Source organism: Nocardia sputi (assembly GCF_023501985.1).
Window position 1 is genome coordinate 112491 of the sequence record NZ_JAMFLC010000013.1, and the last position, 57671, is coordinate 170161.

51 protein-coding genes (2 of these 51 cut by a window edge) are annotated in these 57671 nt (G+C 67.1%); 27 read left to right on the top strand and 24 right to left on the bottom strand.

Annotated features, from left to right (window positions below):
- Positions 1 to 336: the final stretch of a hypothetical protein gene (locus M8859_RS17650; protein ID WP_195139952.1), read on the top strand. It extends 612 nt beyond the left edge of the window; 336 of the gene's 948 nt are visible here — the last part of the coding sequence; its start codon lies off the left edge, out of view; it ends in the stop codon at positions 334 to 336.
- Positions 333 to 536 (top strand): hypothetical protein, encoded by a 204-nt coding sequence (locus M8859_RS17655; RefSeq protein WP_195139953.1) that lies wholly within the window; start codon positions 333 to 335, stop codon positions 534 to 536. Before M8859_RS17650 ends, M8859_RS17655 begins: the two co-directional genes overlap by 4 nt.
- 236 nt (positions 537 to 772) lie before the next feature.
- Here the strand turns inward: M8859_RS17655 and M8859_RS17660 are convergent, their stop codons facing one another.
- The 3 genes from M8859_RS17660 to M8859_RS17670 form a co-directional block, all read right to left on the bottom strand.
- Positions 773 to 1612: an alpha/beta fold hydrolase gene (locus tag M8859_RS17660; protein ID WP_249644596.1), complete on the bottom strand. Its 840-nt coding sequence runs from the start codon at positions 1610 to 1612 to the stop codon at positions 773 to 775.
- A 400-nt stretch (positions 1613 to 2012) separates the two neighbouring features.
- On the bottom strand, positions 2013 to 2291 hold the full coding sequence (locus M8859_RS17665) for a hypothetical protein (RefSeq protein ID WP_159924943.1): 279 nt from the start codon (positions 2289 to 2291) through the stop codon (positions 2013 to 2015).
- A gap of 93 nt (positions 2292 to 2384) precedes the next feature.
- Positions 2385 to 3653: a hypothetical protein gene (locus M8859_RS17670; RefSeq protein ID WP_249644597.1), complete on the bottom strand. Its 1269-nt coding sequence runs from the start codon at positions 3651 to 3653 to the stop codon at positions 2385 to 2387.
- 1115 nt (positions 3654 to 4768) lie between these two features.
- On the opposite strand from M8859_RS17670, the gene M8859_RS17675 reads away from it, so the two are divergent.
- Entirely contained in the window at positions 4769 to 5512 is a 744-nt protein-coding gene (locus M8859_RS17675) for a phosphopantetheine-binding protein (protein ID WP_249644560.1), read from the top strand.
- 310 nt (positions 5513 to 5822) lie between these two features.
- Complete coding sequence (locus tag M8859_RS17680) at positions 5823 to 6041, top strand: MbtH family protein (RefSeq protein WP_159924941.1); 219 nt, start codon at positions 5823 to 5825, stop codon at positions 6039 to 6041.
- Positions 6042 to 6114: 73 nt separating this feature from the next.
- Here M8859_RS17680 and M8859_RS17685 read toward each other — a convergent pair whose 3' ends face one another.
- On the bottom strand, positions 6115 to 7650 hold the full coding sequence (locus tag M8859_RS17685) for a helix-turn-helix domain-containing protein (RefSeq protein ID WP_504928420.1): 1536 nt from the start codon (positions 7648 to 7650) through the stop codon (positions 6115 to 6117).
- A gap of 261 nt (positions 7651 to 7911) precedes the next feature.
- Between M8859_RS17685 and M8859_RS17690 the strand changes: the two genes are divergently transcribed.
- Complete coding sequence (locus M8859_RS17690; RefSeq protein WP_223520499.1) at positions 7912 to 8178, top strand: hypothetical protein; 267 nt, start codon at positions 7912 to 7914, stop codon at positions 8176 to 8178.
- A 232-nt stretch (positions 8179 to 8410) separates the two neighbouring features.
- On the opposite strand, the gene M8859_RS17695 is transcribed toward M8859_RS17690, so the two are convergent.
- Positions 8411 to 9412 carry a sigma-70 family RNA polymerase sigma factor gene (locus M8859_RS17695; RefSeq protein WP_249644598.1) on the bottom strand — a complete coding sequence of 334 codons (1002 nt, stop codon included), beginning with the start codon at positions 9410 to 9412 and terminating at the stop codon, positions 8411 to 8413.
- 148 nt (positions 9413 to 9560) lie between these two features.
- On the opposite strand from M8859_RS17695, the gene M8859_RS17700 reads away from it, so the two are divergent.
- A complete protein-coding gene (locus tag M8859_RS17700) occupies positions 9561 to 10148 on the top strand; it encodes a dihydrofolate reductase family protein (RefSeq protein ID WP_159924928.1) in 588 nt (195 codons plus the stop codon).
- Positions 10149 to 10285: 137 nt separating this feature from the next.
- On the opposite strand, the gene M8859_RS17705 is transcribed toward M8859_RS17700, so the two are convergent.
- Positions 10286 to 10744 carry a winged helix-turn-helix transcriptional regulator gene (locus tag M8859_RS17705; protein ID WP_159924926.1) on the bottom strand — a complete coding sequence of 153 codons (459 nt, stop codon included), beginning with the start codon at positions 10742 to 10744 and terminating at the stop codon, positions 10286 to 10288.
- A gap of 141 nt (positions 10745 to 10885) precedes the next feature.
- Between M8859_RS17705 and M8859_RS17710 the strand changes: the two genes are divergently transcribed.
- The 6 genes from M8859_RS17710 (at position 10886) to M8859_RS17735 (ending at position 18889) form a co-directional block, all read left to right on the top strand.
- On the top strand, positions 10886 to 11677 hold the full coding sequence (locus tag M8859_RS17710) for an SDR family NAD(P)-dependent oxidoreductase (RefSeq protein WP_249644561.1): 792 nt from the start codon (positions 10886 to 10888) through the stop codon (positions 11675 to 11677).
- A gap of 89 nt (positions 11678 to 11766) precedes the next feature.
- Positions 11767 to 13536 (top strand): arginine--tRNA ligase, encoded by a 1770-nt coding sequence (argS, locus tag M8859_RS17715; RefSeq protein ID WP_249644562.1) that lies wholly within the window; start codon positions 11767 to 11769, stop codon positions 13534 to 13536.
- A 684-nt stretch (positions 13537 to 14220) separates the two neighbouring features.
- Positions 14221 to 15165 carry a hypothetical protein gene (locus M8859_RS17720; protein ID WP_249644563.1) on the top strand — a complete coding sequence of 315 codons (945 nt, stop codon included), beginning with the start codon at positions 14221 to 14223 and terminating at the stop codon, positions 15163 to 15165.
- A gap of 41 nt (positions 15166 to 15206) precedes the next feature.
- Positions 15207 to 15902 (top strand): hypothetical protein, encoded by a 696-nt coding sequence (locus tag M8859_RS17725; protein ID WP_195070357.1) that lies wholly within the window; start codon positions 15207 to 15209, stop codon positions 15900 to 15902.
- 13 nt (positions 15903 to 15915) lie between these two features.
- The gene (locus M8859_RS17730) at positions 15916 to 18228 is read left to right on the top strand and encodes a type IV secretory system conjugative DNA transfer family protein (RefSeq protein WP_195070358.1); all 2313 of its coding nucleotides are present in this window, start codon (positions 15916 to 15918) and stop codon (positions 18226 to 18228) included.
- A complete protein-coding gene (locus M8859_RS17735) occupies positions 18212 to 18889 on the top strand; it encodes a DUF5663 domain-containing protein (RefSeq protein ID WP_195070359.1) in 678 nt (225 codons plus the stop codon). Before M8859_RS17730 ends, M8859_RS17735 begins: the two co-directional genes overlap by 17 nt.
- Before the next feature lie 45 nt (positions 18890 to 18934).
- On the opposite strand, the gene M8859_RS37655 is transcribed toward M8859_RS17735, so the two are convergent.
- Positions 18935 to 19666 carry a GbsR/MarR family transcriptional regulator gene (locus tag M8859_RS37655; protein WP_372492916.1) on the bottom strand — a complete coding sequence of 244 codons (732 nt, stop codon included), beginning with the start codon at positions 19664 to 19666 and terminating at the stop codon, positions 18935 to 18937.
- A gap of 227 nt (positions 19667 to 19893) precedes the next feature.
- On the opposite strand from M8859_RS37655, the gene M8859_RS17750 reads away from it, so the two are divergent.
- Both M8859_RS17750 and M8859_RS17755 read left to right on the top strand, forming a co-directional pair.
- Positions 19894 to 21084, top strand: a complete 1191-nt coding sequence (locus M8859_RS17750; protein ID WP_443678227.1) for a cytochrome P450 — start codon at positions 19894 to 19896, stop codon at positions 21082 to 21084.
- 9 nt (positions 21085 to 21093) lie between these two features.
- Positions 21094 to 21288, top strand: a complete 195-nt coding sequence (locus M8859_RS17755; RefSeq protein ID WP_195070362.1) for a ferredoxin — start codon at positions 21094 to 21096, stop codon at positions 21286 to 21288.
- A 114-nt stretch (positions 21289 to 21402) separates the two neighbouring features.
- On the opposite strand, the gene M8859_RS17760 is transcribed toward M8859_RS17755, so the two are convergent.
- The 5 genes from M8859_RS17760 to M8859_RS17780 form a co-directional block, all read right to left on the bottom strand.
- Complete coding sequence (locus M8859_RS17760; protein ID WP_195070363.1) at positions 21403 to 22287, bottom strand: aldo/keto reductase; 885 nt, start codon at positions 22285 to 22287, stop codon at positions 21403 to 21405.
- A 251-nt stretch (positions 22288 to 22538) separates the two neighbouring features.
- A complete protein-coding gene (locus M8859_RS17765) occupies positions 22539 to 23780 on the bottom strand; it encodes a TetR/AcrR family transcriptional regulator (RefSeq protein WP_195070364.1) in 1242 nt (413 codons plus the stop codon).
- A gap of 149 nt (positions 23781 to 23929) precedes the next feature.
- Positions 23930 to 25171 (bottom strand): TetR/AcrR family transcriptional regulator, encoded by a 1242-nt coding sequence (locus M8859_RS17770; protein ID WP_159924910.1) that lies wholly within the window; start codon positions 25169 to 25171, stop codon positions 23930 to 23932.
- A gap of 582 nt (positions 25172 to 25753) precedes the next feature.
- Complete coding sequence (locus tag M8859_RS17775) at positions 25754 to 26416, bottom strand: TetR/AcrR family transcriptional regulator (RefSeq protein ID WP_195070366.1); 663 nt, start codon at positions 26414 to 26416, stop codon at positions 25754 to 25756.
- Positions 26413 to 27918 (bottom strand): FAD-dependent monooxygenase, encoded by a 1506-nt coding sequence (locus M8859_RS17780; RefSeq protein ID WP_249644564.1) that lies wholly within the window; start codon positions 27916 to 27918, stop codon positions 26413 to 26415. The genes M8859_RS17775 and M8859_RS17780 overlap by 4 nt, the downstream gene beginning before the upstream one ends.
- Before the next feature lie 294 nt (positions 27919 to 28212).
- Here M8859_RS17780 and M8859_RS17785 point away from each other — a divergent pair, with 294 nt between their 5' ends.
- The 3 genes from M8859_RS17785 to M8859_RS17795 are packed head-to-tail and all read left to right on the top strand — an operon-like array spanning position 28213 to position 29080.
- Entirely contained in the window at positions 28213 to 28395 is a 183-nt protein-coding gene (locus tag M8859_RS17785) for a hypothetical protein (protein ID WP_195070368.1), read from the top strand.
- Between the two features lie 32 nt (positions 28396 to 28427).
- On the top strand, positions 28428 to 28649 hold the full coding sequence (locus tag M8859_RS37285; RefSeq protein WP_308221207.1) for a type II toxin-antitoxin system VapB family antitoxin: 222 nt from the start codon (positions 28428 to 28430) through the stop codon (positions 28647 to 28649).
- Positions 28646 to 29080 (top strand): PIN domain-containing protein, encoded by a 435-nt coding sequence (locus M8859_RS17795; RefSeq protein WP_249644565.1) that lies wholly within the window; start codon positions 28646 to 28648, stop codon positions 29078 to 29080. The genes M8859_RS37285 and M8859_RS17795 overlap by 4 nt, the downstream gene beginning before the upstream one ends.
- A 22-nt stretch (positions 29081 to 29102) precedes the next feature.
- Here M8859_RS17795 and M8859_RS17800 read toward each other — a convergent pair whose 3' ends face one another.
- The 6 genes from M8859_RS17800 to M8859_RS17825 are packed head-to-tail and all read right to left on the bottom strand — an operon-like array spanning position 29103 to position 37235.
- A complete protein-coding gene (locus M8859_RS17800; protein WP_249644566.1) occupies positions 29103 to 31043 on the bottom strand; it encodes an acetoacetate--CoA ligase in 1941 nt (646 codons plus the stop codon).
- Between the two features lie 31 nt (positions 31044 to 31074).
- Positions 31075 to 31884, bottom strand: a complete 810-nt coding sequence (locus M8859_RS17805; RefSeq protein ID WP_195070370.1) for an HpcH/HpaI aldolase/citrate lyase family protein — start codon at positions 31882 to 31884, stop codon at positions 31075 to 31077.
- Positions 31881 to 32393 carry a MaoC family dehydratase gene (locus tag M8859_RS17810; RefSeq protein WP_159924896.1) on the bottom strand — a complete coding sequence of 171 codons (513 nt, stop codon included), beginning with the start codon at positions 32391 to 32393 and terminating at the stop codon, positions 31881 to 31883. The genes M8859_RS17805 and M8859_RS17810 overlap by 4 nt, the downstream gene beginning before the upstream one ends.
- Entirely contained in the window at positions 32390 to 33550 is a 1161-nt protein-coding gene (locus M8859_RS17815; protein ID WP_159924894.1) for an acyl-CoA dehydrogenase family protein, read from the bottom strand. The genes M8859_RS17810 and M8859_RS17815 overlap by 4 nt, the downstream gene beginning before the upstream one ends.
- Positions 33547 to 35604 carry an acetyl/propionyl/methylcrotonyl-CoA carboxylase subunit alpha gene (locus M8859_RS17820; protein WP_195070371.1) on the bottom strand — a complete coding sequence of 686 codons (2058 nt, stop codon included), beginning with the start codon at positions 35602 to 35604 and terminating at the stop codon, positions 33547 to 33549. Before M8859_RS17820 ends, M8859_RS17815 begins: the two co-directional genes overlap by 4 nt.
- A gap of 5 nt (positions 35605 to 35609) precedes the next feature.
- Entirely contained in the window at positions 35610 to 37235 is a 1626-nt protein-coding gene (locus M8859_RS17825) for a carboxyl transferase domain-containing protein (RefSeq protein WP_195070372.1), read from the bottom strand.
- A gap of 93 nt (positions 37236 to 37328) precedes the next feature.
- On the opposite strand from M8859_RS17825, the gene M8859_RS17830 reads away from it, so the two are divergent.
- Positions 37329 to 37922, top strand: a complete 594-nt coding sequence (locus M8859_RS17830) for an SACE_7040 family transcriptional regulator (RefSeq protein ID WP_195070373.1) — start codon at positions 37329 to 37331, stop codon at positions 37920 to 37922.
- An 8-nt stretch (positions 37923 to 37930) separates the two neighbouring features.
- On the opposite strand, the gene M8859_RS17835 is transcribed toward M8859_RS17830, so the two are convergent.
- The 3 genes from M8859_RS17835 to M8859_RS17845 all read right to left on the bottom strand — a co-directional run bounded on the left by M8859_RS17835 (position 37931) and on the right by M8859_RS17845 (position 41825).
- Positions 37931 to 38677, bottom strand: coding sequence for a 3-hydroxybutyrate dehydrogenase (locus tag M8859_RS17835; protein ID WP_159924886.1), 747 nt, complete (start codon positions 38675 to 38677; stop codon positions 37931 to 37933).
- On the bottom strand, positions 38674 to 40059 hold the full coding sequence (locus M8859_RS17840; RefSeq protein WP_159924884.1) for an MFS transporter: 1386 nt from the start codon (positions 40057 to 40059) through the stop codon (positions 38674 to 38676). The genes M8859_RS17835 and M8859_RS17840 overlap by 4 nt, the downstream gene beginning before the upstream one ends.
- 272 nt (positions 40060 to 40331) lie before the next feature.
- A complete protein-coding gene (locus tag M8859_RS17845; RefSeq protein ID WP_159924882.1) occupies positions 40332 to 41825 on the bottom strand; it encodes a purine-cytosine permease family protein in 1494 nt (497 codons plus the stop codon).
- A 418-nt stretch (positions 41826 to 42243) separates the two neighbouring features.
- Between M8859_RS17845 and M8859_RS17850 the strand changes: the two genes are divergently transcribed.
- Positions 42244 to 43170 (top strand): LysR family transcriptional regulator, encoded by a 927-nt coding sequence (locus M8859_RS17850; protein WP_195070375.1) that lies wholly within the window; start codon positions 42244 to 42246, stop codon positions 43168 to 43170.
- A gap of 122 nt (positions 43171 to 43292) precedes the next feature.
- Positions 43293 to 43592: a DUF6506 family protein gene (locus M8859_RS17855; protein WP_159924878.1), complete on the top strand. Its 300-nt coding sequence runs from the start codon at positions 43293 to 43295 to the stop codon at positions 43590 to 43592.
- Positions 43593 to 43633: 41 nt separating this feature from the next.
- Here the strand turns inward: M8859_RS17855 and M8859_RS17860 are convergent, their stop codons facing one another.
- Together M8859_RS17860 and M8859_RS17865 are read right to left on the bottom strand one after the other, a co-directional pair.
- On the bottom strand, positions 43634 to 44950 hold the full coding sequence (locus tag M8859_RS17860) for a helix-turn-helix domain-containing protein (protein ID WP_159924876.1): 1317 nt from the start codon (positions 44948 to 44950) through the stop codon (positions 43634 to 43636).
- 252 nt (positions 44951 to 45202) lie between these two features.
- Complete coding sequence (locus M8859_RS17865; protein ID WP_159924874.1) at positions 45203 to 46768, bottom strand: helix-turn-helix domain-containing protein; 1566 nt, start codon at positions 46766 to 46768, stop codon at positions 45203 to 45205.
- Between M8859_RS17865 and M8859_RS17870 the strand changes: the two genes are divergently transcribed.
- The 4 genes from M8859_RS17870 (at position 46767) to M8859_RS17885 (ending at position 49210) form a co-directional block, all read left to right on the top strand.
- Entirely contained in the window at positions 46767 to 47174 is a 408-nt protein-coding gene (locus tag M8859_RS17870) for a hypothetical protein (RefSeq protein ID WP_195072445.1), read from the top strand. The two genes, M8859_RS17865 and M8859_RS17870, sit on opposite strands and share 2 nt — an antisense overlap.
- A 226-nt stretch (positions 47175 to 47400) precedes the next feature.
- Complete coding sequence (locus tag M8859_RS17875; protein WP_159924868.1) at positions 47401 to 47673, top strand: hypothetical protein; 273 nt, start codon at positions 47401 to 47403, stop codon at positions 47671 to 47673.
- A 194-nt stretch (positions 47674 to 47867) separates the two neighbouring features.
- Positions 47868 to 48230, top strand: coding sequence for a hypothetical protein (locus M8859_RS17880; protein ID WP_195072444.1), 363 nt, complete (start codon positions 47868 to 47870; stop codon positions 48228 to 48230).
- Positions 48231 to 48271: 41 nt separating this feature from the next.
- Complete coding sequence (locus M8859_RS17885) at positions 48272 to 49210, top strand: protein kinase family protein (RefSeq protein ID WP_195072443.1); 939 nt, start codon at positions 48272 to 48274, stop codon at positions 49208 to 49210.
- A 9-nt stretch (positions 49211 to 49219) separates the two neighbouring features.
- Here the strand turns inward: M8859_RS17885 and M8859_RS17890 are convergent, their stop codons facing one another.
- On the bottom strand, positions 49220 to 49696 hold the full coding sequence (locus M8859_RS17890; RefSeq protein WP_195072442.1) for a hypothetical protein: 477 nt from the start codon (positions 49694 to 49696) through the stop codon (positions 49220 to 49222).
- Positions 49697 to 49890: 194 nt separating this feature from the next.
- Here M8859_RS17890 and M8859_RS17895 point away from each other — a divergent pair, with 194 nt between their 5' ends.
- From M8859_RS17895 to M8859_RS17905, 3 genes are all read left to right on the top strand, one after another.
- Positions 49891 to 50316 carry a PPOX class F420-dependent oxidoreductase gene (locus tag M8859_RS17895; RefSeq protein ID WP_159924860.1) on the top strand — a complete coding sequence of 142 codons (426 nt, stop codon included), beginning with the start codon at positions 49891 to 49893 and terminating at the stop codon, positions 50314 to 50316.
- A 92-nt stretch (positions 50317 to 50408) separates the two neighbouring features.
- Positions 50409 to 51176, top strand: coding sequence for a precorrin-4 C(11)-methyltransferase (gene cobM, locus M8859_RS17900; protein ID WP_195070903.1), 768 nt, complete (start codon positions 50409 to 50411; stop codon positions 51174 to 51176).
- Between the two features lie 425 nt (positions 51177 to 51601).
- Positions 51602 to 57671 carry the 5' portion of a non-ribosomal peptide synthase/polyketide synthase gene (locus M8859_RS17905; protein ID WP_249644600.1) on the top strand. The gene runs 37949 nt beyond the window's last position, so 6070 of the gene's 44019 nt are visible here — the first part of the coding sequence; the start codon lies at positions 51602 to 51604; its stop codon lies off the right edge, out of view.

The window sequence follows — 57671 nt, forward strand, 5'->3', positions numbered from 1 at the left end:
TTCCGGCGGTCAGGAGTACATCGGATCGAGTTGCAAGCGTCCCGGGAGGACGGTGGATATCATTGGGCGAAAGCGGGCTACGACTGGAATCCCGACCGCATCATGTTGCAGAGATCAGTCAATCTGATTTCCAATCGCATCGACAAGGTCATCGATGACGGATTGGTTCCATCCGGCAACGATGTTGCTCGGCTCATGGAGATGAAGTCGCGGTTCGACGGGCCGGTTTCCGGGTATCCGTCCCCTCTGGAGCTGGCCCTGCTCGAGGGGGACGACCCGAAGCTCGGTGAGACACTGATGCGAGGATCGATATGGTTCGGGATGAAGAAACTGTGAACATCTCCCCTGAGGAACGCGAGTTCATTCGGCAGCGCAGCAAGGCCACCTCCGCCCACTTCATGCGGTTCGTCACCGAACGCGGCCTGGACATGGACGTCGAGACCTGGCCCGACGCCGACCGGCAAGAGTTCGATCGGCAATCACGCATGTTGGTCGAGGAATGGAAGACCCGCGCCCGGGAAATCTTCGGTATCTGATTCGGAGTGGACGGATGAGAACTGAATCCGGGATGCGGCCCGCCTGCTACCCGAAGGCTGATCGACTCTCACCGCGCGGAGCCCGGCCGCGCCCGGCTGCGGGAGGCGGTGGCGACGGCGGGCGGGACACCTCGCCGCATGAAGTGGGTTCAGGTGGGGTGACAAGGGCAGTTCAGATCGGGGGCGGGTGCGGCCGTACGGTAGATCGTTCGACCCGAGCGCGTCCAGTGGAGCGGTCAGAGGGCGAGCATGGCGGCAGCGACCTGCTCGGCCGCGGCGTGCCGAAGGGCAGTACCCATGTCGTCGAGGACGAGCAGTCGTGCCGAGGGGATCTCGGCGGCGAGGACCTCGCCGTTGCCGACCGGGAAGAACGGGTCGGCGCGACCGTGCACCACGAGCGTGGGCACGTCGAGTTCACCGAGCCGCTCCCGCCATCGCGGGGCGCAGTCGATCCGGGAGAACACCATCCCGAGCTGGTTGGCCTGGTGCACCGCGGGATCACTCGACGGCGTCCGGTCCCAGATTCGGGCCGCCGTCGCCCGTGCTTCCCGCGGATCGTTGCCCTTCGACTCGGCCGCCGCGGCGGCGAACGCCGCGACGGCATCCCGGTCGGTCCAGTCCGGCATCGGGTGGGAGAACAGCGCGTCTATGACCGCGGGGTCGTGGTCGGGCAGGTCCTCGTCGACCGGGCCCGGCGCCACCGGCCGGGTGCCGACGAGAGTCAGTGCGGAGAACACCTCCGGGTGATCCAGCGCGGCGACCTGAGCGACCATCCCCCCGACACCGACCCCACCGAGGTGGGCGGTCCCGGCGCCGAGCGCCCCGACCACCGCGGCCGCGTCGGCGACGAGATCCCGCAGGTCGTACGCCGGATTCTCCGGGTCGAGGGTCGTCGACGCGCCGGAGTCACGCAGGTCGTAGCGGACCACGCGCCGCCCGCCCGAGGCGAGCCGCTCGCACAGCGCGTCGGGCCAGGACAACATCGTCGTGCCGCCGACCAGCAGGACCAGCGGATCCTCCGCGCGGCCGAAGCTCTCGATGCCGAGATCCACACCGTTCGCCCGTACCGTGGTCATTCCGAATCGCAATGGTCTCGTCATGCCTGGACTCCTGTCTGTCGGTATATCCAGAGGTACCGACGACGGATCCACCCGGAAATCATCGGTGCGGCCGAAAGGAGTGAGTGCCGACCACGGGCGACACCGCTCCAATCGTGCCCGGACCAGTTATCCAGGGTTGAGGTCAGATCCGTTGTTTTCGAGGAGTTCCGAGCATGGCGGTGATCGGCACCCCCCGTTGAAGCAACGGACCCGGCGCCCAGAGCCGCCGCATACTCGGCCGCAATGCCCGCCGACCTGGGGCAGCGGCGATGACCTCGGCCAAGCCTCGACCCACATGGAGGCACGCCGTAACCGCTCCAGCCCCGGCCTGCACCGGAGTCGAAGAAGTTGGGGGAGCACACTGCTGCCCCGACTGTTACGAGATACGTTCCCAGGTGGCGTTCTTCATGACATAGTGCCTGCCAATGCCATGGATGACAGGGCCTTCACCGGCGTGGATGTGATCGTCACTGCCCTCCTCGACGAGGGTGCCGGTGACCTCGAAGGCGGCATACTGGTCGCTGTCGTCCCATTGGGAAAGGCCGTCGATATACACATGCGAGGCCTCACCGCACCGTAGAACGGCGCCAGCGGCCGCGTTCTCGGCGATCCCGAACAGTATGGCAGTTTGGTCGACGTAATCGGCGAGGTCCATTCTCACATCCTAACCACTGTATGGCCTACTGGCAGTGCGGGTATTCCGGCGATTCTTCTGGTCACGGAGTAGCCTTGGCGAATCCGATGCAAATTACCGAGCTGTCGAAATCGGGGGTCTGGAGAAGAACTTATCCGGTGTGCTCTGATACACCTTCATTGGATCCAGCACCGGATCCCCGAATTCGGGAAATTCTCGCCAATCCCCATGATTGGCATGCCACCAGCTGCCGGTCTCCTCGTCGTACAATCCGTAGTCGTAATTAGTATGCCCAGGTTTCGGCTGGTCGTGATCCCCTGACATGTCGACCTGGCCCGTGGTCGGGTCCGGGGCGAACCGGGTGGCATTGGGAGTGGTCGTCGGCCTGACCAGGGGCGAACCGTCCTTCTTGACAACCTGGTTTCCACTGCTGTCGTGCACTATCTCTTGACCGGACCAGAAGTGTTTCGAGTAAATCACCAGCTCCCATTCCGCAGGATTGCCGGGCGGCAGGTGATCCCCCACGCCTCGCAGCTGGGCCAAGTCGGGGTCGGCTTTCACCCGGCGCAGGAACTCCTCGGCGGCCGCTGGTTTGGTAGCCAAGATATCTTCGAATTTCCGCTTATAATTCCGCACCTTCTCGAAGGTGCGCATATCGCCCTCGACCCGCGCATCACGCCGAGCGTCCCGCAACTCTTTGATGTGCTCCTTGGCCAGTTTCGACCATGTCTCTCTGGCTTCCGCTCTCGCCCTCGCTAGATTTTCTTGAGCGTGTCGGATATAGTCGGAGACCTTGATCTTACTGCCATCGAAATTTGTGAACTTTCGCCTTCTCCCGTATTTCGACGCAAAATTCTCCGCGTCGGTGATCCTTTGCCGCCAATCTTTTACCGTCGCGTTGGCCACTTCTCCAGGTGCCAGAACCTTCTCGGCATTCTGCATCATCCGGTGCGTATCCGGATCGGCGAAGGCGAGGTTCGTCGGTGGTGATGCTTTGAGGTCCAGCTGGCTGAGGCGTAGCTTTGTGACGCCGATGCACCCGGAGCGCAGTACTTTCCGTTCCTCGGGAGTCATCCGTCGGCCGTGGTGGCGCTCCCACATTCTGATGTAGTTGTCCACCGGATAGCGGCGCTGAGTTTCCGGCAGACCATGACGGTTGACCCTGTTGCGAGGGTCGAGCGGGGGAGCCAGTCTTGCAGATCTCCCATCCGACGACGCGGTGTCATCCATGGTGCGTTTCAGCACTTTGGCATTCGACTCGTCGAGCTCACGGTGCCCATGGCTGACAGCTCGAAGACCATCCGCGCCGGTCGGGCCTCTGTAGGTGCCCTCGAGATGCTCCGCCGCGCGTGGCACAGGGCGGTTACGCAAGCGATCGGCCATCTCCACGAGAAACCGCTGCAGCCTATCTCCTGGCAACAGTCCTCATACCTCTGCTGACTCCCGCCTCGCGGCGCCATGGTCGTCTTCACTTCGAGGGAACACGGAGCACCTCTCCGAACACTGAGACTACTTCCGCGCGACACGCCAGTCGGTAGCGAAGCGACTCCCAGCCATGGCGAGCACGGCATCGCGCCGGGGCGAACCGACCACTGAACACGACGCCGATGTCGACCCGGCAGCAGATCGGCCAACGGGAGATCCCAGCGCTGGTGAAAAGCGATGGCCGGGCCGGAACGGTGGGGATATCGTCGCTTTATGTGTACCTACGCTTTCGTGCACTACAAACTGCACTATGTGTGCGTAGCGTGCCGGGTGTCGTTCAAGCGGCACCCGCCGACTGCCGCTGTAGCGCACCGTTGCCCGCGATGCGGTACACCGATGTCGTGTGCGGGGCATGACTTCGCGGCGCCCCCTCGCCGTGACAGCCGGGCTTGGTCGGTAGTCGCCGCCGTGGTCGGCGCCGGACTGCGTTATGAGGGTTTCGAACCGTGCGGCTGTGGCCGGGCACCGAAGTACCGGCCGCGGACCCGCGCCGAACTTCGCGCCCGCCGTGAGTTCGCCGCGCGCAACGCTGTTCCGCTCGATGATGCGCTCGCTCGCCTTGACGTGTGAACATACTGCTCGAGCTCACCGCGGCCGATCGAACGCGGCGCACCACAGCCGGAGACGACCCCGTGGGCAGGGGCAAGGACCGAACAAGCCTCGAACGCAGACTCGCTCGAGGCCGACCGCGCGCATCCGCCGTCTAGGGTCGGGTTGGACATACGTCCAGGATTTTCGGGGGAGAGTTCCTTTTTATTCGCGGAGCGCCTAATGTTCGCACTGCACGGATCGGGACCGTGCGACGTAGCTGATTCAGCCGTGGCGACCGCTCCACGGCGACGACGTTGGAGGATTGGCCGGTTTTCGCGCGAGTGCGCCTCGCATCTCTTGCCCTGATCATCGACTCGCATCGGTGGTCGACGCCGTGCACCCGGGCTGGGCAGCCGGGTGCACGGCTTGTTCGTGCTGTCCAAGGTTCGGATAGCCGTTGTTTCGCCGGGTAGGAGGCTCTGGTGCGCGATACGAAGCCGGTCCACCTCCCCTTTCCCGAACTCGCCGACACCGGTACCCTCTCGGTGCCGCTCGGCACGCCGGTGTTCGACACCGGGCTCTACGTCCTCGATGCACGGCTTCGGCCGGTACCGGTCGGGGCGCCGGGTGAGCTGTATCTGTCGGGGGTACAGCTCGCCTGGGGTTATGTCGCGCGGCCGGAGCTGACCGCCGTGGAGCAAGCGGTCACGCGGGCATGCGCCGAAGTGCTCCGTAACAAGCTGGTCGGTCGGAACGACGACATTTTCACACTCGGCGGAAACAGTTCGGTGACCACGCAGGTCGCCGCTCGGTTCTCCGCCGACCTGAACTGCCCGCTCGAAGTTCGCGAGGTGTTCGCCGCCTGCACGGTGGCCGAACCCGGCGAACTCGTCGAGCGGGCCGGTGGAATCGGCGGCGCGTCCTTGGTCGCGCAGCTGCGGGCACGGCCACGGCCGCCGCTGGTTCCGCTTTCACGCCATCCGCTGTGCCAGGTGTCGCGCGCCTTTCACAACGCCGGGGCAATCGCATTCGAACTGCCCGAACTGTCGGTCGCCACCAGTACCCTGGATACCGGAGTGACCAAGCTCCAGCTCACGGTCACCGAGAGCTCCGCCGGTGCCGGACTCGGGGAAGGTTCGGTACCGGCGGGGGTTCCAGCGCAATCCATTCGCGGCGCGGATCTCTTCGATGAGCCGCCATCGCGCGCTATGCGCGCGGGCAGATAGGCGGCGCCGGTGTCCGACGCGTACCACGCGACTCCGGTGCGCCCGCGGCATCTTCACCACCGGTTCGATCGGTCGGCCCAATGACTCTGCGATGCAGTATGATTCGGCAGTCGATCGGATCAGGCGGATCTCGGACGAATACAATATCGACGCGCACGACGGCATTCTGTTCACGACCCCGGCCACTTTCGAGGCCTCGGCGTGGGAGTTTTCGCGCCCCTGACCCGTATCGCGCGGATCGTTGTCGCCCAGCACGACGGACTTCACCCGGGAGTCCCGTCCCTGGTTCGGCGGAAGAAGGAAATCGGAAATGAGCAACCCGTTCGATGACGGCGACGCCATGTTCTACGTCCTGATCAACCAGGAAGGCGAACACTCCTTATGGCCGATCTTCGCCGCCGTCCCCGGCGGCTGGTCCATCGCCTACGGCGCCGCCAACCGCAATGCGTGCCTGCGGTACGTGCAGACCCACTGGGTGGATATGCGCGCCGACTCGCTCCCCGGCTCCGTGTCCGGCGAAGCGAACTGACCACCTGAGTACGCTGGGGCGCGCCGGCCCTCGTCCCCCTGCCGACCGGCGCGCCCCGCCCACGTCCGCGGGCTCAGACCTCGGTGTGCGCGGAGGCGATCACCGCGTGCGCTTGCTGTCGCCATTCGCTGACGGCTCTGGTGCGCAGGCCGCCGAGCGCCGAGTCGAACTGTTTGGCGCGTTTGGTAACCGTGAGTCCGATGTAGGTGCGCGTGTTGGTGATCGCGCTGGTCGCCACCGCGCAGGCTTCATCGATCTCGCCGGAGGCCAGCAGCGCCGTGGCGTGCTCGAAGCGGACCAGGGCGGGTTCCATGGTCTCCGACGGGTCGTACAGCGCCATGGCGTGGGCGGCCGCCGCGGCGGTCTCCTCGGCGCGACCGAGGCGGGAATATCCGATCGCCTGATAAAAGGCGAGTTTCTCCGGGCGGAAAGAAAAGATACCGACCGAAAGGTCTTCCGGCCCGACGTCGTCCAATGCCGAAGCCGATCGTGCGATACACCGTGCGAATTCGTCGGCATGACCGAGGCTGGCGTGTGCGCGCGCCGCCATTCCCCACAACCATGCGGCCGCCGGGCCATAAGACGGATTTTCTTGCAAGCGACCGTCGAGTAACTGCAAAACTTCCTTTGGTTTATCGCTATAGGTCGGCAAATACGCGAGACCGGCCAAGGCTATGTCTTCCGAATAGCGGTCGCCGATGTCCTGTGCGGCATGGATCGCGGTGGCGTACCACATGCGCGCCTGGCCGAAATGCCCCTCGTTGAAGAGGATCTCACCGACCACGTTCGCCAGTCGGCCAGCGGTGCGCACCAGCCGGACCTGCTGATGGGTGGGCTGTCGTTCGCCGAGACACCCACGGACCAAACGGAATTGCTCGAGCCCGGTTTGCAACAACTCGTGCGGCGGCACCTGGACCACCCGCGTGCCGAGGACCTCGGCAGACTGTTCCAGGAACGCCAGTCGCCGTTCGCTGATCGACCCCGCGTCCAGGGTTGCCAGCATCCGCTCCGGTTCACTCGCCACCAGGTCCGCAGCCTGGCCTGCCAGGCCCGCGCCGATGCAGGCCAGCAGTTCTCGCCTTCTCACGTCGTCTTCCTCGACTTCCTTGTCGAGCCCGATTTCCCTACCGAGCTTGGTGTGCCTCTCGGGCGCCGAATCGGCGCGCGCACCATCGGAGGCCGGCTCCCGGCCCGCTGTGATCGCCCGTTCGAATCGAGCGACGACGACGGAATCGACTTCCGACAGGACCCTGTCCAGGAGACGCTGGCTAGCGGCGTGCATCCGGGTTGTCCGGCCGTTCTCCCACAGGACCACGGTGCGCGGTGTGACGCCCACTAGACGCGCGAATTCGTAACGGCTCCGCTTCATCGCCGTGCGAAGCGCATGTACAGCTTCACCCGTCCAGTCGACCTCCACCATAGGTCTCTGTTCCTCCCTCCAGGCCGCTACAAACGGAAAGTACTCGCAATTACCGCATTCGGGTCTGTTATCTACCGAATCGCAACGCGCACTGTTGAATCGCACCCGGCATCGGGGGTCCGCCCAAACCCTGTCGAGGGCGCCCGTTGTCCGGAACCCGGCGCACGGTCCCGACACGGCCCGATCCATCCGTGTCGAGCGCGGTCCGGCGGCGTCCTCTCGGTGCCGGGTGCACTGCGCTGATGGAGGTTGAGGATGGAAGTGCTGCACTCGGATGTCCGTGAGCTGTTGCTGATTCAAAGCCGCGACTGCTCTCAGGAGCCACTCGGTCTTACTTACGATCGCGCGCGCTTTCTCTGCGCCGTGCACGCCGGGCACGGCGCGAGTTGCCGGCAGTATCTAGCCGCATCGGCATTCTGCTCCCGGCAGGCCGACGGCCCGTGAACGGCCATGAACCCGCTGCTGAGCATGCTCAGCGTGTGCGCGCTGCTGGTAGGAGCGATCGTCGGTGTCGGTTCCTGTCTGCCGCATTGCCGCGCCGAGGACGCGCACCGGCCGCCCGATGAGCCGTTCACCGTCGAACAGGCGCATCGGGTGATGCAGGGCCACCGCCCCTGCCGCGCGGATGCCTGCCCGCGCAAGCAGGCGGCCTTCCGCACCCTGGTCGCGTCCGGCCGAGTCGTGCCCGACAGCCGGGCCGACGGATACTCGCGTTGACCGAACGTCGGCGCTCGAACTCGTTGCCGATCGGCGTGATCCGCGCGGCGGCGGTGTTCACCCGCTGATCGGGGCTATGGCGAGGGGACCCGATCAGCGCCGGGGTCCTCGTGTCTCCGTACGACGGGGATACGAGGACCCACCGGTGTTCGCGCAGCGCGACAGGCTCCGCTCCTTCGGCAGATGGAATCTCCGGAGCCGTCGAGTAATTCATCCGCTGCCGGGATGTCGACTATGCGCTCGGAAGCGATCGCGGGAGCCCGAACGACGGGAGCACGCTGTTGTCGAAGCGCGTCATGGCGCTGATCCGGTCTCCGCTCAGGGTGAGGACGTAAAGGCCGGTTCCGTAGCGGATGCCGGTCGGCGCGCGCAGATAGGCTCCGAGCGCCGGTTGACCATTGGCTCGCGTCGGAACGAGGTCGAATCTCCGGCCCGCCCGGAAGATACCGGCGAAGAAACGCGCCACGACGTCTCGGCCTTGGTATTCGAAGGGAATCGGTGGCATGGACACGAAGACGTCGTCGGTCAGAAGGCGCACCAGCGCGTCGAGATCGGCCGATTCCCACGCGCGGACGAATCTCGCCACGATCACCTCCTCTGCGGGTGCATAGGAGGAGGGCGGGGAGACGCTCGTGGGCCGTCGGTACCGCAAGCCCGCGCGCGCCCGTTTGAGAGCGCTCTTGACCGAGTCGACCGTCGAGTCCAGCATGCCCGCCACCTCTTCGGCGTGGAATCCGAGCACATCGCGCAAGATGAGCACGGCGACTTGGCGCGGCGGCAGGGTCTGCAGCGCGGTCACGAAGGCAAGGGAGATGGCTTCGGTCTGCTCGTAGCGGGCTTCCGGGCCGAGCGGCGCGTCGATGACACCCTCGGCCAGTGCGTCCGGAAATGGCTCCAACCAGGCGATTTCGCCGAGACGGGTCGGCTCGGGCGGTTCGACGCCGGGCACGTCCCACTCCTTGGCACGGCGTCGCCCGGCAGACCGGCGCGCATTGAGACACCGGTTGGTGGCGATGCGGTAGAGCCAGGTGCGCAGCGAGGCGCGGCCCTGAAACCCGCCGAAGCTCTGCCAGGCCGACAGCAGCGTTTCTTGCAAGGCGTCCTCGGCGTCCTGGAACGATCCGAGCATCCGGTAGCAATGCACCTGGAGCTCCTGGCGGTGGGGCGCGATCAGCTCCCGGAACGCCTCGCCGTCTCCGGCTCGCGCCCGGGACATCAGGTCACCGGCTACCACCCTCGCATCACCTACTCCCGCGCGTCGGGGCACTTCCATCGTGTACAGACACCATCCACGGCGCAAAGGGGTCGGTCGGCGAGCGCCACTTCTCCGCCGTCGCGGTGTCTGTATCGGGTGGTAGCTGTCGCCGACTCAGGAGACCCGAATGGGAAAGATCATCATCAGCCAGAACGTCTCGCTCGACGGAGTCGTCCAGGATCCGACCGGTGCGGAGGGCTTCGACCGTGGCGGTTGGTTCCTCCAGATCGGAGACGAGGACCGGGAAGCGTGGGCCGAGCTCCAGCTCGCCGAGGCGTGGGGCGCAGAGGCGCTGCTGCTCGGCCGGCGCAGCGACGAGTGGTTCGCCGCGCGCTGGTTGTCCAGGAGTGGCGCGTGGGCGGACAGATTGAACAGCCTGCCCAAGTACGTCGTGTCCTCGACCCTCGGGAAGGCCGAGTGGAGCAACTCGACAGTCCTCGCGGGTGAGATGGTCGACGAGGTCTCGAGACTGAAGCGGGAGCTGGACGGTGACATCGTCGTCTACGCCAGCGCCCGGTTGGTCCACGCGCTGATCGAGCACGGCCTCGTCGATGAACTGCGGCTGACGGTGTATCCGGTCGTGCTCGGGGCCGGACGGCGACTGTTCGGCGAGACCGGCGACAAGAAATCTCTGCGCCTCATCGATGTGCGCACGGTCGGCTCGAGCCTCGTCTTTCTCGTCTATCAGCACGTCCGACATGCTCAGCGTGCGTGAGCCCGGTATAGATGAGCACTGATGGGCTGTCGAGGTCGCCCCGCCCGCCTGCTGGGTTGAAGCCGGGGTGCTCCTCGGCGGCTGTGGCCCCGGCCCCCCGGTCGACCGCCGCCGCAAACGGGGCTCGATCGGGTAGGTCAGGTCACCGGGTGGCCCGCCGTGGGCTGCGCTTCGACCGCGTCGATGCCCACGGGTCGACCGCAGTCCTGGCAAACGGTTTGCTGGTGGACCGCGCCGCCGCACGCGGTGTGCCGGAGGACGACCGGCGGCTCGCCTGGCGCGGCCCATCGGTCACCCCAGTGCGTGAGGGCCACGATCACCGGTTGCAGTTCGCGGCCCTTCTCGGTCAGCACGTACTCGTGGTACGACGATCCGGCCGGATCGGGACGCCGATCCATCAGCCCCATTTCGACGAACCAATCGAGACGGGCGGCGAGGATGTTGCGCGCGATCCCGAGGCTGCGCTGAAAGTCCCCGAAGCGGGTGACACCCCGGAAGAGCGCATGACGAATGATCACCAGGCTCCAGCGCTCACCGACGATCTCGAGCGCCCGCGCCGCGGAGCAGTCCTGCGTTTCGTACGTCCGGCCGAGCATCGTCTCAGCATATCCCAGCGGTTGCATCACGAAACTTCCGACTGCTATGTTCATCTGGTTTCATCACGAAACCAGATTCTGTCGGCGGTGCTCGCACCTGCCCACCCGGATCGATGGCCGGTCCCGACCAAGGAGTCAGTAGTGCTGCTCGAGAAGAAGAACGCGATCGTCTACGGAGCCGGAGGAGCCGTCGGAAGCGTGGTCGCGCGCGCTTTCGCAGGCGAAGGGGCGCGGGTGTTCCTCGCCGGACGCACCCGCTCCACGCTGGAGACGGTCGCTGACGAGATCAGGGCGTCGGGTGGTGTCGCCGACGTCGCCACGGTGGACGTGCTGGACGAGGACGCCGTGGAAAAGCACGCGGACGCGGTGGTCGCCGAGGCGGGCTCCCTCGATATCTCGTTCAACGCGATCGGCCTGCCCCAGACCGGTATTCAGGGCACTCGGATCGCCGACCTGCCCCTCGACGGCTTCGACCTGCCGATGTCCACCTATCCCAAGGCCAACTTCCTGACCGCCAGAGCCGCCGCGCGACGCATGACCGGCCAGGGGTCGGGCGTCATCTTGACGATCACCGCGTCTCCGTCGCGAACGGCCGTCCCGCTGATGGGAGGAATGGCGCCGGCATGGGCGGCGATCGAAGCGTTGTCGCGGGGGCTGGCCGCCGAGCTCGGACCGCACGGCGTCCGGGTCGTGTGCTTGAACGCGGCGGGAATGCCGGAATCGCCGCAGCTCTTCGAGGTGTATGGCCTGCACGCCGATGCCTATGGCATCAGCCGCGACGCATTCAGCTCCCGCATGGCGGAGCGGACGCTGCGCAAACAGCTGCCCACGATCGCCGAGATCGCGGACGTGGCCGCCTTCGTCGCCTCCGACCGCGCCGCCGCGATCACCGGGGCGGTCGCCAACCTCACCGGCGGCATGGTCGTCGACTGACCCGGCCCGGAACGTACCGCAAACTCACGTGATCGATGCCGGGTTGGTTGGGATACTGACGCATCCCTACAACCAGGAGGATCTTTTCCGTGACCCACTCCGGGGTTCTGCCATTGCTCGATCAGGTCGCCGCCGCCGTCTCCGACGCGATCGACCGAACCCGGCCGGAAACGGCGGGGGCAGACCCTGTGGTCCGACGATCCACTCACGCCGACTTCCAGTCCAATGCCGCGCTCGCACTCGCGAAGCGGTTGAAGCTCCGGCCGTCGGATTACGCGGCCGAACTGGCGACGGCATTGGCTTCCGCGCCCGACCGGTCGATCCGGTCGGTGGAGTTGTCCGGCCCGGGATTCCTGAACGTCACGGTGTCCGACCGAGCCGTGTGGCAGCAGGTCGCCGCCCGGCTGGGTGACGATCGGCTCGGCGTGGCGGCCACCGAGGACGGCCGCCGCACCGTGGTCGACTACTCCGCCCCCAACATCGCCAAGGAGATGCACGTCGGGCATCTGCGCACCACGATCATCGGTGACAGCCTGGCCCGCGTGCTGGACTTCCTCGGCGCGCACGTGATCCGCCAGAACCATCTGGGGGACTGGGGAACTCAATTCGGGATGCTCATCCAATATCTCGATGAGCACCCCGACGCGCGGTGGCGCCACGACGACCTCGACGGCGGCGAGGATTCGGCGGTCTCGGCCCTCGACGGTCTCTACCGGGCCGCGCGGGCGGCTTTCGACGCCGACCCGGAGTTCGCCGACCGGTCCCGCGCGCGGGTGGTCGCGTTGCAGGCCGGCGACCCGGCGACGCTGGCCCGCTGGAGCGAGATCGTCGCCGAGTCGGAGAAGGCATTCCGTGACATCTACGACCGGCTCGGCGTGCTGCTCACCCCGGAGGACAACGTGGGAGAGTCGTTCTACAACCCGATGCTCGCCGACACCATCGAAGAACTGGTCGCCAAGGGCATCGCGGTCGAGAGCGACGGGGCGCTGGTCGTGTTCTCCGAAACGGTGACCGGCCCCGACGATCAGCCGGTGCCGCTGATGGTGCGCAAGCGCGACGGCGGCTACGGCTACGACACCACCGACCTCGCGACCATCCGCCACCGCATCGGCACTTTGCGTGCCCAGCGGCTGCTGTACGTCACGGACTCGCGCCAGGCCCTGCACTTCCAGTTGATCTTCGAGACCGCCCGCCGCGCCGGGTGGCTCACCGAAACCGTCGAGGCCGCGCACATCGGCTACGGCACGGTGCTCGGCCCCGACGGCAAACCTTTCAAGACCCGCGCGGGCGGAACCGTGCGCCTGCTGGACCTGCTGGACGACGCGGTCTCCCGTGCCCGCGAGGTCGTGCGCGAGAAGAATCCCGAACTCACCGCGGCAGAGCTGGATTCGATCGCGAAGCAGTCCGGCATCGGCGCGGTGAAGTACGCCGACCTGTCCACCTCACGAGTGAAGGACTACACCTTCGACCTCGCCCGCATGACCGCCCTCACCGGCAACACGGCGGTGTACCTGCAATACGCGCACGCCCGCATCCGGTCCATTCTCCGCAAAGCCGGTGAGCCGACCCCGGAGGTGGATGCCGAGCATGCTCTCGAACCAGCCGAACGCGCACTCGCTCTGGAGCTGGACGCGTACGGCAGCGCCGTCGCGGAAGTGGGGTCCACCCTGGAACCGCATCGCCTGTGCGGCTACCTCTACGACCTGGCCCGCGACTTCACCACCTTCTACGACAACTGCCCCGTCCTGACCGCCCCCGAACCGACGCGAACCAATCGCCTCGCACTGTGCTCACTCACCGCCCGCACCCTCGCCCACGGACTGGACCTCCTGGGCATCGCAGCACCTGAACGCATGTGAGCCGACGACCGTAGGGTGAAACGCCGCCACCGCAAGCATCCTGCACCGCGACTGCGACTTCACCACCTGCTCCACTCTCGTGGCCGCAACCATCGCCCTCTCGCGACGCTTTCGCCTACTCCCGCACATACGCCCGATGACCAGTGCCGGGGCCTCCTCCGAGCGGAAGCAAGGGCGAACGCTGCGTACCGGGCCGCGGCAACCCCCGATCCACGCGATCCGCCGGGACCGCAATCGGGGCAGCCCAGGCGGGGATGTCGGGGTGCACGCGGAACTCGGTGTCGTGCTGCTCCGCCTGTCGATCTGCCGGCCGATCGCTCGGAAGTGAATGCCTCTGACTGCCAACCATTCTGAATCTTCCAGCCGTCTTCGCCATCACTTCTATCGCATGCAACGGGAAGTGTGCCCTTAGTTCCCTGGAGACGCGGCACTTCCTGGGGAACAGCGTGATTCGCTTGCGCGGAACACCGCGCCGCCCGGGAGATCGATGCTATGGTCGGGGAGATCGTCAGATTACGGTTCGAGTGCAGGTCTAATCTTTGCGAAATGATAACTATCCATTGGTATTCGGGGTCCGTCGGATAGGCTGGCAAGCGTGTTGCCGGCGAAGTTGTAGCAATAATTGTATTGGCCTCGCTGGTGAGACGTCGATAACTTTATCGCGCCTTTTGCATTAGGAGTGTCATGTCCTCGTTTGGGGAGGATGGGGGGAGTGGTGGGGCCTTCCTCGTGGACTGGGATCAATATTCCCAGGCGCCGATTTTCAAGCACCTCACGGCGATAAATTTTTTCCGGCTGACCATTAATTTCCCACGGTTCAAATCGTGGGATGACTCGTCGAAGATGGGCATGCTGGCGGACTGCGTTTACGAGGAGGCGTACGAACTCCTCGCGCGATCCGGTTTGTACAGCTTCGACCAGTTGAATCGCACCTCGGCGGACGACTCGGTGGGCGTGCACTACAAGGACGCTGATGCTGATTTCCGGCTGCAGTTGACCACCTCGAACGAGCTGTCTCTGACGCGGCCGGGCTCTTCGATGAAGCGTTTCTACGAGTGGTACCGGCTCATCATGCCGGAAGTTCACCGGCTGTACGAGAAGGTCCGGGAGTTCATGGAACTTTCTTCGGAGCCCAAGAACGGGACCCGGCGCGACATCATCCCCGCGCGCGCCGGCTTCTCCTTCAAATACATCTTGCACGACTTCCATACGGAGGGCCGGTTCAACCAAGACGTGAAGAACTCGGCGCTCATCGGGTCGTCGATGTCGAAAGTCCCTGGCCCCGATGGCAAGCTCATCGAGTTGGACGAGAACCAACTGGGCAGTCTGGGCAGAATCGATCTGGCGGTCAGTCGCTGGATCAAGGCGCCGGGTGGGACCATCAGGGAGATATACAGTGTGGAAGCGCCGGGTAATCTCGATTACGGCACGATATGGGCCGATTTCCACTACCTCGCGGAAACCCGGGACGATAAGGAAGGCAGGCGCGTAGAGCCCGATTTCTCGGCTTTTCTACGCCGGTTCGATCATCCGGTGACAGATTTCCTACGGGATAGGGCGCTGAAGGGATATCTTTCCGATCTGACCGACGGGGTCGAGTTCAAGACCACGCCGGGATTGCTGCCCTGATGAACAGTTCGAGACAGAATTCAATCGGTACATCGACTCCGGTGGCGTTCGTCATCTCACCTTTCGGTGATCCCTACGACTCGTACTTCGGCGAAATATTCGGCCCAGCACTCGAGAAGGCCGGCATGGTCGCCAAGCGGGGTGATTCGATATTCCGAGCCGGTAACGTGATCCGGCAGATCTGGGACCTCATCGAGGAGAGCTCGGTGATACTGGCGGACGTCTCGGAGCAGAACGCGAACGTGTACTACGAACTCGGCCTCGCGCACGCACTGGGCAAACCGTGCGTGTTGATCACCCGCGACACGTCGAGCATTCCTTTCGATCTGCGCAATCAGCGGCATCTCGAGTACCGCACGCAGCGCCCCCGCTGGGCCGATGTGCTCGAGAGGGAGATCGTCCAGGCCGTCGTCGAAACCATGCAGCGCCCGGAACTTTCGGTCGTCTTCCCCGAACGATCGGTGGCGGTCGCGGAGGCGGGCGGGTCCCCGGAGTCGGCGCAGCTGCTGATGCTCCAGGCAGCCGTGGATTCCCTGCGCCAACAGCTCGACTCGGCGAAGCCGGCGTCCGGGTATCGGCCCGAACTCGGGCTCGGTACTGCGGAGGAGCTCAGAGCACTCGCCGAGAACATGCTGGCGCAGGGAAGCAGTCCGGAGAAGGTGGTCGACGCGCTGCGGGAACGGGGTGCGCCCGCGGTATGGGCGGATTCGATTGTGCGCCAAATCAAATTGCAATGACGGGGGATGGCCGATGCCTGATGCCATACAAATCGCGGTGATCGCGGGCGAGATTCTCGCCAGCGAATCACTGGTCGCGGCTTGGACGGACGAAGAGAGAGAAAGGCGCTCGCGGTTCTCGGAACGAATTTACGCGTTCGCGGCGCACCTACCTCTCGGGGAGACTCTGACGGTTCGGCTCGAGACCCGCGACAAACCGGGGTCACTCCGCGTGTGCATGACGTTGCGTACCGAGAGCGGAGAACCATCCGTGCACTTCGGTGGCCTCGCGAATCTGCTCGGAGAGCCCGACAGCCCGATAGTGGGCGCGGTCGAGCCGGAAGTCGCGCGGCCGACTCCGCCGTTGCCGCATCGCTACTCGATTCGCCGCTCCATGTTCCGGGCGGACACGCCATCGCGAAGGCGGCCGCTGCAACCCACATACGAGCCGCTGACGAGCTTGCGCGGATTGTGTGCGGCGATGCTGGATCAGGCCTTCGTACGGCTCGAAGTCATCGTCAAGCCGATCGGTCCGAACGGCCGCAGCCTCGAGGACCTCGCGCGCGATGCCAACGGACCGGAGGGAATGACTCCTGAACTGCTGACCAGCATCCTCCGGACGGGTGGACCGTTCGTCCGCGCGACGGTGACGCTGGTATGTAGCGCCGAGCCGTCGCCTCGGCTGCTCTCCGCGATTCGCTCGATCGGAGCTCCGCTCGAGATCCAGCGTCTCGAGGACTCCCGTCCGGCACCGGAAATCCTGGGCGCCCGCACACTCGCGGCTCTCATGCGCATCCCGGTGGCACACGAGGCGTCCTTCCCCGGCTTCCCGGTCGTCCCCGCACATTTCGTCCGCGCTCCGGAACAGGTCGTCAGCGCGGCCGCGGGCGAGGGTATCCGCCTCGGGCTGGCAAGAGATGCCAAAGGTGAGGCTCTCGATGTGCTGCTGCCCGTGGCCGATTTCTCGCGCCACGTCTATATCCCAGGGCAGACCGGCTCCGGCAAATCGACGATGTTGCGCGCCATGGCGTGCGAGGTGGCCGCGGCAGGTCACGGAATCCTGTTCATCGACCCGCATGGCGACGCGGCAATCCGGCTCCTCGGCGATCTACCGGCGAGCAGAACGCGGGACGTTCATTTCATCGACGCTTCGGATCTCGATGCGCCTGCGCCCATCAACCCGTTCGCCGTCTCGGATCTTCTCCAGCGAGACACCGCGCTGGCCAATGTCACGGCGATGTTCGCGGATCTCTTCGATCCCACACAACAGGGCATCGTGGGACCTCGCTGGGAATCCTGGTTCCGGATGGGGATGCTGACCCTGATCGCGGCAAAGGGCCGCAGGGCATCGCTCCTGGATGTGCCTCGTCTTTTCCTGGACAAGAAGTACCGGACAACTCAGCGTGCGTCGGTGAAAGAGCAGTTTTTGAAGGACTTCTGGGATCAGGAAATGGAGCAGACCGACGCGCATACGCTGTCGGAGGTCCTGGGATGGTTCACCAGTAAGTTCACTGCTTTCCGAACGAATGCCGTGCTGAGGAAGATACTGGGCAGCGGGCACGACATGCTCGATCCGACCGAGGTGATGGACAACGGCAAGATCATTGTGGTCTCACTGCAGAAAGGCGAGATCGGCGCTCCCGTGGCGCAACTGCTGGGCTATCTGTATCTCACCCGCTATTGGACTGCGGCACTGAGGCGAAGCACCGATAAACCGTTTGCTCTCTTCGTCGACGAGGCGCAATCCTTCTCGAAGGGTGCGCTACCGGACATTCTGGCGGAGGGCCGGAAATTCGGCCTGTATGCGGTCATCGCCAATCAATATTTGGAGCAGCTCTCCGAGCCCATTCAACACGCCTTGCTGGGAAACGTGGGCACCGTGCTGGGCTTCCGGATGGGTGATCGTGATGCGGAGCAGTTCGCCGGGCGCTTCGGCCCGGAATTCGCCACCGAGGCGCTGCGCCGACTTCCCAATCACTACGCCGCATGCTCGCTGCTGCTCAACGGCATGGTGCAACCCGCCTTCAGTCTGGAGGGCGACCACATCTCGCGCCAGCGAGCCCGGTCGGTCAAGGGCATGGACAGGCAGATGGCAGCGATCAAAAGGTCCAGTCAGTCCTTCTTCAAGAGTTCGCTACAGGCCGCGATGAAGTCGCCGAAACCTGGTGGGGACGCGGAATCGGCTCCTGTGGCGGAGAGCATCACCGAATCCGAGCCGGCGGTCGTGGCGGAAGGAATAGGAACCACGCGCACGCACCCTGCGGCCGGATCGTTCGTCGATGCGCTGCGGACCAAACTGATCAAGGCTCGTAGCGAAGGGGGCACAGCAGATGATCGAGCTGAATGACTCCATGTTGGAGAAGCTCGGGTTGGTGGATCTGCCGCCGAAGATTCGCCATACCATCCTGGAAACGATTTATGAGCAACTCGAATACCGCGTGGGAAGTGTGCTGTCTGCCGGCTTGACGGATGCGCAGCTCGAGGAGTTCGAAGCGCTGATGAACACCGAGGAATTCCGCTCCGGGAACGACACTGCGGCGGCGCAGTGGCTGGCCGAGAATTGTCCGGACTATCGAACGAAGGTCATGGACTGCCTGAACGATCTTCAGCTGGAGATAGTTGACAATAGAATAGCGATTCGCTCGATGGTCATCAGTGCTGCGCCGGAACCGATGGTCGATTTCGTCGAGAAGGTCACGAAGAACCGAGACCTGGCTCTGGCGCGTGACCTGTTCATCTACATCGGCGATGTCCAGGCAATTCGCAAGGCTGGTGTGCGGGAATTGCGGGCGGTGCCGGATATCAGTCCGTCGGTCGTGAAGCGCATTCGAACGCTTGCTCGAAGCGATTCGGGCTCCGTGTCCGCCGGTGGTCTACCGCAGCGCCGGCGGGAAATCTTGACGGCTAGGTTCGGATCGTGGGAAAAGGTGCTCGAGGCATCGGATTCCGACATCCTCGCGGTGAAAGGGATCGGTCCTGCCACGCTCGCCCGGTTGCGCGGAAGCTGATCGCCTCGCCCAGTTGTCCGTCACGGCCCGGTTGACCGATTTTTTTCATGTCCGCCAGTCGGACCGGTGATCGTTCACCGGTATCGAGCCCTCGTCGAAGACGGTTCGCCAGCGCGTGGCCGATGCGATCATGTCGTGCCCGACGAATTCGAGGAACTCTCCCATCGCGCGAAAGCGTGACCCGGCCGGTGTCGCGGCACCGAACACGTCTACGCCGTGCCGGGCGGCTTCGGCAAGAGCGTGGACCTGCCGCGCACTCGCCAAAGTCGCCTCTACCCAAGTGTCTTCGTCGAGAATATAGCGGTCGCGCCGGCGGCCCGCGTCGCGGACGCGGCGGATGAGTCCCTGCGTTTCGAGCACACCGACGGCCGAGGAGATCGTTGCCGGACTGACCCGCAGTCGCTGCACCAGTTCGGCGGCGGTGAGACTGCCGCTGTCGCAGGAGTAGAGGCTCGCGAGCACGTTGGCCGCGGACCGCGGGATACCGGTTCGTACCATCAATGAGGTGAGCTGATCCAGATATTCGCGCGTCGCGGCGTCCTGGGCAGTGGTCGCACTCGGAGCGGTCGGCCGTCTACGCCTACGCGCGCGCCGCTCGGTCGCTTGCTGGGCGCGCTGTGGCTGATAGCGGTTCGGACCGCCGTTGCGCGTCACCTCCCGGCTCACCGTCGACGTCGGCCGCTGGAGTTGCCGGGCGATCTCGGCGTACCCGAGCCCCTGTGCCAGTCCGCTCGCGATCTCTCGGCGATCGTGCGGTGTCAGTCTGCCACCCGGCATCGTGCCCCCTTCTCGGCTCAGCTCGCATTGCGTAGCAGTATGCGTTCAAGCGCATCTCATTGCAATTCTCAGAACCTGGTCTTTGCATTGAGCTTCAGATCGTTGCAATCCAGATTTGTCAATTAGCTGCATATATAGGCGAACTGTGCACGTCTTTTGTGGACTCACTTCTGAACGCAACATAGCGTTCAGTTATGTCTAAACTATCGAGCCCGAAAGGCGCCACCGTGTCACAAGCCATGCCCGACGCAGTAGAACTCCCCACCTCCCGCAGGGCGGGATGCCCGTTCGATCCGCCTCCCGGCTTGGCGACGATCCGCGCGCAACGCCCGCTGACTCCGATGACCTTCCCCGACGGTCACCAGGGATGGCTGGCCACCGGCTATTCGGTGGTACGGGCAGTGCTCGCCGACCCGCGCTTCAGCGTGCGGTACGAGATCACGCACTACCCGCTGGCCGACGCGGGCGACATCCCGCCTGCCGTGCCGGGCGACATGCTCGGAGTCGACGCACCGGAGCACACGCGATACCGAAAGCTGCTGGCGGGGAAATTCACCGTCCGGCGAATGCGGCAACTCACCGAGCACATCACGAGTATCACCGAAGACCATCTCGACGCGATGGAACGCACCGGTGGTGCGGTCGATCTCGTCGAGACCTTCGCCTACCCGATCCCCGCATTGGTGATCTGCGAATTGCTCGGCGTGCCCTATGCCGACCGCGGCCTCTTCCACGAGAACATGGTCGCCCTCGGTGGTGTGGACGACTCGATGGACAAGCGGCTGGCGGCCTTTACCACGATCCAGGAGTACGTGCATGGGCTGGTGCTCACCAAACGCGCCGAGCCGACCGACGACCTGCTCAGCGATCTCACCGACACCGACCTCACCGACACCGAACTAGCCGGTATCGGCGCTCTGCTGCTCGGGGCGGGCCTGGATACCACGGCGAACATGCTGTCGCTCGGCGCTTTCGCGCTGTTGAGCCACCCTGAACAGCTCGCTGCGGTGCGCGCCGAACCCGATAACACCGAGCGGGTTGTCGAGGAGCTGATGCGGTATCTGAGCATCGCGCACACCGGTGCCCGCACCGCTTTGGCGGATGTCGAGCTGGACGGACAGGTGATCAAGGCGGGCCAGACGGTCGCCCTGTCGATTCAAGCCGCGAACCGCGATCCCGCGAAGTTCGATGACCCCGACACCCTCGATGTCGCCCGCAACGCGGTCGGGCACCTGGGCTTCGGCCACGGCGTGCACCAGTGCCTCGGTCAGCAACTGGCCCGCGTGGAGATGCGGGTCGCGCTGCCCGCACTGCTGCGGCGGTTCCCGGGGCTGCGGCTGGCGGTGCCGCCCGCCGAGGTTCCGCTGCGGCACGGCCTGGACATCTATGGCGTGCACTCACTGCCGGTTACCTGGTGAGGGAAGCGGATGAAGATCAATGTCGACCGGCAACTGTGCATCGGGGCGGGCATGTGCGCGCTGACCGCACCGCAGGTGTTCGATCAGGACCACAACGGCAAGTCGGTGGTGCTGCGACCCGAACCGCCGCGCTGCCACCATGCCGCGGTGCGCGAAGCCGAACAGGCGTGCCCGGCTGCGGCGATTCGGATCGACGCCGAATGACTCAGCTGCGGGGCGACGCTCGTTCGCGCCTGACAGTTGGCGCCGCTACCTCGGGCCGGCAGCCACTCGGCCGTTGAGGCGGCACCGTCCTGCCGCGAACCATAGTCGGGCCGGTCAGTCTCCGGTCGGTCCGGCGGCGGTCAGGGCCTCGAATTCGCTGTCGGTCAGTGTGATTCGCGCGGCGGCGATGTTCTCCTCGACGTGCGCGACGCTGGAAGTGCCGGGGATCGGGAGCATGACGGGGGAGCGGCGCAGCAGCCAGGCGAGGGCGAGCTGGGCGGGGGTCGCGCCGTGTTCGGCGGACGCGGTCGCCAGGGGACCGCCCGGGGCGGCGAGTTCACCGGTGGCGATGGGGAACCACGGAATGAACGCGATGTTCTCCTGTTCGGCGTAGTTCAGTACGTCCTCGTCGGCCCGGTTGGCCAGGTTGTACAGATTCTGCACCGAGGCGATGGTGGCGATCTCACGCGCTTGACGCAGTTGTTCGACGCTCACCTGGGACAGGCCGATGTGGCGGATCTTGCCCTCCTGCTGGAGCGCGACGAGTTCGCCGAGCTGGTCGGCCAGCGGCACCTGGGGGTCGATGCGATGCAGCTGGTAGAGGTCGATCCGGTCGACACCGAGGTGGCGCAGGCTGAGTTCGGCTTGCTGGCGCAGGTATTCGGGCCTGCCGACCGGACGCCACTCGTTGGGCCCCTGCCGTGTGAGCCCCGCCTTGGTGGCGATGACGAGATCATCGCGATAGGGGTGCAGCGCCTCGCGGATCAGATTCTCACTGACGAACGGGCCGTAGGAGTCGGCCGTGTCGATGAAGTTCACGCCGAGTTCCACCGCGCGGCGCAGGACCCTTACCGCCTCGTCCGGGTCCTTCGGATCACCCCACACCCCGGGGCCGGTCAACTGCATCGCGCCGTACCCGAGCCGGTGCACCGGAAGATCGCCGCCGATGGCGAAGGTTCCGGAGGCAGCGGCGGGCTGGGCGTCGATATCTGTGCTCATGAGGATGGTTCCTTCCGAAGCCGCAAACTGGGGAAATGCTCCACGAGCGTCGCGTCGATCGGAACGCGCGCTCCTCCTGCCGCAACAGCGGTGAAGCGGGGTCGATTCCCTCCGAGGTGTTCGCCGCTGGCGTAATACTCCGCGAAGTCCTTCGGCGGGGCCCGAGCTTGCGTGTAGCTCGCCGCACTGGTAACGCCTCGATGGGGGTGCGGGCCCCACCGCACTCGACGCCGTCGAGCAGGTGTGCGGCTCTACTGCGCCGGTCGGCCGAACAGGATCACCTGCATCAAGCGGATCACTCGCCCTGGCGAGCAGACCGGGTCGCTGGAGCCGAAGCGTTCACCCAGATCGACCACCAAGGCGAATCCGGCGTGCACGAGCAAGCGCGCCTCGGCCGGGGAAAGCTCGGGCCGCATGGCGACCAGCAATTTGGCCCACTCCTCGACATTGAGTCGCTGGATGTTGCGCAGCACGGTGCGCTCCTCCGGCGGCACGTTGCTGATCTCGGCGTAGTAGACGAAGGTCAGCTCGCGCTCGGCGAACGAGCCGGCTACGTACAACTCGATCAGCGTGCCGAGCGCCTGCTCGGGCGTCTCGGCGGCGGCGACGGCGGGCCCGATGACGGCCGACACCCGATCCGCCGCTCGGCGGAACGCGGCCGTGAGGATGTCGCCCTTGCCGCGATAGAACCGGTACACCGCCGAGGAGGCGGGCAGTCCGGCGGCGGTCGCGATGTCCTCGACGCTGACGTTCGGGTACCCGCGCTGGTGGAACAGCTCGACCGCGCGCGTCAGCAGCAATTCGTGTTTGAACGTCAGCGGGATCTCGGCGGCGAGGTTCTCGGTTTCGGCGCTGCCGGGCGGGGGCAGCTCGCACGCGGCGACCGCGCGGCAGGCCGCGGTCAGCCGCGCGGTGAGCGCCCGCACCGGGATCGACACGTGGTGATCGCCGATGCTGCTGAGCACGCTCAGCTCCGCCGTGGCGAGCACGGCGCGGTCGGCCTTGGACAGCGCGGGCCTGGTCTCGGCGAGCAGCGACATGAGCGCGGCGTTCACACCGGCGAGCTGGTCGGCGAGGGTGGCCGCGTCGGCGTCCTCCAGGTAGCGCCGCTGCCACCGCAACAACGCGGCGCTACGCCGGTTGGCGATGGCGGCCGCGATCAGAGCGTCGAGCACTCGTTCGAGACGTTGTCCGGCGGGCAGGCCGGTGGCGTCCGGCAGCCGCGCGGCTTCCTGGCTGACCGCGCCCAGCCGCAACACTTCCTCGCGGAACAACGCGTACTTGCTCGGGTAGTGGCGGTACAGCGCCGCCGAGCTGATGTCGAGCCGCGAGGCGATGTCGTCCATGCTGACGCCGTGGTAGCCCAGCGCGCCGAACGCCTCGGCCGACGCCGCCGCGATCTGGGCGCGGCGGTCGCGCGGCCGGCGCCGGACCACCCGTGCGGGTGTCCCGTCGGCCGCCTTGTCCGCAGCGCGGCGATCCCGGGCACCCATGCCGCGATGGTAGCCCAGTCAGACCTCCGGCACCCCAGCGTTTCCCCACCGGGGGAAGAATTGAACGGCAGATCACAAAGAAGCTGCGAACTAGCTCCCAAGTCGCATTATCCGTACATTCATCCGAGAATTCGCGATAACATATAGCGCTAGCGCGCGGGCCGTCCGAAGAGCACCAGTTGCATCAGCAGCCGCACCCGGTCCTGGGCGGCCAGCGGTTCGTTGCCGAAGGCGCGACCGAGGTCGACGACCACCGCGAAGGCCGCGTGGACGAGGATGCGCGCCTCGGCCGGAGTGAGCTCCGAGCGCACCTCCCGCAGCAACCGCGCCCACTCTTCGACGCTGAGCCGCTGGATATTGCGCAGGACCGTGCGCTCCTCGACCGGAACATGCTGGAACTCCGTGTAATACACGAAGGTGAGGGCGCGTTCGGCGAACGATCCGGCGACGTACTGAGCGATCAGCGCGGTGAGCGCGTCCTCGGCATCCGTGGCCGCCGCCACGGCGGGGCCGACAGCGCCGGAAACCCGTTCGGCCGCCCGGCGGAACGCGGCGGCGAGGATATCGCTCTTGCCCCGGTAGAACCGGTACACCGCCGAGGCCGCCGACAGGCCCGCGGCCGTCGCGATGTCCTCCACGCTGACGTTCGGATAGCCGCGCTCATGGAACAGCTCGACCGCTTTGCGCAGCAGCAGTTCGTGTTTGAACGAGTCCGGTATCTCCACCACCGCGACCGGCTCGACCGCGCGCTGTGCGGGCAGTTTCGCGTGCGCGACCGACCAGCACGCCGAATGCAGCAGGCGGGCAAGCGGTTTCACGGGAAGAGCGGCGTGGTGGTCGGCGACGCTGGTGATCGTGCTGAGCAGGGCCGCGCGCAGCACGCGCAGGTCTTCCTCGGCGAGTTCCGGGCGCAGCGCGGCCAGCTCGCCGCCCAGTGCGCCGAGGACCGTGGCCTGTTGCTCGTTGAGCGTGGTCTGGTCGTCGGGCTCGAGGTACCGGCCCTCCCAGCGCACCAGCGTGACGGTCGGGCGGTTCTCGATCGTGACCGCGATGAGCGCGTCGAGCACGTGCCGGAGGCGCTGCTCGGCCGGCCACTGCGCCGCCTCCTCGGGCAACTGGACCGACTCGGTCATCGCCCGGCCGACGCGCAACAGTTCTTCTCGGAACAGCGCGTACTTGCTCGGGTAATGGCGGTACAGCGCCGCGGAGCTGATCCCGAGCCCGGAGGCGATGTCGTCCATGCTCACGCCGTGGTAGCCCAGCGCGCCGAACGCGGCCGCCGACGCCGCCGCGATCTGGGCACGGCGATTCTTCGGCCTGCGCCGGATCTCCCGAGGTGCCGAGTCGCCGCTGCTCGCCTTCCGCGCCGTACGGCGATTGTCGACACTCATGACGAACATCGTAACGACCTGGTCGTATGGCCGGGGCCGCCGTGTCACGCGATACGGCTCCCGGGGATGAGCGGCCCCCGGGAGCCGTACCTGTTCGCCGGGCTCCGGGGGACGAGGTGTGCTGTCCGCGCCGGTGCGCCCGGAAATCGACAACCCGACTGGGCGGAGCGGGGGCACCACGACGCCATGCCGTGCAGATTGTCGAACAAGGATAAACTTACACGAACATATGTGCAGAACAAGCCCACACATTGTGAAGAATCCGTATTCACATATTGCTAGGTCGGCGTGCTGACGACCAACCCGGGCCTCCCGCGCGACGCCGTGGTGATGGCGCGGATCTCGCAGCGATGCAGCCGTACCCGAGGTGCGAAAGGTCCTTGCGGACGGCGGTTCCCGGCGGTGCGGAGGCGCTCTCCGGTAGTCCCTGCGTTCATCGGAGCGCTCCCGCACCGGCTCGCCCGCGACACCGAAACCGTGCCGGAGTCGGTGGGCCGGGCTCGATAGCGCCGACGGCGAGTCCACGGTGTTCGATCTCGGCGACCGGCAACGCGGCGAGGTGGGCTGTCCTCGGATGGATCGCTATTCCGCAGGAGGCGAGGCGTCGGAGCCGGCCGGGAGGGCGAAGCCGGTTTGGCGCAGCAGACTGCGCAGGTATGCGGTCAGGTCGGCCGGTCGCGGGTCTTCGCTCGCTTGGGATCGGACGGATTCCAGCAGCAGGTGGTGGATGATCGCGCCGTTGAGCATGTCGAGCAGGATGTCGAGGTCGGCTGCCGGGGTGAGGACGCCCGCCGCTTGGGCTTGCTCGAGCAGGGCGCGCGAGCGTTCGCGCCGGGGCAGCACATGGTGGCGCCAGTAGGCGTTCAGCAGCGCCGGGTGGCTGGGGCCCGCTCCGAGCAGGCGCGCCGCGAGCAGGCGATACCTGGGGTCGGCGAGGGCCGCGCCCCACTGCGGGAGGAACGCCTCGATCAGGTCGGGCAGGGCGGTGGCGGCGGTGGTCGGTGGCACGCCGGGGATGTCTTCGCGCGCCTGCTCGATGGCTTGGGCCAGCAGGTCCTCTTTCGATTTCCACCGTTTGTAGACGGTGACCTTGGCGACGCCGGCGCGTTTGGCGATGGCTTCCATGCTGGTGTTGTCGATGCCGCGTTCGATGAGCAGGTCGACGGCGGCGCGCAGGATGGCGGCGTCGGCGTTGGGGTCGCGGGGGCGTCCCGGCCCTTCGCGTCGCGGCGTCTCGGTGCTCATGCCCCAATCCTGGAGCAGAGCGTCTCGGTGAACCAACTGTGCAGCGCGCTCGGATCGTCGCCGTGCCAGGCGAGGTGCCCGTCGGGACGGATAAGCAGCGCATGGCGCCCGGCTTCCCTGTCGGTCAGCGCGGTGACAGCCGAGCCGAGATGCTTCGCCGCCACGGTCGCCAGCGCATCGGTGGATGCGTCGGACCTGAGCAACACCCATGCGGGCTGCAGTTCGGCATACAACCGCGTCGGCCTGCCGTCGAGGCGCGCGCACTCGCGGTCGGGTATGCGATCGCCGGGCCGCGGTGCGGGGCCGCGGCGGCTGCCCAGCGGTCCCTTCCGGTAGGTGACCCACAGTTGGGACGCGGTGCGCGTCGCCGTTTGCTGCACCTTCGGGGAATTGAGAAGCGGGATGAAGATCCGGTCCCGCACGAAACGCGCCGTAATGCCCTCGCCGACGAGGATTCTCGTGTTCATGGTGGTGGTGCGGAGCACGTCGGTGGCCAGTGGACGCCGCTCGGCGGCGTAGGTGTCGAGCAGTCGCGCGTCCGCGCGTCCGTCGACGACCAAGGCCAGTTTCCACGCCAGGTTCTCCGCGTCCCCGATCCCGATGTTCATGCCCTGCCCGCCGATCGGGCTGTGGATGTGGGCGGCGTCGCCGACCAGCAGGACGCGACCGGCCCGGTAGTCCGCGGCGAGTCTGCGGTGGATTCGGAACACCGAGGTCCACACCGCTCCTAGGATGCGCACGCCGGTCTCCCCGGCCCGTTCGGGCAGTAGTTCCTCGAAGCGGGCGACGATGTCGGCTGCCGATAGATGTCGATCGACCGCCGGGACATCCGCCATCAGTCGCCACCGGTCACCGCGATCGTCGTCACCGCGCATGGGAATCGCCAGCAACAGACCGTCGCGGTGATAGAAACCCGCCGACGTGGAGCGGTCACGATCCCAGTCGGACCGCACATCGGCGAGCAGAAACTGCTCGACCACCGAAACCCCGGGAAACCCGATCCCCGCGACGCCGCGCACCACGCTGTGCGCCCCGTCGCAACCGATCAGCCAATCCGTTCGCAGTCGCGTCCCGTCCGCGAATTCCACAGTCACGCCATCGGCGTCCTGGGTCGCGGCCGTGACCGTCCGGCCCCACTCGATATCCACGTCCAGCTCGGTGAGCCGCTGCCGCAACTGTTCCTCGATCCATGCCTGCGACACGAACAGCGCCTGCACCGACTCGCGCTCGTCCGGTGCGAACCGCATCGTCGCGAGGGGACGCGACCGCGCATACATCCGCATACCGACCGGAGCCAACGACCGTTCCCGCAGATCGCCCATGGCCCCCATCCGCTGCAAGACCTCGACGCCGCGCGCGTGCAGGATGTTCGCCCGCGATGTCGAAGCCGGGCCGCTCATCTTGTCGACTACGCGAACCGCGATCCCCTGCGCGGCCAGCCCACAGGCCAGTACCAGACCCGACGGGCCCGCTCCCACCACCAGAACCGCCACGTGTTCCATCCCACCTCCAATTAGCATACGACTACGTTTGCGTATGCTAATTGTGGTCGGGTCTGTACGTCAATCGGTGCGCAGCACGCCCGGGCGGCATGGATGCGCCCGGGGATGTCCTCGGACTCGGGACGCAGACTCCCCCGCGGACCGGCTGATTCTTCGGCGCCAGGAGCGACCCGGACTCCGGCCGATGCCGGACGGTCGAGGCCGGGCGGCCCGATTCGGGACCGAAAACCGTCCGGCGTCCTCGTTCGTCCGAATACGACTGTGACGGTGCGTCTTTCTGGTAAGGAGTTCGGCATGGCGTTGGCTTTGCACCCGGTGGACCCCATACCTGTGGTGGGCGCTGTGGTCGCCGCGGCACGGCGGATCACGGCGCGCTATCGGCTCACCCCGCAGGAGAAGCGCAACCTGAACGCTGCCCGCGGCGCGCGGCCTGCGGTCTTCACCGCATCGATAGGAGGGCGCGTCTACCGCAGATGAGGCAGTATTGCCCGTAAGGTTTTCGCAGATATATGCTGATGTATATGAAGACGATGATCGATGTGGACGACGAAGCCCTAGCCCTCGCCGCCAAGGAGTTGGGCACCACCACGAAGAAAGACACGGTGAACGCGGCACTGCAGTTCGTCGCCGACCGGAGGCGCAGGATCGAACAGGTTCTGACCGATCCGTACGGGTTCGGCGTCGGCCCCGACATCGGTGACGGCGAGATAATGCGCGAGGCTCGCCGTTGAGCGAAACCACCCCGCTCCGTTTGCATCTCGTGGACACCTCCGCAAGCACCCGACTCGCGCACGAGCCGGTGCGCGCTGTGATCGCCGGACTGATTGCCGATCGCGCGGCCGCGACCTGTGTCACGGTAGACCTGGAAGCCGGTTACTCCGGACGCAACCTCGCCGACGTGCAGAACATCGCACAGCGCCGTCGCGCTCTCTACGTCAACCTGCCGATCAATGAGACGATCGCCGAGCGTGCACGAGAGGTTCAGCAGTTGATGGCTCGCAAAGGCCACCATCGAGCCGCGGGGAGCGTGGATCTGATCACTGCCGCCGTCGCCGAATTCCATGGGGCTGTACTGGTCCACTACGACGCGGACTTCGAGCATATCGCGGCGTTGACGAGGCAGCCCCATGTCTGGGTCGTGCCACAGGGCAGCCTCCACTAGGCGCTCATGCGCGGTCGCCGCTTCAGCTGCGCGCCGCCGGCCGAATGCCCGCGTACCAGTCGAGCAGGTCCGGGTCGTCCACCGCGCTGCGTTCGACGACGCGGCTCGGCTCGGCGCCCTGGAACAGCTTCTTGATGGGCACTTCCAGCTTCTTGCCGGTGCGCGTGTGCGGGATGCCGGGGGCGAGGATGATCTCGTCGGGGACGTGGCGGGGCGACACCTCGGTGCGGATGGTGTGGTCGATGCGGGTTTTCAGCTCGTCGGTGAGTTCCGCGTCGGGAGCGAGGACCACGAACAGCGGCATCCAGTATCCGCCGTCGGGCTGCTCGGCGCCGATCACCAGCGCCTCGGCGATCTCCGGGAGCCGTTCCACGGACTGGTAGATGTCGGCGCTGCCCATCCGGATGCCGTGCCGGTTGAGCGTGGAATCCGACCGCCCGTGCACGATCACGCTGTGGTGATCGGTGATGGTGATCCAGTCACCGTGCCGCCAGACGCCGGGGAACATGTCGAAATACGCGTCGTGGTAACGCTTTCCGTCCTCGTCGCGCCAGAAGGAGACCGGCATGGACGGCATCGGCGCGGTGACGACGAGTTCGCCCACCTCGCCGCGTACCGGCTGCCCGGCCGGGTCGTAGGCGTCGAGCGCGACGCCGAGGTAGGGCGCCGACAGTTCACCGGGCCACACGGGCACGGTGCGCACGCCGCCGATGAACGCCGACACCACGTCGGTGCCGCCGCTGATCGAGGAGACCTGTACGTGTTCGCCGACGTTCTCGCCGAGCCACAGCGCCGAGGAGGTGGGCAGCGCGGAACCGGTGATCCCGACGGTGCGCAGCGCCGACAAGTCGTGGTCGGCGCGCGGTACGGAGCCCGCTTTGATGCACGCCAGCACGTAGCCGGGGCTGGTGCCCAGCACGGTCGCGCCGACTTCGGCGGCGATACGCCACAACGCGTCCGGAGCCGGAGCGGTCGGGCTGCCGTCGTAGGTGACGATGGTCGCTCCGGCCAGCAGACCCGCGATCTGGAAGTTCCACATCATCCAGCTCGGGCTCGTGTACCAGAAGAAGGTGTCCTCGGGACGGATGTCCGATTGCAGGGCAACCGCTTTCAGGTGTTCGAGCACCACGCCACCGTGGCCGTGCACGATGCCCTTGGGCAGACCGGTGGTGCCGGAGGAGAACACGATCCACAGCGGATGGTCGAAATCCACCGGCTCCGTGGTGATCACCGCCTCCGTGGCGGTGACCGCTTCGTCCCAGGAGGTCGCGTCCGGTACCTCGAGCCCGAGCCGGGAAACCGCGATCGTGCCCCGCAAGGATTCCAGGCCCGCGCGCAACGCGGCGATGTCGTCGCGCTTGTCGTGCGCCTTGCCGCCGAAACGGTAACCGTCGGCGGTGACCAGGACGGTGGGTTCGAGCTGCCCGAGCCGGTCCAGCGCGGCTTTCGGCGAGTAGTCCTGGCCGCAAGCGCTCCAGATGGCGCCGATGCTCGCGGTGGCCAGGAACGCGACCACCGCCTCCGGGATGTTCGGCAGATACCCGGCCACCCGGTCGCCGGGCCGAACGCCCAGTGCACGCAGCGTCTGCGCGAAAGCCGCTGTGTGGTCGATCAATTCGACCCAGGACACTTCTCGTACCGCGGCGTCCTCGCTGACGGCTTTGATCGCGGGCCGGTCGGTGCGTAACTGCCGGATCACCTGGTCCACGTAGTTCAACCGGGTGCCGGGGAACCACTGGGCCCCCGGCATCTCGGCGCTCGCCAGGACCTCACCCGCGACGTCGCCGAGCTGGAAGTAGTCCCACAGCGCGTGCCAGAAACCGGGGAGATCCTCGACCGACCACTGCCACAACGCGTGATAGTCGGCCGCGTGCACGCCGGTGCGCGCCGCGACGAATCGCGCGAAGTCGGTGATGGTCGCGCTGGCGATGTCTTCTTCGGTCGGCACCCATTGGGGTTGCATCGCGGTCCTCCTGCTTGTGGAAACTCGGTGCTCAGTCGCGGTCGGCGCGCCGCACGATCTGCTCGGCGTGCCGGAACACGGGGCCATCGACCATCCTGCCCTCGAGGGCGAAGACACCGCGATGCTTCGGCGCCTCCTCCAGCACTCGCATGGCCCAGGCGAGCTCCTGCTGGGACGGCGCGTAGGCGGCCCGCAGCACCGGCACCTGGGACGGGTGGATCGCGACCTTGGCGTCGAAACCGACAGCGACCGCGTCCTCGGCTTCGGCGCGCAGACCCTCCGGATCGCGAATGTTCAGATACACCGAGTCCAGGGCGAACTTGCCGTGCGCCTTGGCGGCCAGCAACGTGGTCGAGCGCACATGCCGGGCCACGTCGCGATAGCTCCCGTCGGCGTGCCTGCTCGCGGTGCCGCCGAGCCCGGCCACCAGGTCCTCCGCGCCCCACATGACGCCGATCGTGTTGCTCGCCGCCGCCTCGCCGACCGTGAGCGCGCCGAGGGGCGACTCGATCAGCGCGATCACCTCGTAGTCCGCCAGCGCCGAGACCTGTTCGGCCGACTCGCATTTCGGCAGCATCAGCCGTCGGTAGGCGGTGTCGGCCAGCGCCGCGAGATCGAGCGCGTGCTCGTCGGTGCCGGCCGCGTTGACCCGCACCACGGTGGTCTCCGGGTCCAGCGGCGTGTCCAGCAGCGCCTTGCGCGCCGATGCCTTGTCATGCGCGGCGACGCCGTCCTCCAGGTCCAGGATCACCACGTCCGCCGCCGCGGCCGCCTTCGCGAAGCGTTCGGGACGATCGGCCGGGCAGAACAACCACGCCGGTCCCGCCATCTGCCAGCTCATGCCAGGTCCCCTTCCGGGGCGGACGTCTCCGCGGAGGGCGGAGCTTTGCGGACCAGCGTCTTGCGGACCGCGGTGGCGACGACGTCGCCGTGCTGGTTGCGTGCCGTGTGCGCGAAGGTCACGATGCCCTCTCCGGGGCGGCTGTTCGACTCGCGCTTGTCGGTGACCACGGTCTCGGCGTACATGGTGTCGCCGTGGAACAGCGGCTTGGGGAACGCCACCTCCGAGAAGCCGAGGTTGGCCACGATGGTGCCCTGGGTCAGCTGCGCCACCGACAACCCGATCAGGGTGGACAGCGTGAACATGGAGTTCACCAACCGCTGGTTGAACGGGGGCAGCCGCTCGCTGAACGCCGCGTCCAAGTGCAGCGCTTGCGTGTTCATGGTCAGCGTGGTGAACAGGACGTTGTCGGCCTCGGTGATGGTGCGGCCCGGTCGGTGCTCGTAGACCACCTCGGTGTCGAACTCTTCGAACCACAGGCCGCGTTGCACGACCGCGCGCCGGGTCACAGGCCCAGCTCCCGTCCGATCAGCATCAGCTGAACCTCCGTCGTCCCCTCGCCGATTTCCAGGATCTTGCTGTCGCGATAGTGCCGGGCGACGGCGTATTCGTTCATGAAGCCGTAGCCGCCGAAGATCTGTGTCGCGTCGCGGGCGTTGTCCATGGCGGCCTCGCTGGCCACCAACTTCGCGATGGACGCCTGCTTCTTGAACGGCTTGCCCGCCAGCATCAGCGCCGCGGCGTCGTAGTAGGCCGTCCTGGCGGCATGCGCCCGCGCTTCCATCCTCGCGATCTTGAAAGCGATGGCCTGGTTGCGCCCGATCGCCTGGCCGAACGCTTCCCGCTCCTTGGCATAGCGGACGCTCTCGTCCACGCAGCCCTGCGCGGCCCCTACCGAGAGCGCGGCGATGGCGATGCGCCCTTCGTCGAGGATGCGCAGGAAGTTCGCGTAGCCGCGGCCGCGCTCGCCGAGCAGGTTGTCCTCGGGCACGCGCACGTCGGTGAAGCTGAGCGGATGGGTGTCGGAGGCGTTCCAGCCCACCTTGTTGTACGCGGGCTCGGCGACGAAACCGGGTGTGTCGGTCGGCACCAGGATGGTCGAGATCTCCTTCTTGCCGCCGGTCTGCCCGGTGACCGCGGTGACCGTGACGAGCTTGGTGATGTCGGTGCCGGAGTTGGTGATGAACTGCTTGCTGCCGTTGATGATCCATTCGCCGCCGTCGGCGACCGCGGTGGTCCTGGTGCCGCCCGCGTCGCTGCCCGCGCCCGGTTCGGTGAGTCCGAACGCGGCGAGGTTGCGGCCGCTGGTCAGCTGCGGCAGCCATTCTTGTTTCTGCTTGTCGTTGCCGAAGCGGTAGATCGGCATCGCGCCCAGCGAGACACCGGCTTCCAGCGTGATCGCCACGCTCTGGTCGACCTTGCCCAGCTCCTCGAGCGCCAGGCACAAGGCGAAGTAGTCGCCGCCCATGCCGCCGTACTCCTCGGGGAACGGCAGGCCGAACAGACCCATCTCGGCCATTCCCGCGACGACTGCGTAGGGAAAGGTGTGGTTCGCGTCGTGCTCGGCCGCCACCGGCGCGACCACCGACCGTGCGAAGTCGCGCACGGTCAGCGCGAGATCCCGGTACTCCTCCGGCAGCGTGCCGGTGGACAGGAAGTCGGTCATGTGGGGGTTCCTTCTCGTTCGGCCTGTTCGGCGTGGTTCGTTTCGGCCTGCGCGACGACGCGCGCCAGCACTTGGTCGAGGCGCACCTGGACGCCGGGCTCGACCAGCAGTTCGAGGGTTCCGGCGACCGGCGCGGTGAGCGAGTGCTCCATCTTCATCGCCTCCACGATGACCACCGGATCGCCCGCGGCGACGGCGGCGCCGGAAGCGACCGGTATCGCGATCACCGAACCGGGCATGGGAGAGCGGATTTCGGCGTCGCCGACGTGTTCGTCACCGCCGCGCACGTTCGTCTCGGCCACTTCGCGCAACCCCGCGATGCCCGACGGTCCGGCCACCCACAGCAGGCCGTCCTGCTCTGCGACCCGGTAGGTGCGGCGCAGGCCGTCGCGGGTGAGGGTGAGCACGCCCGCGTACGGATCGCGGGAATCGGTGAAAGAGGCTGTCAGCGAGAGACTTTCGCCGTCACCGACCCGCACCGCGCCGTTGTCGGGTGTGCCGGAGAGGTAGACGTGCTCGACCCGCTCGCCGCCCGCGAGCCGGATCGGTGTGGGCGCGTCGGCCCCGATCCGCCAGCCGGACGGGACTTCCCAGGGATCGCGCGGCGCGGCCGGCCAGCGGCGCAGCCAGTGCCAGGCCGCCGCGGCGACGAACTCGTCGTCGCCGACCGGGGCGGGATGGAAGTCGGCCACCCGCCGGTCCAGCAGGTCGGTGTCCAGCCGACCCTCGGCCACGTCCGGGTCGGCCAGCAGGAAGCGCAGGAACTCGATATTGCTGGTCACGCCGAGCAGGACCGTGTCGGCCAGCGCCCGGTCGAGTTTCGCGAGCGCGGCGGCGCGGTCACCGGCATGCGCGATGACCTTCGACAGCATCGGGTCGTAGTCGCTGCCGACGCGCGTGCCGATCCGCAGGCCCGAATCGACCCGCACCCCGGGGCCCTGCGGCTCGTCGAGGTCGAGCACCGTGCCGCCGGTAGGCAGGAATCCGCGCCCGGGATCCTCGGCGTACACCCTGGCCTCGATCGCGTGCCCGACCATGCGGATGTCGTCCTGCGCCACCGCCAGCTTCTGCCCCGCCGCCACCCGTACCTGGCTTTCCACCAGGTCGATGCCGGTGACCAGCTCGGTCACCGGGTGCTCCACCTGCAAGCGGGTGTTCATCTCCATGAAGAAGAACTCGTCGGGGCGGTCGGCGGAGACGATGAACTCCACCGTGCCCGCGCCCACGTAATTCACGCTGCGCGCGGTGTTGCAGGCGGCGGCTCCGATTCTGGCCCTGGTGGCGGCGTCGAGCAGCGGCGAGGGCGCCTCCTCGATCACCTTCTGGTGGCGGCGCTGCAAGCTGCACTCGCGCTCGCCCAGGTGCAGCACATTGCCGAACTGGTCGGCGAGGATCTGCACCTCGATGTGCCGCGGCCGAGTGACGAAGCGTTCCAGGAACAGCGTGTCGTCGCCGAACGCGGCGGCGGCTTCACGTCGGGCGCTGCGCAGCGCCTCCGGCAGCCGAGCCGGATCGTCCACCCGGCGCATGCCCTTGCCTCCACCGCCCGCGGACGGCTTGACCAGCACCGGATACCCGACTTCGGCGGCCGCGGCGATCAGCTCGTCGTCGGTCAGACCGGGTGTGGCGATGCCGGGCACCACCGGGACGCCGAACGCGGCCACGGTGTTCTTCGCGGTGATCTTGTCGCCCATCACCTCGATCGCGCGAGGCGGTGGGCCGAGGAAGACGATGCCCGCCTCGGCCAGCGCGGCGGCGAAGGCGGCGTTCTCCGAGAGGAAGCCGTAGCCGGGGTGAACCGCTTGCGCGCCGGTGCGCACGGCGGCGGCCACCACGCGGTCGATGGCGAGGTAGCTCTCCCGGGCGGGGGCCGGGCCCAGGCGCACCGCCGTGTCGGCTTCGTGGACGTGGCGGGCGTCGGCGTCGGCGTCGCTGTAGACGGCCACCGAGCGAATGCCCAGGGCACGCAGAGTACGGATCACCCGTACCGCGATCTCACCGCGGTTGGCGACGAGCACGGTGTCGAATCCGACGGGAACGGATTTGCTCAGCATCGCCATCACATCCGGAATACGCCGTAGGAAACGGGTTCGAGCGGGGCTTGCGCGCACACCGAAAGAGCCAGTCCGAGCACCGTCCTGGTGTCGGCCGGATCGATGACGCCGTCGTCCCACAACCGCGCGGTCGAGTAGTAGGGGTTGCCCTGGCTTTCGTACTGTTCCCGGATCGGGGCCTTGAACGCCTCCTCGTCCGCGTTTGATCCCTCCCTACTCCCGCCCGGGCGTGACCAGGGCTGCCCGCTGCTGTCGAGCTGGTCGCCGCGCACCGTCGACAGCACCGACGCCGCCTGCTCGCCGCCCATCACGGAGATCCGTGCGTTCGGCCACATCCACAGAAACCGGGGGGAATACGCGCGCCCGCACATCGAGTAGTTGCCCGCGCCGTAGGAGCCGCCGATCACCACGGTCAACTTCGGCACGCGCGCGCAGGCCACCGCGGTGACCATCTTCGCGCCGTGCTTGGCGATACCGCCCGCCTCGTAGTCGCGGCCGACCATGAAGCCGGTGATGTTCTGCAGGAACAGCAGCGGGATGCTGCGCTTGTCGCACAGCTCGATGAAATGCGCGCCCTTCATGGCGGATTCGCTGAACAGCACGCCGTTGTTGGCGACGATGCCCACCGGATGCCCGTGGATGTGCGCGAATCCGGTGACCAGGGTCTTGCCGTATTCGGCCTTGAACTCGTGGAAGCCGCTCTCGCCGTCGGGAGTTCCGTCGACCAGGCGATGGATCACCTCGCGCACGTCGTAGGGGGTGCGCAGGTCGACCGGCACCACGTCGTAGAGCTCCGACTGCGGCGCGGCGGGTGCGATGGTGGGCCGCACCTCCCAGGGGACGGGCGTGCGCGGTCCGAGGGTGGCCACGATGCGGCGCACGATGCGCAGCGCGTCCTGGTCGTCCTCGGCGAGATGGTCGGTGACGCCGGAGGTGCGCGAGTGCAGCTCGCCGCCGCCGAGCTCCTCGGCCGTGACCACCTCCCCGGTCGCGGCCTTCACCAGTGGCGGGCCACCGAGGAAGATGGTGCCCTGATTGCGCACGATCACGGCCTCGTCGCTCATCGCGGGCACGTAGGCGCCTCCGGCGGTGCAGGAGCCGAGTACCGCGGCGATCTGCGGGATTCCCTTGGCGCTCATGGTCGCCTGGTTGAAGAAGATGCGGCCGAAATGCTCCCGGTCGGGGAAGACCTCGTCCTGGTGGGGCAGGTACGCACCGCCGGAGTCGACCAGATACACGCACGGCAAACGGTTCTGCAACGCGATCTCCTGCGCGCGCAGATGCTTCTTCACCGTCATGGGGTAGTAGGTGCCGCCCTTGACCGTCGCGTCGTTGGCCACGATCACGCACTCGCGCCCGGACACCCGGCCGATCCCGGTGATGATCCCGGCGCCGGGGGACTCGTCGCCGTACATCCCGGTCGCGGCCAGCGGGGAGAGCTCGAGAAACGGGCTGCCCGGGTCCAGCAGCCGGTCCACCCGCTGCCTGGGCAGCAGCTTGCCTCGCGCGATGTGGCGATCGCGCGCCTTCGCGGGCCCGCCGAGCGACGCGGCGGCCAGCCGGGCGCGCAGGTCGTCGACCAGCGCCGCGTGCGCGGCGCGATTGTCGACGGCCTCTTCGGTAACGGTCATCACGCCATCCTGTCGTCCAGTTAGTCGACGATAACTGGAATTCAGGTTAGTGTTGATTAACCGAGTTGTCCAGGTCGGTGGAAAGGAACGCGTGTGACCAGTGCCGAATCCGTCGCGCCCACTCGCCGTGAGCAACTGAAGGCGCAACGCAGGACGCAACTGCTGGAAGCCGGGGCGCGGTTGATCGCCGATCGCGGCTTCCTCGGCATGCGCTTGGACGACTTGGGGGCCGCCGTCGGCATCAGCGGTCCGGCGGTCTACCGGCACTTCCCGAACAAAGAAGCGCTGCTGGTCGAGTTGCTGGTCGGGGTGAGTCAGCGCCTGCTCGACGGCGGCAAGGCGGTGGTGGCGGGCACGAATTCCGCCGAGCATGCGTTGGCCGGGCTGGTCGATCACCACTTGGACTTCGCGCTCGGCGAACCCGAGCTGATCCGCATCCAGGACCGGGACCTGGACAATGTGCCCGCCCCGGCCCGCCGCGAGATCCGCCGCACCCAGCGCCAGTACGTGGAGATCTGGGTGGGCGTGCTGCGCGAGCTGCATCCGGAACTACCCGAGGAGACGGCGCGGGTGCAGGCCCACGCCGTCTTCGGCCTGATCAACTCCACCCCGCACAGCGCGAGCGACGCGACCGCCGCCAGGGCCAGGCCGGTGCTGCGCAGGATGGCGCTGACGGCGCTGGGGTGAGCGCGCCCTCATCGCGCGCTCCACCCCCCGTCCATCGTGTATGCCGCGCCGGTGACCATGCCCGCCTCCGGCGACGCGAGCCAGCTCACCAGCGAGGCGACCTCCTCCGGCTCGACGAGGCGTTTGATCGCGCTCTCGGTGAGCAGGATCCTCTCCACCACCTCCTGTTCGGGCACGCCGTGCGCCTTGGCCTGGTCGGCGATCTGCTTGTCCACCAACGGTGTTCGCACATAGCCGGGGTTGACGCAGTTGCTCGTCACCCCGTGCGGTCCGCCCTCCAGTGCGGTGACCTTCGACAACCCCTCCAGCCCGTGTTTGGCCGTGACGTAGGCGACCTTGAATTCGGAGGCGCGCAGGCCGTGCACCGAGGAGATGTTGACGATTCGCCCCCAGCCCTGCCGGTACATGTGCGGCAGAGCGGCGCGCACCAGCAGGAACGGCGCCTCGACCATCAGCGTGAGCAGATCTCGGAAACGCTGCGGCGCGAAGTCTTCGATCGGGCTGATGTGCTGCACCCCGGCGTTGTTCACCAGGATGTCGATGTCGAGTTCCAGCTCCTCCAGCGACGTCACGTCGAGCAGATCGACCGCCCATGACTTGCCGCCGAGTTCCCCGGCCATCGCCTTCGCGCCGGCTTCGTCGACGTCGGCCACCGTCACCGTGGCTCCCCGCGCCGCGAGCGCACGGGCGCACGCCGCGCCGATACCGCTCGCGCCGCCGGTGACCAGAGCGCCGCGCCCCGTCAGATCACTCATCGCACGGTCACCTCGGTGCGCGCGCCCAGGCTCGCGGCGTCGGCGTGATCGATGCTCTCCAAGGACAGCCCCTTCGTCTCTTTCGCGACGAGCACGGCGATCGCGCTCACCGCCGCCGCGCCCGCCAGATACCAGGCGATCGGCACCGCGGAGTGGTAGGTGTTCAGCAGCCGGACGGCGATGATCGGCGCCAGCGAACCGGCCACGATCGAGGTCACCTGGTAGCCGAGGGACACACCGGAATAGCGCATCCGGGTGGGGAACATCTCGGCCATGATCGCGGGCTGCCCGGCGTACATGAAGGCGTGGAAGACCAGGCCGATGATGATGGCGGACATGATGACCACGTTGTGGCCGCTGTCCATCATGGGGAAGGCGAAGAAGCCCCAGGTGCCCGCGGTCAGCGCGCCGACCAGGTAGACCGGTTTGCGGCCGAAGCGGTCGGACAGCCGGCCCACCAGCGGAATCGTCACGAAGTGCACCGCGTGCGCGGCCAGCAGCCACCACAGGATGACCTCGGTGTCGGCGTGCACCTGCACCTTCAGATAGGTGATCGTGAACGTGACCACCAGGTAGTACATGACGTTCTCGCCGAAACGCAGTCCCATCGCGGTGAGTACGCCGCGCGGGTAGCGGCGCAGCACCTCGACCACGCTCAGCGACGTCGCCTTGATCTGCTCGGCTTCCTGCTGCGCCGCGACGAAGATCGGCGCGTCGGTGATCTTGGTGCGGATGTAGTAGCCGATCAGCACCACCACCGCCGACAACCAGAACGCCACTCGCCAGCCCCAGCCGAGGAACGACTCGTCCGACAACGTGGAGGTGAGGACCAACAGCACGACCGTCGCCAGCAGGTTGCCCGCAGGGACGCCCGCTTGTGGCCAGCTCGCCCAGAACCCCCGGCTGCGACTGGGACTGTGCTCGGCGACCAGCAGCACCGCGCCGCCCCATTCCCCGCCGACCGCGAAACCCTGGATGAAGCGCAGCGCCACCAGCAGGGCGGGCGCCCAGTAGCCGATCTGCCCGAAGGTGGGCAGGCAGCCCATCAGGAACGTCGCGCTGCCCACCAGGATCAGGCTGAATTGCAGCAGCTTCTTGCGGCCGTACTTGTCGCCGAAATGTCCGAAGACCACGCCGCCGAGCGGGCGCGCCGCGAAACCGACCGCGTAGGTCACGAACGCGGCGAGGATGGCGTCCAGATCGCTGGTGCCCTTGGCGAAGAACACCTTACTGAACACCAGCGTGGCGGCGGTGCCGTAGAGGAAGAACTCGTACCACTCCACGACCGTGCCCGCCATCGACGCGGCCACCACGCGGCGCAGGCCGCTGGTCGTGCCCTCCGCGTCCTTCGCCGGTGTCGCTCCGGCGCTGTGCTCCCTCATCGCACTTCTCCTTCGTGCCCGGGGCCACACGCCGGGTCTCGGTGTGATGGCCCCCACAATGCTTGGCTGCACAGAGTATTGGTGCAGACGAATCGCGCCGCAATGACCATTAATGCAGTTCGGTTCTGCAAAGATGCAGATACCTGCGGCTGCGGCAGCATTCAGGCTGAAGTCGGCAGGCGTTCACGGGCCCGGAACGGACGCGAATTTCGGATGCGGCCCGGTGCGCGATCCGCTCGGCGGAGCCGGTGATCGGCTCAGGGCGAAGAGCTCTACGTGGTGACCCCGATCAGGTTCGTATCACGGTTCTCGATCGCTTCGGTCGTGTTCTGCGGGGCGGATGGGCGTACTCGGTGCAGGGCCGCGTAGCCCGCGGTCGCGAGGACCAGCGCGACGAATATGCCGAGATTGCTGCTGCCCAAGCCGCCGGCGCGGGCGGCTGGAGTGAACAGATATCCGAGCAGCGGGCCGATGTGCGGATCGGGCGAGGTGATCAAGCCGAACCCGACGAGGGTCGCGACGGTCAGGCAGCCGACCCCGGCACGGTTCACCCTGCCGTAAGCGCCGACCGGGCTGAACAGGGCCGTCCGGTCGTAGCCGATGTGGCGTCGCTGCCACAGGTCGACGACGAAGATTCCGGACCAGGCGGCCATCACCACCGCCGTCGTGGTCAGGAATGCCTGGAACGGGGCGAAGAAGCCCGGAGCGGCGAAGACGACATAGCCACCGGCGCCCGCGATCAGCACCGCGTCGATGAGCACGGTGTAGTGCCTCGGCATCCGCACGCCCAAGGTCTGCAACGCCAGGCCCGAGGAGTACAGGCCGATGATGGAGCCGGACACGAAACCCACCAACGCCAGGATCAGATACGGCACCAAGAACCAGGTGGGCAGATGGGCCGACAAGGCGCTGATCGGATCGGTCGCGGCCCTGGCCGCGACCTCCGGATCACCGGCAGCCAGCAGCGTCCCGAATCCCATCAACACGACGGCGGGCGCGGTGCCGCCGAAGGTGATCCATCCCACCAGCGCACCTCTACCGGTCTCGCGTGGCAGATAGCGGGTGTAGTCGGCCGCGCAGTTCACCCAGCTCAGGCCCAGCAGACTGGCGGTCAACATGATCCCGCCCGTGAACGCGCCGAAACTGGCCCGGCCGTGGGTCGCGAACGAGATCTCGGGCAGCGTCAGCACGCAGTAGACCACCGACAGCGCGGTGAATACCAGGGCGAACCACTTCTGGATCCGCAAGATCACGTGGCAGCCGTAGATGCCGACCACCGTGCTGGCCAGGACGACGAGGCAGAGGGTGACGACCATGAGCGGTCTGGTATCCATCTCCGGGTCGAGCCGATGGGCAACGGTGCGGGCCGCGAGGGTCGCCAGGACCGCCGAGAAGGTCTCCCACCCCACCAACGCCAGATAACTGATCAAGGTCGGGACCTTGTTGCCGTGAAATCCGAACGCCGCGCGGCCGGCCACCATGGTCGCCGCCCCGCCTCGCTGCCCGGCCAGTGACACCAGAGCGAGCAGCAGGAACGACAGCACCGCACCGGCCGCCGCCGCCAGCGCCGCCAGGTGCCAGTCGAGGCCCAATGCCATGACATACGGACCGAACGACACCAGCAGCACGTTGCAACTGGTGCCCGCCCACGGCCAGAACTGCGCGCGCGGTTTACCTCGACGCTCCTCATCGGTGACCCATTCGGCGCCTTTGCGCTCGACGGACCATTCCGAAGTTTTCGCTGAAGCCGCTGGAGCTGTTGCCATGCCGAGATCCATTCGCCGAGGGCCGCGACCGGCTGCGGGCACCGGGCCCCGACCATTACGTATACTTATCTATTGTGCCGCTGAATGATGGCTCATTGTATGGCGGTTTAGTGCTGAGCGGAACCATCGTTGATAGAGCAACTATTGAGGCGCAACGGATCTGACGCTCGGAGGAAGCAAGCGTTTTCGATCAGGTAGGCGTTATCGGAGCGCGGATTGCTCCTTCGGTCGCGCTCTGGGTGATGCGCTGCGGACTCCCTCACACCTGATTAACGACCCGTTATCGAACGGCGTATGGCCTGGTGACGCAGAACTTGCGGTGCTGCCCACGATCAGGTGTCGGTCCGGCCCAGAGCGGTCGGCCGCTTTCGAACAGTCGCCGGAGCGGCAGGCCGTTCCGTTCTGCGAAGATGCAGAGATGAGCCCGGCTTCCGCGGGGTCTGCCCGACGTCCCAGCGCCGACGACCTCCTCGTTCTGCTCGCGGTCGGACGGTCCGGCCGCTTCGTCACCGCGGCCGAGGAACTCGGCATCAACCACACCACGATCTCCCGCCGCATCGCCGCGCTGGAACACACCCTCGGCGGCCGGGTGCTCACCCGGGTGGCGGGTGGCTGGGAGCTGACCGATCTCGGCAAGGAGGCGCTCGCCGCCGCCGAGGCGGTGGAATCGGCCGTGAAGTCCCTCGCGAGCGACGCGGGTGGGAACCGATCGCTGGAAGGGGTGGTCCGCATCTCGGCGACGGACGGCTTCAGCGCCTACATCGCCGCGCCAGCGGCCGCCGAAGTGCAGCGGCAGCACCCGAAGATCACGGTGGAGATCGTGGCGACCACCCGGCGCGCGTCGCAACAACGTTCGGGACTCGACCTCGAGATCGTCGTCGGCGAGCCGCAAGTGCACCGCGCCACCGCCACCCACCTGGCCGACTATTGCCTCGGCCTCTACGCCTCGCGCGATTACCTGCGCGACCACGGCACGCCCGCGACGATCGAGGACCTGGCCGAGCACCCGCTGGTGTACTTCATCGATTCCATGCTCCAAGTCGACGACCTCGACCTGGCCTCCAGCTTCGCGCCCGCGATGCGCGAATCCGTCACCTCCACCAATGTTTTCGTGCATGTGGAAGCCACACGCGCGGCAGCGGGCCTCGGCCTGCTGCCCTGCTTCATGGCCGATCGCCACGCGGATCTCGTTCGCGTGCTGGCCGATTCGGTGACGGTCACCCTCGGCTACTGGCTGGTCGCCCGCACCGAAACGCTCCGCCGCCCGGAAGTGGCCGCCGTCGTCACCGCGATCCGCGCCATGGTCGCCGACCAGCGCGACGTCCTTCTCGGACGCCTGGGCTGACTTCCGCCGGGCGAACATCGGCGGTCCGAGCTGCGGAGCACACAGGTTCACCTGCGCTCCTGGACGTTTTCGCCCGAGATCTGTTTGGCTGGTGGCTTCGACGGTTTCAGGAGGTCACACCTATGGCGCTCATGCACTGGGGATTCATCTACACAGCGGCCGGCAGTGCCACGGGCGGCGATGTCAGCGTCGTGGACACCGGAAAGTGCCGCACTGTCCTCGTGGGGGTGGAGAAGCCCGAGGAAGGCATCGAGGTCGCGCGCCGCCTGGTGGACGAGGGTGTGCAATTGATCGAGCTGTGCGGAGGGTTCGGGCCCGTTTGGGCCGGGCGCGTCATCGAGGCGATCGACGGTGCGGTGCCCGTGGGCACGGTCGGCTACGGGCCTGAAGCAGTCGACCAGGTGCACGCCATCTTCTCCTGACCGTATGCCGCAAAGGCAGATCGCGTCTGTTGTTCTCCGAGTCAGGCCGTTCGGGCGAGGGTGTCGAATCGGTGGCGGAAGTGTTCTGCGTCGTCTCCCCGTGTGCGGGTGGCGGCTACGCGGACCGGGCGTAATTCGGCCAGAAGTCGTGGAGAGTTGACGGGGCCTTCCAGGAGGGCCAGGGCGGTGTGCGCTTCGGTGATCGCCGCGGTGGAGTCACCGAGCCCGGCGAGAGCGGCGGCGAAATAGGCGCGGTACGAGGCTTCGTCCCGTGGGAAATAACCCCCGTGGGCCACGCTCTGGCGGCACAGTTCGGCCGCCTGGCCGTGGTGCCCGAGCATCCGGAGTCCTCGCGCCTCATGGGCGTGCAACTCGGCCTCGTTCACGTGCTCCAACCATGCCGGGTCGTCTGGATTGTCGAGGCCGCGATCGGCCTCGCGCCACACTCGCGCCATCGCGCGATCGAACTCCTGCTGGTCACCGACGGCCGCGTACGCGGTTGCCTCCTCGGCGGCCTTCAGCGCGTTCATGCGAGCGGACGGTATGCCCCTGACGAGTTCTGTCGAGCGCCGTGCGAGGCGCACGGGCTCGGCAAAAGAGGCGGGGGAGGACGCGGCGAGATTCGCGAGGTCTCCCAGGGCGGCGGCCAATAAGGCGTTGTCGCCGCACTGTTCGGCAAGCAGAACCGATTCCGTGAGTTGCCGCCAGGCAGTGCCGGGCCGATTGCTATCACGAGCCAGCCAAGCAACGGTATTCGACAGCCATCCGGTGGCACTCACCAATTCGGTCCCTAGGTGGCGGCCGTACGACCTGGAGTCCAGCAGCCGCCGTACCGAGGCGTATTGGCGCGCTGCGTAGTCGAAGACGCCGCCACCTCCACGATGGTTGTCGTGCTCCCACAGCCGTTGCGTGAGCACCCGAATATAAGTGACGTGCCCGGTGCCGACCCGAATCGGTTCAGCCGCCCTGGTCGGCGGTATGGAGACACCCGACACTGCCGTTATTGTCGCTGCCAGGCCGAATTGTCTGCGGTCCACGTCATCGACTCCTTCGCCACCCCCGTAGTCGATGGTCCCCGTATCGGGTGTCGCGAGCAAGAGGGGCAGCAGCGCGGAGCGGGGAATCCCCAGCGCGTCGGCGGCGCGAACGAGTTCGCGGATGTCGAAGATGGTCCCCACTTCACCGCGTTCCACGCGGCCCGCGTGAGTGCGGTCCCAGTGCAGGAGTGCGCCGAAGTCGGCTTGCGACAAGCCCATCTCTCTGCGGACGAGGGCGAGGGCTTGACCGGGCCGACCCTCGGCGAGCAACTTACGGAATTGCGGCGACTTCCACACGCCGTCCATCTCGTGGTCGATCACTTTCGGCCCCCTGTCCCGAAATCCCTGTTGTGAGCGCACTTTAAGCCCGACTTTGCAGGCTGCGGGGGGCGACCACAGATTTCGCACACCCGGTGCCGTGCGCTTGACAGCGTCGCGGTGCGCCCTTCCGTTTCCTCTTCGCTCGATTCGAGCAGCTGAATTGGAGAATGCCGCTACATGCGCTCGATCTTCTACGGGATGAGGATGTGGTGGGCTTGGCAGTATCGGCGGTACAGAGTTCCTGACTGCGGGTTATGCCGTGCGGGCGAGGGCGTCGAAGCGGAGGCGGAAGTGCTCCGCGTCGTCGTCACGCGTGCGTGCGGCGGCGACTCGCACCGGGCGCAGTTCGGCCAGTAGGCGCGGAGAGTCGACCGGGCCTTCCAACAGGGTCATGGCGGTGTGCGCTTCGGTGATCGCCGCGGTGGAGTCGCCGAGCCCGGCGAGAGCGGCGGCGAAATAGGCGCGGTACGAGGCTTCGTCTCGTGGACGCTGGGTGCCGCGTTCCCCGATCGTTTCTCGGTAGATGCTTACGGCCCGGTCGTGCTGACCCAAGTAGACGCGGCCCCGGGCCTCGATCGACCTGATCTCGGACGGTGTGACGTGGTGCAGCCAGACCGGCTCGTCGACATCGTCGAGTCCTCGCTCGACCTCGCGCCAGGCTCGGGTCATCGCCTGTTCGAAGTCCTGCCGTTCCCCGATTGCCGCGTGTGCCACGGCTTCACGGGCGGATCGGACCGCGTTCAGCCGGGCCGACGGGATTCGGCGAGCCAGGTGGCTGGCGCGCTGAGCCAGCCGCACGGGTTCGCGGCTCGTCGGTCTGTCGGTGGTCAAGAACGTCAAACTGGCGAGCGCATTGGCGAGTAATTCGTCGTTGTCGGCCTGCTCGGCCATCAGCACCGCTTCGACGTAGCACTGCCGCGCGACAGCGGATCGCCCAGCGTCCAGGCAGAGCCAACCGGCGCAGCGAGCAAGACGGCTCGTCTCGGCCAACAGACGGAGGCCGGTGTGTCGGCCGTAGCCACCGTGGTCGAGCAGGCGGCGAGCCAAACCATATTGCCGAAACGCGAATTCGGCGATGTCCCCGCCGCCGAAGTGATTGTCGTGATTCCACATGCGCTGCGTCAGTGTCTGGAAGTAGGCGACATGGCCGGACCCGACCCGGGGCGGCGCAGACTGTGCGGGTGCGCTTGCGGCCATAGTGGTGATTGTTGCTGCCAGGCCGAATTGTCTGCGGTCCATGTCGTCGGCTCCTTTCCCCCCGCCTTCGATGGTCCTCGGGTCGACCGGTCCCAGCAAGATTGGAAGCAATGCCGTGCGCGGCACTCCCAGCGCGTCGGCGGCGCGAACGAGTTCGCGGATGTCGAAGATGGTCCCCACTTCACCGCGTTCCACGCGGCCCGCGTGAGTGCGGTCCCAGTGCAGGAGTGCGCCGAAGTCGGCTTGCGACAAGCCCATCTCTCTGCGGACGAGGGCGAGGGCTTGACCGGGCCGACCCTCGGCGAGCAACTTGCGGAATTGCGGCGACTTCCACACGCCGTCCATCTCGTGGTCGAACACTTTCGGCCCCCTGTTCCGAAACCCGCTGTCGTGCGCGAACTTTAAGCAGGAATCCGCAGGCCGCGGGCGGCAACCGCAGATTCCGCACACCCGGTGCCGTGCGCTTGACAGCGTCGCGATGTTCCGTCCGTTCCTCGAGGCTCGAGGTGCGCGCGCCGCCGGGGTGATGTCGTGTCGGTGCGGCACTCCGGACGCGGTGAGCCGCGAGCGGTGGCGAAAGCCCCCGGCGGCGGGCGCACCCATCGAACGAGAGGTGATCATGAAGCCGAAAGTGGTCGGGTATCTGCGCCGCGACATCTCCGGGCGCCGCGCGCGCCGGCACGAACTGGAGATCCGCGTGCTGGCGAAGTCGTCGGGCTTCGATCTGGCACGAACGCTGGTCGCGGGGCCGACCGCACCCGCGTCGCTCGAGGCGCTGCTCACCGTGATCGGCCGCGTCGGCGCGATCGCGGTGATCACGCCGTCCCGGGGCCATCTGGAAGACCGCGCGGACGCGCTCATGGCCGTGTGCGGGCTGATAACTCTGGACTCCAGGCACATTCCACCGCAGGGCATGGGACGCCCCGCCGCACCATGGCCCCTCGGACCACGCTCGGGTGATCGAACGCGTTGGGCCGCTTCATCGGACTCGGCGTCCGGCCGGAACACATCCGGCCCTGACCTCTGAAACGACCTCTCGGTGGACGAACTCGGCTCCGCCTCCCGCCTTGTCCCTACATCCCGCATGGGCGATCGGGACGCCGCATGGGGCCATTGCCGACGATCGGTGTTTCCGCCGCGCCCGATCGGTCAACAAATGACAGCGGGCTGTCGGGAAGCCGACGCTCACCACACATCAGATCGTTTGCCCGGCAATAAGAGTGCGCCGGGTGACGCGTGCAAGGAGGAATTGAGTGCGATCCATCCAAGCGGGAGCCCTCGTCATGGCGCTGGCCGCCGCGACCGTGATCGGAGCGAGTTCGGCGCAGGCCGAGGAGACCCTGCCCGGTGCGCCCAAGGACGAGATCATCTCGGTCGACATCAACCTGCTCGGCTGCTCCCTCGGCGCAGGCCTCGGCCTCGACCTGCTGCTCGCGCTCACCGCGGGCAACGGTTCCAGCGCGACCGTCGGCTCCGGCTTGGCCACCCGCCTGCGTGCCGCGGGCTGCCTGCCGTGGCAGCGCTGAGCACGCGGCGCATCGGGTGAGTGCGATGAGATAGATGAGATAGCGGGCTGGGTGAACCTGCGCGACCTCATCACGAGAAACCGACTGTTCGGTAGTAAGTTGCCTCGTGAGACGTCGACATCTGGTCCGGGAGCTTTCGCCGGTCGGATGCCGGACCGCTGCCGGGCGGTTCGTCGCAGGTGAGGTGAGGGTTCATGGCTGAGTACACGCCGACTTCGGTCGCGATCTACGACGTCGGTTATTCGCAAGCACGCCGAGTGGCCCAATTCAGGTTGGATCCCGGCGGTAGCGTGACGCTCACCGTGGTCGATCGCGACGGATGCCTGCTGGCGGAAAGGCTGTACGAGCGCGGTATCGAGGTCTTCGACCCGCCCGCGCGAATCATGCCGGACGAAGGCGCCCCTTTCCTCCGCGCGCTGCTCCACTGGCGCGCGATGAGCTATTACCGCGTCGTCGATGAAAGCCCGGACGAGCCGAAGCGGCCCGCCGTCCGCACCCCTTGGTCGGCGGGCCCGGCATCGGGCTCGGATGGCGCTTCGGCGCCGCCCTCTCGGTGAGAGATGCTGTCACCCCACTTCTTCGCAACATCACCCGGCGCTTGACCAAAACCCTCGATCTCGGGACGCGGACGGCCGCAGGCACCTACCGGCGCACCAGCAGCACGCTCGACAGCGGCGCTCGCGCGTTGCGGGATGCCGACGAGCGCGGGTCGCATCTGCTGGAAGAAGCGCGCACCCGGACACAGCCGCATCCGGCGCAGGCTTCCCGGGAGCGAACGTGGAATTACCAGGCCAGTGCCGCCGAATCCGCTATGCGGGCGCGCCGCCTGATCGATGATGTCGAGTTCGAGGGCGACATGCGGGAAGCCGTGGCGAGAAGCTCCACCACGGTGCGGAAGATGCGTTCCGACGACGGTGAATTGAACATCTACAAGCCTATCCATGGTGAGGAATACGACCCGGGGTTGCCTTTCGTCCACGCCCCCGGGGCGCTGACGAGCCGGGAGATCGCGGCCTATCGGGTCGATGAATTACTCGGCTTCGGCAGGGTGCCGACGACAGCCCGGACGGACGGTGTGATCGGACCCGACGGCAGAGCGTCCGGGCCCGGCATGATCCAGCGGTTCGTCGAGTCCGGCCCTGCGCGGACGGTGGCGGAGTACCCGAGAGCCCAGCAACAGCAGGTCGCGGTACTCGATTACGTGATCGGTGCGCTCGATCGCCATCCCGGCAACTATCGCACCGTCGAACGCGACGGGCAGCTCGAGGTGGTCGCCATAGATCACGGTCGGTCGTTCCCCCTCTCGACTCGACCGCTCGAGATCAATATCGATTCCGACTTCGTGACGGCGCAGAAAGGTCAGCGCCTCGAGGATGATGTGCTGCGTGGGGTCCGAGGAGTGGACATGGACCGCTTTCGATCGGCGCTCGGCGACGCCGGTCTCCATGACAACGCCATCAAGGGCGCGGTGGCACGGCTGGAGAAAATCCGGGAGCTCGGGATGATCCCTGCCGATGCCAGGGTGCTGCCACCTTGATCCACTGGGTCATCCGGCCTGTGGGTGCGGGCGCTGGTCGATCGTGTTCCGCGCCCGTGTCCACACTTCGTGAGCGTCGAACCGGGCGGCCCGCCACGAGTCGGTGGCGACTCGGACTCGGCCGCGCCACTTTCGCATGATGTCGGTGTGCACCGGCCATCGCACGAACCGCCGCGTGTCCTGCTCGGTCTCCCACACCGAGATCGACCCGCCGCGCAACTCGGATGGCCGCGCCCATAGCCACAGGCCGACCGCGCCGTGCATCACGGGCCAATTCCGGCCCAGCCGCATCCCCGTCTTGTAGATCTCCTGAACGTCTTCTTCGGTCACGGCGAGGAAGTCGGTCACGCTGATGAATACCGGACCCGCGATGTCGTGGCGCGGCCCGGCTTGCCAGGGCATGAGCACGGTGCCCTCGGAGAACGGTTGTTCGCCTGCCGTGCCGGGCTGGTCGGAGGATCCTCGATCTGTAGAATTAATACGCATTTGCAGATGATATGCACACGCATATGAAATGGGCAACCATCTGTCGATGGTCGTGGGCCTCGTGCTCCGGGCAGGGATCGAGCCGCTGCTGTGTTCGGAATCGGAGCCCTGGTCGAGCACGACGCTGTCCGGCCGGTCGTCGTCTCGGCGATTCGCCGCGTGATCTGTGGCCGATCGCGACCTAGGGTGAGCGGATGGCCTCTCTTTCGGATCCCGAAGTCCGCGAGTTCCTCACCCACGGCACTCGAACCGGCAAGGTGGCGTTCGTCGCCGCCGACGGCAGGCCGGTGGTGAGTCCGGTTTGGTTCATTCTCAAGGGGGACGAGCTGGTCTTCAACACCGGCAAGTCGACCGCGAAGGGCAAGGCGTTCGCCCGCGACGGGCGCATCGCGATCTGCGTCGACCTGGAGGAACCGCCCTACGCGTCGGTCCAGTTGCAGGGGTCGGTGACGCTCTCGGAAGACCCCGGCGAACTCCTGCGCACAGCCACCGCGATCGGGGGGCGTTATATGGGCGCGGACCGTGCCGAGGAATTCGGCAAGCGCAACGGCGTCCCCGGCGAACTCGTCGTCCGCCTCCGCCCCGACAAGGTGATCGCCCACTTCGACGCCACTGCCTGAGCGCCGGGTCCCCACCACCGCGAATCGTTGCCGCGGGGGTCGTGCGCCGCTCGGTCGGCCGATCGGTTCCGGCGGTCAATACACTCGCGCGCATGACCGTGCACTTCATCGGGGCCGGGCCGGGCGCGGCCGATCTGTTGACGGTGCGCGCGGTCGAGTTGCTCCGCGCGTCGCCGGTATGCCTGTATGCCGGGACCTACCTGGATCGCGACGTACTCGCCCACTGCGCGCCGGACGCCGAGCTGATCGATACCCAGCACTTGGACCTCGAACAGATCACCGAGCATCTGGTGCGCGCCACCGCGGAAGGCAAGAACGTGGCTCGCCTGTGCTCGGGTGACCCGTCGCTGTACTCGGCGCTGACCGAGCAGACCCGCAGGCTCGACGCGCACGGTGTGCCGTGGGACGTCACGCCGGGCGTGCCCGCTTACGCCGCCGCGGCGGCCGTACTCGGCACGGAGTTGACGGTGCCTGAGTTGGCGCAGTCGGTCGTGCTGACCCGTACCCGGGCCCGCTCCACCGCGATGCCCGAGTCGGAAGCGCTGGCGAACTTCGCCGCCACCGGAGCCACCCTCGCGCTTCATCTGGCCATCACCAGCGTCCGCGCCCTGGCCGCCGAACTGGCCGCCGACTACGGCCCGGATTGCCCGGTCGCCGTCGTCTACCGCGCCAGCCGGCCCGAGCAACTGGTTCTGCGCGGCACCCTGGCCGACATCGCCGACCAGGTCGAAGCCGCCGGACTGCGGCAGGCGGCGGTGATCCTGGTGGGTCGTGCGCTCACGCCCGCGGTGTCGTGCGCGCAATCGCACCTCTACGACCCGTCGCGGGTTCGCGGCCCCGCGGGTGCGCAGCCTGAATGACAATGGCGCGGATCCACCGTGGGCGGGTAGGCGGCTGCCGTCTCTCGGCGCGGAAGTGTCGCCAATGGCGCAGGAGTGACCTGTGTGAGAACCGCAACATCTCTTGGCGAACTCTTCGCAACGCTACTGCCTGTGGTGATGCTTGATGGCTATGACCGATGGTTGGTTGGGTGCCGGAGGCGACGGTAGATTGATCCGGTGATTCGCAAAGAACGTCCCGGCGGAGCCGGTCGGTGGGTTCTGGGCACGGTCGGGCCCATGTAACAAAGTCGGCATGCTGGACAGATAGTTCAAATGAACATTTTTTGCCTGATTTGATGTGAGAACTCAGCCCGGAGACGCAGGCGCCACGCTTGGAAAGGTGCGCGTCCCCTCCGGGTGTGGTCGGGGAGCGCTTGCGTGGTGTTCCGGAAGCGAGGTTACGGTTGGACCGGCTGGATTTCGGCGGAAACGGCGAAACTGGTGGCGAACGGGCACACGCGGGTTCCGGGGTAGAACCCGGGTTGTCCGGCGCTTTCCCGTTGTCTCCCGCTCAGCGGGGTATCTGGTACGCGCAGCATGTCGACCCGCAGGTGCCGGTCACAATCGCGCAGTACGTCGACCTGCACGGCGACCTGGATCTGGATAGTCTCGAACGCGCGATCATCCAGGCCTCACACGAACTGGGTTCGCTCTTCTTGCGCATCACCGAGCGCGATGGTGAACCATTGCAGTTCGTCGACAGCAGCATCGCCGAGGCCCGTCAGCTCGAGTATGTCGACCTCCGTGGCGCTGGTGATCCGGACGCGGCTGCGCTGGCATGGATGCGCGCGGAGTACAGCCATCCGCTGGACCTGACCGCCGACCGTCTGATCAAGACCGCCGCGCTGCGCCTGGCCGACGACCGCTGGTACTGGTATTCGCGGGCGCATCACATCGCGATCGACGGCTTCGGCTCGATGACATACGTGAACCGGATCGCCGAGCTGTACACGGCCTATGTCAACGCCACCGAACCCGCTCCATCCAAAGCGACCGACCTGCGCACGCTCTACGAGCAGGAGATCGCCTACCGCGAAAGCTCCCGCTTCGTCACCGACAAGGAGTACTGGGCGCAACGTGTGAAAGGGCTGGAGGGAGGCACCAGCCTTACGGGCCGTTCCGCGCCGCCTGCCGCGATCAACGGCGTCGTGAGCGCCGCCCTGTCGGACGAGCAGAACGTCCAGCTGGATGCGGCCGTCGCACGGTACGATTCCTCGCCCGCCGGTCTGTTGCTCGCGGGCTTCGCCGCGTACTTGGCGCAGTGGAACGGCGTCGAGGACGTCATCCTCAGCCTGCCGGTGACCGCGCGCACCACCGCTGCCATGCGCCGCTCAGGCGGCGTCTCGTCGAACATCGTGCCGCTGCGGCTGCACGTGGGCCACGGCACGACAGTGTCCGAGCTGCTCAAGCAGGTGCAGGTCGAGGTCTCCGGCGCACTGCGCCACCAGCGCTACCGGCACGAGGACATCCGCCGTGACGCGGCCGGTGACGGTGTGGTGACCACGGAGTTCTTCGGACCGTGGGTCAATATCATGCTGTTCCACAACGAGCTTGTGATGGGCCCGATGGTCGGCCGGCTCAGTGTGCTGTCCACCGGCAGCATCGAGGACCTGGGCGTCAACTTCTACCAGTCGGTCGCGGGCACCCGCTCGCACATCGACTTCGAGACCAACCCCAACCTCTACACCGAGGCCGAGGCGCGCCGCCACCACAGCCGCTTCCTCGAGTTCTTCGACCGCTTCCTCGCCGCAGGCGTGGACGACACGGTGTGGGACCTGCCGGTCGCCACCGCCGACGAACGCGACCGCACGCTGCTGGAGTGGAACGACTCCGAGCAGGACGTCCCGGATACCACGCTCGCGGCGCTGCTGGACGCGCAGATGCCGCTGACCCCGGACAACATCGCGCTCGACTTCGAGGGCGCGACGCTGACCTACGCGGAGTTCGACGAGCGGGTCAACCGGCTGGCCCGTTTCCTGATCGCCGACGGCGTCGGCCCGGAATCGCTGGTCGCGCTGGGCATGCGCCGCTCACTGGAGCTGGTGATCGGCATGCACGCGGTGCTGAAAGCCGGTGGCGCCTACGTGCCGATCGATCCGGATCACCCGGCCGAGCGCACCGCCTACATCCTCGACAGCGCCGCGCCGGTGTGCGTGCTGACGCTGTCGGCCGACGAGTTGGAGCTGCCGGAGTCGGTGCGCCGGGTGGAGATCGACACCCTGGACACCTCGGCGTACTCGCCCGCCCCGGTCACCGACGCCGACCGCCTGGCGCCGCTGCGCCCGGACAACACCGCCTACGTCATCTACACCTCGGGATCGACCGGCCGCCCGAAGGGCGTGGCGGTCACCCACCGCGCGATCGTCAACCAGCAGCTGTGGATGCTCGACGAGTACCGGCTGACCGCGGCGGACGTGTACCTGCAGAAGACCGCGACCACGTTCGACGTGTCGCTGTGGGGCTACTTCCTGCCGCTGCTGGTGGGCGCGAAACTGGTCATCGCGTCGCCGGACGGGCACCGCGACCCGCTGTACGTGGCGGAGATGATCTCCCGGCACGGGGTCACCGTGACCGACTTCGTCCCGTCCATGCTCACGGTATTCGTCGCGCACGCCACGCAGGCCCAATGCGCCACGCTGCGCGCGGTCTTCGTGATCGGCGAGGCGTTGCCGCCGGAGACCGCCGCGGGCTTCCGCGCGATCACCGACGCCGGGCTGCACAACCTGTACGGCCCCACCGAGGCCGCCGTTTCGGTGACCTACTGGGAGGCCACGGCCGCCGACACGGTGACCGTGCCGATCGGCATCCCGGAGTGGAACGTTCAGGTCTACGTGCTGGATTCGCGGCTGCGTCCGGCCGCGATCGGCGCGCCCGGCGAGCTGTACCTCGGCGGACGCCAGCTCGCCCGCGGCTACCGAGGCCGTCCCGACCTGACGTCGGACCGCTTCGTCGCCAACCCGCTGTCGAGCGACGGCGAGCGGATGTACCGCACCGGCGACCTGGTGCGGTGGAACGAAGCGGGCACGCTGGAATACATCGGCCGCACCGACTTCCAGGTCAAGTTCCGCGGCCAGCGCATCGAGCTGGGGGAGATCGAGACCGATCTGCTCGCCCATCCCGCGGTCAGCCAAGCCGTGGTGCTGGTCGTCGACACGGCGACCGGTCAGCAGCTGGTGGCCTACGTCGTCCCGGCTCCCGGCCACACCGTGGACCCGGTGGAGCTGACCAGGTTCGCCGCCGAGAAGCTGCCCAGCTACATGGTGCCCGCCTCGATCATGGTGCTGGACGCCTTCCCGCTCAACACCAGCGGCAAGCTGGACCGCAAGGCCCTGCCCGAGCCGGTGTTCACCGCCGACGCGGGCGGTTTCCGCGCGCCGCGTACCCAGGCCGAGCAGATCGTGGCGGGGATCTTCGCCGACGTGCTCAGCCAGGACCGCATCGGCATCGATGACAACTTCTTCGATCTGGGCGGCAATTCGCTGGTCGCCACCCAGGTGGTGGCGCGCATCGGCGCGGCCTTCGGCACCCAGATCGGGGTGCGCGCGCTGTTCGAGACCCCGACCGTCGCCGGTATCGCGGCGCGCGCGGAGAACGCCGTACCTGTCGGGGAATCGCGTCCGCCGCTGGTGGCCCAGCAGCTCCCGGAACGGGTGCCGTTGTCGCCGGCGCAGCAGCGCATGTGGTTCATCAACCAGTTCGACCCGACCGTGCCGACCTACAACCTGCCGTTCGTGGTGCGGTTGCGCGGCCAGGTGGACCTGGAGGCGTTGCAGTCAGCGCTGCTGGACGTGGTGCAGCGGCAGCAGTCGCTGCGCACGATCTTCCCCGAATCCGGCGACGGCGGAGGCTACCAGCAGGTGCTGCCGGTCGACCAGGTCGACCTCGGCATCGCGGTGCAGCCCATCGATGAGGCCGAATTGCACGGCGCGCTCGCTGAATTCGCCTCGCGCGGTTTCGATGTTTCGCGTGAGCTGCCGATTCGCGTGCGGGTGTTCGCGGTCACCGGCGGGAGTAGCAACGGCGTCGCCGACTACGCGGTGGCGTTCGTCGTGCATCACATCGCGGCCGACGGCTTCTCCTTCGGCCCGCTGGCGCGCGACGTCTCGGCCGCCTACCTGTCCCGCGCCGCGGGCGAGGCCCCCCGCTGGGCGCCGCTGCCGGTGCAGTACCAGGACTACAGCGTCTGGCAGCGCGAATTGCTCGGCGCGGAGGCCGATCCCGCGTCCATGGCGGCGCGCGAGATCGCCTACTGGCGCAGGGCGCTGGCCGGCCTGCCGGATCAGCTCGACCTGCCGGCGGACCGTCCGCGCCCGCCGGTGCAGAGTTTCCACGGCAGCCGGGTGAGCTTCGATATCGACGCCGAGCTGCACCGGCGGCTGGCCGCGCTGGCCCGCGCTCGAGGCGTCAGCCTGTTCATGGTCGTGCACGCCTCGCTGGCCGTCCTGCTGGCCAGGCTGTCCGGCACCAGCGACATCGCGATCGGTACCCCCGTCGCCGGACGTGGCGAGCAGGCGCTCGACGACCTGATCGGCATGTTCGTCAACACTCTCGTGCTGCGTTCGGAGGTGGACGGCAGCGAGCCGTTCGCCGAGTTCCTCGACCGCACCAGAGAAGCCGATCTGGCCGCGTTCGCGTTCGCCGACGTGCCGTTCGAGCGGCTGGTGGACGTGCTCAATCCGACCCGCTCGCAGGCGCGTCACCCGTTGTTCCAGGTGATGCTGTCGTTCCAAGAGATGTCGCACGCGACCCTGGAACTGCCCGGGCTGTCGGTCACCGCCGACGAGCTCGAGGTCGACATCGCCAAGTTCGACCTGCAGTGGACGGTCACCGAGGAGCGGGGCGCGAACGGCGAGCCCGCGGGCATGGGCGCGGTCGTCTCCTACGCGACCGAGCTGTTCGATTCGGAGACGGTGGCTGCGTTCGCTGATCGTTTTGTGCGCGTTCTGTGCGAGGTTGTCGACGATCCGCAGGTTGCTATCGGCGACATCGATCTGCTCGGCGAGGGCGAGCGGCTGGATGTGTCGCAGCGCTGGGTGTCCTCCGGGGCCGAGAGCGTCGCGGGTGTGTTCGCCGATCCGGACATCACGCTGGTCGGGTTGTTCGACGCGGCTGTTGCCGCGCACCCGAACCGGGTCGCGGCCCGCTTCGGCGTGGAGACGCTGAGCTATGCCGAGTTGGATCGGCGCGCGAATGTACTGGCGCGCAGGTTGATCAGTGACGGCGCGGGACCGGAGAGGCTGGTCGCGGTGATTTTGCCGCGGTCGCTGGACCTCGTGGTCGCGTTGCTGGCTGTGGTGAAGACCGGTGCGGGTTATGTGCCGGTGGACCCGACCTATCCGGCTGAGCGCATCGCCTACGTGCTCGCCGATTCCCGGCCCACGAGTGTGGTGCTCGACTCCACGGTGCAGGTCGAGGTGCCCGCTGGGCTGCCCGCTGTCGTGCTGGACGGGTTCGCGGTGGAGGCCGGCAATGTCGAGGACGCCGACGACGCCCCGATTGCGGATGCCGACCGCAACGCCGCGCTCACGCCGGACAATGTCGCGTATGTGATCTACACCTCCGGCTCGACCGGCCGCCCGAAGGGCGTCGCGGTCGCGCACCGCAACGTGGTGCGGTTGTTCGCGAATACCGACCGCGACTTCGGTTTCGGTCCCGACGATGTGTGGACGTTGTTCCACAGCTACGCCTTCGACTTCTCGGTGTGGGAACTGTGGGGCCCGCTGCTGTTCGGCGGCACCCTCGTCGTGGTCGACTACTACACCTCGCGCTCGCCGGAGCAGTTCCTGGAACTGCTGCGTGCCGAACGCGTCACGGTGCTCAACCAGACCCCGTCGGCGTTCTACCAACTGGCCGAAGCCGACCGGAACGCCGCGCCCGATGTCGCGCCGCTGGCGCTGCGCTACGTGGTGTTCGGCGGTGAGGCGCTGGAGCTGCGCAGGCTCTCGGATTGGGTGGCGCGCCACGGCGACGGCACCGGCGCGACGTCCGGGGACGGGCCGCTGCTGGTCAACATGTACGGCATCACCGAGACCACGGTGCACGTGTCCTACCGCGCCCTGGACGCCGCGACCATCGCCGCCGCCTCCGGTAGCGTGGTCGGCCGCGCGATCGCCGGTCTGCGGGTGTATGTGCTCGACAACAGGCTGCGCCCGGTGCCGGTCGGCGTCGCGGGGGAGATGTACGTGGCGGGCCGGCAATTGGCTCGTGGCTATCTCGGCCGTCCCGATCTGTCGGCCACCCGCTTCGTCGCCGATCCGATGGGCGACGCGCCGGGCGGGCGCCTGTATCGCTCCGGTGACCTCGCGCGCTGGAACCGCTTCGGCGAGCTGGAATACCTCGGCCGCGCCGACGACCAGGTGAAGGTGCGCGGCTTCCGCATCGAACTCGGCGAGATCCAGGCCGCACTGGTTGCGCATAAGTCGGTCGCGGACGCGGTTGTGAGCGTGTACACGGACGAGCGGCTCGGCAATCGGA

Coding starts and splice junctions, on each gene's coding strand:
- M8859_RS17660 (WP_249644596.1), bottom strand. CDS start 1,612: ATGACCACGGTACGGGCGAACGGTGTGGATCTCGGCATCGAGAGCTTC.
- M8859_RS17665 (WP_159924943.1), bottom strand. CDS start 2,291: ATGGACCTCGCCGATTACGTCGACCAAACTGCCATACTGTTCGGGATC.
- M8859_RS17670 (WP_249644597.1), bottom strand. CDS start 3,653: ATGGCCGATCGCTTGCGTAACCGCCCTGTGCCACGCGCGGCGGAGCAT.
- M8859_RS17680 (WP_159924941.1), top strand. CDS start 5,823: ATGAGCAACCCGTTCGATGACGGCGACGCCATGTTCTACGTCCTGATC.
- M8859_RS17685 (WP_504928420.1), bottom strand. CDS start 7,650: ATGGATCGGGCCGTGTCGGGACCGTGCGCCGGGTTCCGGACAACGGGC.
- M8859_RS17690 (WP_223520499.1), top strand. CDS start 7,912: ATGAACCCGCTGCTGAGCATGCTCAGCGTGTGCGCGCTGCTGGTAGGA.
- M8859_RS17700 (WP_159924928.1), top strand. CDS start 9,561: ATGGGAAAGATCATCATCAGCCAGAACGTCTCGCTCGACGGAGTCGTC.
- M8859_RS17705 (WP_159924926.1), bottom strand. CDS start 10,744: ATGCTCGGCCGGACGTACGAAACGCAGGACTGCTCCGCGGCGCGGGCG.
- M8859_RS17720 (WP_249644563.1), top strand. CDS start 14,221: ATGTCCTCGTTTGGGGAGGATGGGGGGAGTGGTGGGGCCTTCCTCGTG.
- M8859_RS17730 (WP_195070358.1), top strand. CDS start 15,916: ATGCCTGATGCCATACAAATCGCGGTGATCGCGGGCGAGATTCTCGCC.
- M8859_RS17735 (WP_195070359.1), top strand. CDS start 18,212: ATGATCGAGCTGAATGACTCCATGTTGGAGAAGCTCGGGTTGGTGGAT.
- M8859_RS37655 (WP_372492916.1), bottom strand. CDS start 19,666: ATGCCGGGTGGCAGACTGACACCGCACGATCGCCGAGAGATCGCGAGC.
- M8859_RS17755 (WP_195070362.1), top strand. CDS start 21,094: ATGAAGATCAATGTCGACCGGCAACTGTGCATCGGGGCGGGCATGTGC.
- M8859_RS17760 (WP_195070363.1), bottom strand. CDS start 22,287: ATGAGCACAGATATCGACGCCCAGCCCGCCGCTGCCTCCGGAACCTTC.
- M8859_RS17765 (WP_195070364.1), bottom strand. CDS start 23,780: ATGGGTGCCCGGGATCGCCGCGCTGCGGACAAGGCGGCCGACGGGACA.
- M8859_RS17770 (WP_159924910.1), bottom strand. CDS start 25,171: ATGAGTGTCGACAATCGCCGTACGGCGCGGAAGGCGAGCAGCGGCGAC.
- M8859_RS17775 (WP_195070366.1), bottom strand. CDS start 26,416: ATGAGCACCGAGACGCCGCGACGCGAAGGGCCGGGACGCCCCCGCGAC.
- M8859_RS17780 (WP_249644564.1), bottom strand. CDS start 27,918: ATGGAACACGTGGCGGTTCTGGTGGTGGGAGCGGGCCCGTCGGGTCTG.
- M8859_RS17785 (WP_195070368.1), top strand. CDS start 28,213: ATGGCGTTGGCTTTGCACCCGGTGGACCCCATACCTGTGGTGGGCGCT.
- M8859_RS37285 (WP_308221207.1), top strand. CDS start 28,428: ATGCTGATGTATATGAAGACGATGATCGATGTGGACGACGAAGCCCTA.
- M8859_RS17800 (WP_249644566.1), bottom strand. CDS start 31,043: ATGCAACCCCAATGGGTGCCGACCGAAGAAGACATCGCCAGCGCGACC.
- M8859_RS17805 (WP_195070370.1), bottom strand. CDS start 31,884: ATGAGCTGGCAGATGGCGGGACCGGCGTGGTTGTTCTGCCCGGCCGAT.
- M8859_RS17815 (WP_159924894.1), bottom strand. CDS start 33,550: ATGACCGACTTCCTGTCCACCGGCACGCTGCCGGAGGAGTACCGGGAT.
- M8859_RS17820 (WP_195070371.1), bottom strand. CDS start 35,604: ATGCTGAGCAAATCCGTTCCCGTCGGATTCGACACCGTGCTCGTCGCC.
- M8859_RS17825 (WP_195070372.1), bottom strand. CDS start 37,235: ATGACCGTTACCGAAGAGGCCGTCGACAATCGCGCCGCGCACGCGGCG.
- M8859_RS17835 (WP_159924886.1), bottom strand. CDS start 38,677: ATGAGTGATCTGACGGGGCGCGGCGCTCTGGTCACCGGCGGCGCGAGC.
- M8859_RS17840 (WP_159924884.1), bottom strand. CDS start 40,059: ATGAGGGAGCACAGCGCCGGAGCGACACCGGCGAAGGACGCGGAGGGC.
- M8859_RS17845 (WP_159924882.1), bottom strand. CDS start 41,825: ATGGCAACAGCTCCAGCGGCTTCAGCGAAAACTTCGGAATGGTCCGTC.
- M8859_RS17850 (WP_195070375.1), top strand. CDS start 42,244: ATGAGCCCGGCTTCCGCGGGGTCTGCCCGACGTCCCAGCGCCGACGAC.
- M8859_RS17855 (WP_159924878.1), top strand. CDS start 43,293: ATGGCGCTCATGCACTGGGGATTCATCTACACAGCGGCCGGCAGTGCC.
- M8859_RS17870 (WP_195072445.1), top strand. CDS start 46,767: ATGAAGCCGAAAGTGGTCGGGTATCTGCGCCGCGACATCTCCGGGCGC.
- M8859_RS17865 (WP_159924874.1), bottom strand. CDS start 46,768: ATGATCACCTCTCGTTCGATGGGTGCGCCCGCCGCCGGGGGCTTTCGC.
- M8859_RS17880 (WP_195072444.1), top strand. CDS start 47,868: ATGGCTGAGTACACGCCGACTTCGGTCGCGATCTACGACGTCGGTTAT.
- M8859_RS17890 (WP_195072442.1), bottom strand. CDS start 49,696: ATGCGTATTAATTCTACAGATCGAGGATCCTCCGACCAGCCCGGCACG.
- M8859_RS17895 (WP_159924860.1), top strand. CDS start 49,891: ATGGCCTCTCTTTCGGATCCCGAAGTCCGCGAGTTCCTCACCCACGGC.
- cobM (WP_195070903.1), top strand. CDS start 50,409: ATGACCGTGCACTTCATCGGGGCCGGGCCGGGCGCGGCCGATCTGTTG.